The 57,067-nt window shown below is 65.0% G+C and carries 49 protein-coding genes; 23 read left to right on the forward strand and 26 right to left on the reverse strand.

Going from position 1 to position 57,067, the window contains the following annotated elements:
- Positions 1–183 precede the first annotated feature (183 nt).
- Entirely contained in the window at positions 184–1,797 is a 1,614-nt protein-coding gene (locus P0R31_RS17115) for an acyl-CoA synthetase (protein ID WP_275515049.1), read from the forward strand.
- A 35-nt stretch (positions 1,798–1,832) separates the two neighbouring features.
- Here the strand turns inward: P0R31_RS17115 and P0R31_RS17120 are convergent, their stop codons facing one another.
- Complete coding sequence (locus tag P0R31_RS17120) at positions 1,833–2,783, reverse strand: AraC family transcriptional regulator (protein ID WP_275515050.1); 951 nt, start codon at positions 2,781–2,783, stop codon at positions 1,833–1,835.
- Between the two features lie 203 nt (positions 2,784–2,986).
- On the reverse strand, positions 2,987–4,186 hold the full coding sequence (locus P0R31_RS17125) for an MFS transporter (protein ID WP_275515051.1): 1,200 nt from the start codon (positions 4,184–4,186) through the stop codon (positions 2,987–2,989).
- 175 nt (positions 4,187–4,361) lie between these two features.
- Between P0R31_RS17125 and P0R31_RS17130 the strand changes: the two genes are divergently transcribed.
- From P0R31_RS17130 to P0R31_RS17140, 3 genes are all read left to right on the forward strand, one after another.
- Positions 4,362–5,165 carry an MBL fold metallo-hydrolase gene (locus tag P0R31_RS17130; RefSeq protein ID WP_275515052.1) on the forward strand — a complete coding sequence of 268 codons (804 nt, stop codon included), beginning with the start codon at positions 4,362–4,364 and terminating at the stop codon, positions 5,163–5,165.
- Between the two features lie 146 nt (positions 5,166–5,311).
- Positions 5,312–6,328 (forward strand): alpha/beta fold hydrolase, encoded by a 1,017-nt coding sequence (locus P0R31_RS17135; RefSeq protein WP_275515054.1) that lies wholly within the window; start codon positions 5,312–5,314, stop codon positions 6,326–6,328.
- A 15-nt stretch (positions 6,329–6,343) separates the two neighbouring features.
- Positions 6,344–7,291 (forward strand): fatty acid desaturase, encoded by a 948-nt coding sequence (locus P0R31_RS17140; RefSeq protein ID WP_275515056.1) that lies wholly within the window; start codon positions 6,344–6,346, stop codon positions 7,289–7,291.
- A gap of 56 nt (positions 7,292–7,347) precedes the next feature.
- Here the strand turns inward: P0R31_RS17140 and P0R31_RS17145 are convergent, their stop codons facing one another.
- Together P0R31_RS17145 and P0R31_RS17150 are read right to left on the reverse strand one after the other, a co-directional pair.
- A complete protein-coding gene (locus tag P0R31_RS17145; RefSeq protein WP_028138614.1) occupies positions 7,348–7,596 on the reverse strand; it encodes a hypothetical protein in 249 nt (82 codons plus the stop codon).
- Positions 7,597–7,733: 137 nt separating this feature from the next.
- Positions 7,734–8,714: a helix-turn-helix transcriptional regulator gene (locus tag P0R31_RS17150; RefSeq protein WP_275515057.1), complete on the reverse strand. Its 981-nt coding sequence runs from the start codon at positions 8,712–8,714 to the stop codon at positions 7,734–7,736.
- Positions 8,715–8,800: 86 nt separating this feature from the next.
- Here P0R31_RS17150 and P0R31_RS17155 point away from each other — a divergent pair, with 86 nt between their 5' ends.
- Entirely contained in the window at positions 8,801–9,445 is a 645-nt protein-coding gene (locus P0R31_RS17155; RefSeq protein ID WP_275515059.1) for a glutathione S-transferase family protein, read from the forward strand.
- A 7-nt stretch (positions 9,446–9,452) separates the two neighbouring features.
- On the opposite strand, the gene P0R31_RS17160 is transcribed toward P0R31_RS17155, so the two are convergent.
- The 3 genes from P0R31_RS17160 to P0R31_RS17170 form a co-directional block, all read right to left on the reverse strand.
- Positions 9,453–10,238, reverse strand: coding sequence for an enoyl-CoA hydratase/isomerase family protein (locus P0R31_RS17160; protein ID WP_275515060.1), 786 nt, complete (start codon positions 10,236–10,238; stop codon positions 9,453–9,455).
- Positions 10,239–10,363: 125 nt separating this feature from the next.
- Positions 10,364–10,582: a hypothetical protein gene (locus tag P0R31_RS17165; protein WP_225129897.1), complete on the reverse strand. Its 219-nt coding sequence runs from the start codon at positions 10,580–10,582 to the stop codon at positions 10,364–10,366.
- A gap of 292 nt (positions 10,583–10,874) precedes the next feature.
- A complete protein-coding gene (locus tag P0R31_RS17170; protein WP_275515061.1) occupies positions 10,875–12,320 on the reverse strand; it encodes a TAXI family TRAP transporter solute-binding subunit in 1,446 nt (481 codons plus the stop codon).
- 403 nt (positions 12,321–12,723) lie between these two features.
- Here P0R31_RS17170 and P0R31_RS17175 point away from each other — a divergent pair, with 403 nt between their 5' ends.
- Complete coding sequence (locus P0R31_RS17175; protein ID WP_050991738.1) at positions 12,724–13,071, forward strand: DUF3307 domain-containing protein; 348 nt, start codon at positions 12,724–12,726, stop codon at positions 13,069–13,071.
- A gap of 227 nt (positions 13,072–13,298) precedes the next feature.
- Positions 13,299–13,697 carry a hypothetical protein gene (locus P0R31_RS17180; RefSeq protein ID WP_035997226.1) on the forward strand — a complete coding sequence of 133 codons (399 nt, stop codon included), beginning with the start codon at positions 13,299–13,301 and terminating at the stop codon, positions 13,695–13,697.
- Here P0R31_RS17180 and P0R31_RS17185 read toward each other — a convergent pair.
- Together P0R31_RS17185 and P0R31_RS17190 are read right to left on the reverse strand one after the other, a co-directional pair.
- A complete protein-coding gene (locus P0R31_RS17185) occupies positions 13,694–14,008 on the reverse strand; it encodes a YkgJ family cysteine cluster protein (RefSeq protein WP_275515062.1) in 315 nt (104 codons plus the stop codon). The genes P0R31_RS17180 and P0R31_RS17185 overlap by 4 nt on opposite strands.
- A gap of 5 nt (positions 14,009–14,013) precedes the next feature.
- On the reverse strand, positions 14,014–14,712 hold the full coding sequence (locus P0R31_RS17190) for a helix-turn-helix transcriptional regulator (RefSeq protein ID WP_025033709.1): 699 nt from the start codon (positions 14,710–14,712) through the stop codon (positions 14,014–14,016).
- A gap of 113 nt (positions 14,713–14,825) precedes the next feature.
- Between P0R31_RS17190 and P0R31_RS17195 the strand changes: the two genes are divergently transcribed.
- A complete protein-coding gene (locus P0R31_RS17195; RefSeq protein WP_035997233.1) occupies positions 14,826–15,101 on the forward strand; it encodes a hypothetical protein in 276 nt (91 codons plus the stop codon).
- Between the two features lie 38 nt (positions 15,102–15,139).
- Positions 15,140–15,868: a glutathione S-transferase family protein gene (locus P0R31_RS17200; protein WP_275515064.1), complete on the forward strand. Its 729-nt coding sequence runs from the start codon at positions 15,140–15,142 to the stop codon at positions 15,866–15,868.
- Positions 15,869–16,002: 134 nt separating this feature from the next.
- On the opposite strand, the gene P0R31_RS17205 is transcribed toward P0R31_RS17200, so the two are convergent.
- The 6 genes from P0R31_RS17205 to P0R31_RS17230 form a co-directional block, all read right to left on the reverse strand.
- Complete coding sequence (locus P0R31_RS17205; RefSeq protein WP_275515066.1) at positions 16,003–17,154, reverse strand: ABC transporter substrate-binding protein; 1,152 nt, start codon at positions 17,152–17,154, stop codon at positions 16,003–16,005.
- 90 nt (positions 17,155–17,244) lie between these two features.
- Positions 17,245–17,664 carry an acyl-CoA thioesterase gene (locus tag P0R31_RS17210; protein ID WP_275497725.1) on the reverse strand — a complete coding sequence of 140 codons (420 nt, stop codon included), beginning with the start codon at positions 17,662–17,664 and terminating at the stop codon, positions 17,245–17,247.
- A 23-nt stretch (positions 17,665–17,687) separates the two neighbouring features.
- Positions 17,688–18,449 (reverse strand): SDR family NAD(P)-dependent oxidoreductase, encoded by a 762-nt coding sequence (locus tag P0R31_RS17215; RefSeq protein WP_036036313.1) that lies wholly within the window; start codon positions 18,447–18,449, stop codon positions 17,688–17,690.
- A 25-nt stretch (positions 18,450–18,474) separates the two neighbouring features.
- Positions 18,475–20,358, reverse strand: coding sequence for a feruloyl-CoA synthase (locus P0R31_RS17220; protein ID WP_275515068.1), 1,884 nt, complete (start codon positions 20,356–20,358; stop codon positions 18,475–18,477).
- 10 nt (positions 20,359–20,368) lie between these two features.
- On the reverse strand, positions 20,369–21,178 hold the full coding sequence (locus tag P0R31_RS17225) for a crotonase/enoyl-CoA hydratase family protein (RefSeq protein ID WP_275515070.1): 810 nt from the start codon (positions 21,176–21,178) through the stop codon (positions 20,369–20,371).
- A 127-nt stretch (positions 21,179–21,305) separates the two neighbouring features.
- Entirely contained in the window at positions 21,306–22,151 is an 846-nt protein-coding gene (locus P0R31_RS17230; RefSeq protein WP_275515072.1) for an SDR family NAD(P)-dependent oxidoreductase, read from the reverse strand.
- Between the two features lie 181 nt (positions 22,152–22,332).
- Here P0R31_RS17230 and P0R31_RS17235 point away from each other — a divergent pair, with 181 nt between their 5' ends.
- From P0R31_RS17235 to P0R31_RS17250, 4 genes are all read left to right on the forward strand, one after another.
- Positions 22,333–23,829: an aldehyde dehydrogenase family protein gene (locus P0R31_RS17235; RefSeq protein ID WP_275515073.1), complete on the forward strand. Its 1,497-nt coding sequence runs from the start codon at positions 22,333–22,335 to the stop codon at positions 23,827–23,829.
- Positions 23,830–23,941: 112 nt separating this feature from the next.
- Positions 23,942–25,069, forward strand: a complete 1,128-nt coding sequence (locus P0R31_RS17240) for an alkene reductase (RefSeq protein WP_275515074.1) — start codon at positions 23,942–23,944, stop codon at positions 25,067–25,069.
- A 151-nt stretch (positions 25,070–25,220) separates the two neighbouring features.
- Positions 25,221–25,724: a GFA family protein gene (locus P0R31_RS17245; protein WP_275515075.1), complete on the forward strand. Its 504-nt coding sequence runs from the start codon at positions 25,221–25,223 to the stop codon at positions 25,722–25,724.
- 180 nt (positions 25,725–25,904) lie between these two features.
- The gene (locus P0R31_RS17250; RefSeq protein ID WP_275515076.1) at positions 25,905–27,566 is read left to right on the forward strand and encodes a thiamine pyrophosphate-binding protein; all 1,662 of its coding nucleotides are present in this window, start codon (positions 25,905–25,907) and stop codon (positions 27,564–27,566) included.
- Between the two features lie 159 nt (positions 27,567–27,725).
- Here P0R31_RS17250 and P0R31_RS17255 read toward each other — a convergent pair whose 3' ends face one another.
- Positions 27,726–29,105 carry an LLM class flavin-dependent oxidoreductase gene (locus tag P0R31_RS17255; protein ID WP_275515077.1) on the reverse strand — a complete coding sequence of 460 codons (1,380 nt, stop codon included), beginning with the start codon at positions 29,103–29,105 and terminating at the stop codon, positions 27,726–27,728.
- Between the two features lie 294 nt (positions 29,106–29,399).
- Here P0R31_RS17255 and P0R31_RS17260 point away from each other — a divergent pair, with 294 nt between their 5' ends.
- The 6 genes from P0R31_RS17260 (at position 29,400) to P0R31_RS17285 (ending at position 35,130) form a co-directional block, all read left to right on the forward strand.
- Complete coding sequence (locus P0R31_RS17260) at positions 29,400–30,797, forward strand: M20 family metallopeptidase (protein WP_275515078.1); 1,398 nt, start codon at positions 29,400–29,402, stop codon at positions 30,795–30,797.
- 87 nt (positions 30,798–30,884) lie between these two features.
- Positions 30,885–31,796, forward strand: coding sequence for an amino acid ABC transporter substrate-binding protein (locus tag P0R31_RS17265; RefSeq protein WP_275515079.1), 912 nt, complete (start codon positions 30,885–30,887; stop codon positions 31,794–31,796).
- Positions 31,797–31,914: 118 nt separating this feature from the next.
- Complete coding sequence (locus tag P0R31_RS17270) at positions 31,915–32,646, forward strand: amino acid ABC transporter permease (protein ID WP_035997279.1); 732 nt, start codon at positions 31,915–31,917, stop codon at positions 32,644–32,646.
- A 3-nt stretch (positions 32,647–32,649) separates the two neighbouring features.
- On the forward strand, positions 32,650–33,342 hold the full coding sequence (locus P0R31_RS17275; protein WP_025033725.1) for an amino acid ABC transporter permease: 693 nt from the start codon (positions 32,650–32,652) through the stop codon (positions 33,340–33,342).
- Positions 33,343–33,354: 12 nt separating this feature from the next.
- Entirely contained in the window at positions 33,355–34,086 is a 732-nt protein-coding gene (locus tag P0R31_RS17280) for an amino acid ABC transporter ATP-binding protein (protein ID WP_025033726.1), read from the forward strand.
- Positions 34,087–34,269: 183 nt separating this feature from the next.
- The gene (locus P0R31_RS17285; RefSeq protein ID WP_275515080.1) at positions 34,270–35,130 is read left to right on the forward strand and encodes a D-amino-acid transaminase; all 861 of its coding nucleotides are present in this window, start codon (positions 34,270–34,272) and stop codon (positions 35,128–35,130) included.
- Positions 35,131–35,240: 110 nt separating this feature from the next.
- Here the strand turns inward: P0R31_RS17285 and P0R31_RS17290 are convergent, their stop codons facing one another.
- The 3 genes from P0R31_RS17290 to P0R31_RS17300 form a co-directional block, all read right to left on the reverse strand.
- Positions 35,241–35,702: a carboxymuconolactone decarboxylase family protein gene (locus P0R31_RS17290; RefSeq protein ID WP_275515081.1), complete on the reverse strand. Its 462-nt coding sequence runs from the start codon at positions 35,700–35,702 to the stop codon at positions 35,241–35,243.
- 26 nt (positions 35,703–35,728) lie between these two features.
- Positions 35,729–37,342 carry an MDR family MFS transporter gene (locus tag P0R31_RS17295; protein ID WP_275515082.1) on the reverse strand — a complete coding sequence of 538 codons (1,614 nt, stop codon included), beginning with the start codon at positions 37,340–37,342 and terminating at the stop codon, positions 35,729–35,731.
- Positions 37,343–37,460: 118 nt separating this feature from the next.
- Positions 37,461–38,642 (reverse strand): HlyD family secretion protein, encoded by a 1,182-nt coding sequence (locus P0R31_RS17300; RefSeq protein ID WP_275515083.1) that lies wholly within the window; start codon positions 38,640–38,642, stop codon positions 37,461–37,463.
- Between the two features lie 194 nt (positions 38,643–38,836).
- Between P0R31_RS17300 and P0R31_RS17305 the strand changes: the two genes are divergently transcribed.
- Together P0R31_RS17305 and P0R31_RS17310 are read left to right on the forward strand one after the other, a co-directional pair.
- Positions 38,837–39,748, forward strand: coding sequence for a LysR family transcriptional regulator (locus tag P0R31_RS17305; protein ID WP_275515084.1), 912 nt, complete (start codon positions 38,837–38,839; stop codon positions 39,746–39,748).
- Between the two features lie 83 nt (positions 39,749–39,831).
- A complete protein-coding gene (locus P0R31_RS17310; RefSeq protein WP_275515085.1) occupies positions 39,832–41,088 on the forward strand; it encodes a DUF3616 domain-containing protein in 1,257 nt (418 codons plus the stop codon).
- Positions 41,089–41,165: 77 nt separating this feature from the next.
- Here P0R31_RS17310 and iaaH read toward each other — a convergent pair whose 3' ends face one another.
- Together iaaH and P0R31_RS17320 are read right to left on the reverse strand one after the other, a co-directional pair.
- On the reverse strand, positions 41,166–42,587 hold the full coding sequence (gene iaaH, locus P0R31_RS17315; RefSeq protein WP_275515087.1) for an indoleacetamide hydrolase: 1,422 nt from the start codon (positions 42,585–42,587) through the stop codon (positions 41,166–41,168).
- A 75-nt stretch (positions 42,588–42,662) separates the two neighbouring features.
- On the reverse strand, positions 42,663–46,112 hold the full coding sequence (locus P0R31_RS17320; RefSeq protein WP_275515089.1) for an indolepyruvate ferredoxin oxidoreductase family protein: 3,450 nt from the start codon (positions 46,110–46,112) through the stop codon (positions 42,663–42,665).
- A 152-nt stretch (positions 46,113–46,264) separates the two neighbouring features.
- Here P0R31_RS17320 and P0R31_RS17325 point away from each other — a divergent pair, with 152 nt between their 5' ends.
- Both P0R31_RS17325 and P0R31_RS17330 read left to right on the forward strand, forming a co-directional pair.
- Positions 46,265–46,720: an Lrp/AsnC family transcriptional regulator gene (locus P0R31_RS17325; protein WP_275515090.1), complete on the forward strand. Its 456-nt coding sequence runs from the start codon at positions 46,265–46,267 to the stop codon at positions 46,718–46,720.
- 244 nt (positions 46,721–46,964) lie between these two features.
- Positions 46,965–51,080 (forward strand): bifunctional diguanylate cyclase/phosphodiesterase, encoded by a 4,116-nt coding sequence (locus P0R31_RS17330; RefSeq protein WP_275515091.1) that lies wholly within the window; start codon positions 46,965–46,967, stop codon positions 51,078–51,080.
- Here the strand turns inward: P0R31_RS17330 and P0R31_RS17335 are convergent.
- From P0R31_RS17335 to P0R31_RS17355, 5 genes are all read right to left on the reverse strand, one after another.
- Entirely contained in the window at positions 51,054–51,395 is a 342-nt protein-coding gene (locus P0R31_RS17335) for a hypothetical protein (protein WP_275515093.1), read from the reverse strand. The genes P0R31_RS17330 and P0R31_RS17335 overlap by 27 nt on opposite strands.
- A 221-nt stretch (positions 51,396–51,616) precedes the next feature.
- Entirely contained in the window at positions 51,617–52,609 is a 993-nt protein-coding gene (gene galE / locus P0R31_RS17340; RefSeq protein WP_035997363.1) for a UDP-glucose 4-epimerase GalE, read from the reverse strand.
- 19 nt (positions 52,610–52,628) lie between these two features.
- Positions 52,629–53,432, reverse strand: a complete 804-nt coding sequence (locus P0R31_RS17345) for a WecB/TagA/CpsF family glycosyltransferase (RefSeq protein ID WP_275515094.1) — start codon at positions 53,430–53,432, stop codon at positions 52,629–52,631.
- Positions 53,425–55,794: a Wzz/FepE/Etk N-terminal domain-containing protein gene (locus tag P0R31_RS17350; protein WP_275515096.1), complete on the reverse strand. Its 2,370-nt coding sequence runs from the start codon at positions 55,792–55,794 to the stop codon at positions 53,425–53,427. Before P0R31_RS17350 ends, P0R31_RS17345 begins: the two co-directional genes overlap by 8 nt.
- A gap of 279 nt (positions 55,795–56,073) precedes the next feature.
- The gene (locus P0R31_RS17355) at positions 56,074–56,874 is read right to left on the reverse strand and encodes a class I SAM-dependent methyltransferase (RefSeq protein WP_275515098.1); all 801 of its coding nucleotides are present in this window, start codon (positions 56,872–56,874) and stop codon (positions 56,074–56,076) included.
- Positions 56,875–57,067: the final 193 nt, after the last annotated feature.

Genomic DNA, 57,067 nt, shown 5'->3' on the forward strand with positions numbered 1-57,067 from the left:
CCCCCAATCCCGCTCCCCACCTAACCCATTGATCTTGCAACCCCCGTCTACTGTGCATGGGGTTGTTTTCACGGGTTTTGATCTGCCCGCGTGCAATTTGACGCCGCAGACAGCGCCGATTACGTTCCGCGAAACATGAAAGCTCGCGGCCTTTGTGCCAAGCGAAAATTCCACGGGGAAGAAATGACCGGCGACACCGCAGCCACCATCTCGAAAGCGCGCGAGCATTCCATCGGCGATCTGCTGCGCCGCTCCGCAGGCCGCGAGCCGAACAAGCTCGCGGTGAGCTGCGGCGATGTCAGCTGGAGCTTTGCCGAGATGGACGCGATCTGCAACCGGCTCGGCCGCGGCCTGCTCGGGCTCGGCGTCGGCAAGGGCGACCGCCTCGCCGTGCTCTCGCGCAATTCGCACGCCTTTGCTGCGCTACGCTTCGCGGCGGCGCGGATCGGCGCGGTGCTGGTGCCGATCAACTTCATGCTCAATCCCGACGAGATCAATTTCATCCTGAAGAGCTCCGGCGCAAAGCTGCTCGCGACCGGACCCGATTTCGTCGGGCCCGCACGCGCGGCGAGTGCGAAGGATTGCGCGGTCGAGAAGATGATCTGGCTGCCGGGCGAGGATCCGGCCGCGCCGCCTGCCGACCTCACCACGTTCGACGATCTCCTGGATGCCGACGGCTCGTTCATGGACGCCTCGGTCGATAGCCGCGATCTCGCGCAGATCGTCTACACCTCGGGCACGGAATCGCTACCCAAGGGCGCGATGCTGACCCATGAAGCCGTGATGTGGCAGTATGTCAGCTGCATCATCGATGGCGGCATGAGCGTGGAGGACAAGTTCCTGCACGCCCTGCCGCTGTATCATTGCGCCCAGCTGGATGTGTTCCTGGGTCCGCAAATCTATCTCGGCGCCTCCGGCGTCATCACGGGCAAGCCGACCGCCGACAACATCCTGGCGCTGATCCAGGCGCACAGGATCACCTCGTTCTTCGCGCCGCCGACGATCTGGATCGCGATGCTGCGCTCGCCGAACTTCGACAAGACCGATCTGTCGACGTTGCAGAAGGGCTATTACGGCGCCTCGATCATGCCGGTGGAGGTGTTGCTCGAACTCCAGCGCCGCCTGCCCGCCGTCAAGTTCTGGAATTTCTACGGCCAGACCGAGATCGCGCCGCTCGCGACGGTGTTGCGGCCGGAGGATCAGCTCCGCAAGGCCGGCTCCGCCGGCAAGCCCGTGCTCAATGTCGAGACGCGCGTCGTCAACACGGCGATGGAGGACGTCAAGGTCGGCGAAGTCGGCGAGATCGTGCATCGCTCGCCGCATCTGCTCTCCGGCTATTACAACGATCCGGTCAAGACCGCGGCGGCATTTGCCGGCGGCTGGTTTCATTCCGGCGATCTCGCCACGGTCGACGGGGAGGGCCACATCACCGTGGTCGACCGCGTCAAGGACATGATCAAGACCGGCGGCGAGAACGTCGCCAGCCGCGAAGTCGAGGAGATGGTCTATCGCATTCCAGAGGTCTCGGAGGTCGCGGTTGTCGGGTTGCCCGATCCGCGCTGGATCGAGGCGGTGACCGCCATCGTCGTGGTCAAAACCGGAGCAAAGCTCGACGAAGACACCGTCATCAAGCATTGTGCCGGCCAGATGGCCCATTTCAAGGTGCCCAAGCGCGTGATCTTCGTGGACGCCCTACCGAAGAATCCGAGCGGCAAGCTGCTCAAGCGCGAGCTGCGCCAGCGCTTCGTCGGTGGTGAGACGCTCGACAAGGCGGTACAGAAGAGCTTTGGGACGTAGCAGGCGACGTTCCGGCGCCGTCGCGGCGAACCCGGCTATTCGGCGGCGCCAGCCAACTTCCTGACATCGTCGGGCGTCGCTCCGAAACGCCGGCGAAACGCGCGATGGAAGTAGGAGACGTCGTGGAATCCCGCGAGGTGCGCGATCTCGATGATCTTGCGGCTGCGCATGGCAGGATTTCGCAGCAGCCGCTCGGCGCGCAGCAGGCGTTGTTCGAGCACGAAGCCGCTATAGGTGATGCCGGCCTTCTCGAACAATAACTGGATCGTGCGCGCGCTGATGCGGTGCGTGGCTGCAAGGTCGGACAGCGACAGTGCGGCGCTGTCCAGCTGCGCCAGGATGTCGGCCTTGAGGGCTTCGAAGCGCGCCGCCGCGAGGCCGCGCAATTGCGCCTCTTCGGCGGCATCGCCGCGTGCGCCGAGCATCAGGACGGCGAGATCGAACAGGTGCTGCGAGACCGCATCAAGCTCCGCCGGCGCGAGCTTGTCCGCGTGCGCGTGCGCGAGGTCGTAGTACCGCAGGAACATCGATGTGATCGGGTTGGCGCCGGAGATCGACCGCGCGATCAGGTCCTCGGCATTCGGGCAGGCGCGCAGCAGGGCTTTTCGCGGCAGCAGCGCGGTCTGGAAATTACCATACGCCAGTTGCGTGATTTGGGCCCCCTTGATCGAGGGATCGCCGATCGTGATGTCGCCGGCGGCGACCTCCAGCGGGCGTTTCCCCATGGCCCCACGCAATGCCGAATTGGGCGACATCGTGATCACCAACTCGTCGTTCGTTCCCAATGACACGAAGGACATCGGCGTGCCGAACGAGGCCGAGAGTCTGAGGCGGGGAAGAATGGCAGGCGCAATGGTTCGGTGAACGCGCCCTTCACCAACCGGCACGAAATCGACGTTCGCCACCTGACGGCAAAACTGCTCGCGCCATTGCTCATAGGCCGCACCGTTCGGATCGCCATCGAATGAGAGCTGCGGCTGGGTCATCGATCGCCGGAACGCCTATTGCCGATTCATTGCGGTCCGCACTTTCGTCGGCGCGCCGGGGATGCGGCAACTGGAAAAGCGCCGGATTGCGCGAAAAACCACTCGCACCTACGCGCTAAGCCAGCGACCAGGTGCCGCAGCCTGCTATTTGCGCAGATCGAAGGCGGGCACGTTGCGTCGCGACCGCCATGCGCCGGTGAGCCTCAATACTTCTTCACCGCTGCACTGAAGGCCAGCCAGAGCGCGATTGACGCCAGGCCAAAGCCGCCGAGCAGCAGGAAGGTCGGCCCATAGCCGATCCATTGCGCGATCCAGCCGCCAAGGGCCGGGCTGAGGCTCGCGCCGACGCCTTGCACGGTGATCACGGCGCCCTGGCCGAGATTGATGCGGCCGGTGCCGTTGAGCGAGCGTGCCACCATGCCGGGGACGGCGACCGTTTGCAGTCCGGTGCCGATGCCGTCGAGCACCTGCATCGGCACGACGCCCCACCATCCCGTGACGAAGAAGGCGAGCACGCCGCGGATCGGCAAGAACATGAAAGACACCAGGATGATCGGCCAGTAGTTGCGTTTGCTCGCCGCCTTCATCGCGATCAGCGAGGTCACGACCATCACGCCCTGCGCGATCACCACGGTGGTTGCGACGAAGCTCGGGCCGTTGGCCTGTCCCTCGGCGACCGCGGCAAGTCCGTACAGCGGCACGATCGCGGCATTGCCGAGGTGGAACAGCGCGAGAGCGAGAGCCAGCACGAGCAGCGCCTTGTGCTTCAGCAGCATCGTCATCGCATCCGGCGGCGCCTTGGAATCGTCTTCCTTGCTGCCGCGCGCGGCGCGGTCGTCGATCGCCTTGGCGGGAATCATCAGCACGCAGGCGATCGCGATGGCGCCGAACACGGCTGCCAGCGCGAACACGGCAAAGTAGCCGTACTTGTAGCCGAGATAGCCTGAGAGCCCGGCGCCGACCATGTTGCCGGCGTGGTTGAAGGCCTGGTTGCGGCCGTTGAGCGCATTGAAGCCCTTCTGCTTGGCGATGCCGAGCGTGATGCCCGTGACCGCCGGCACGATCGCGGCGCTCGCCAGCGATTGCGCGACTTGCGAGAACGTCACCGCCCAGAAGTCTTGCGAGATCAGGATGATTGCGGACGCCGAGACGACGCAGATGCCGGGAATGACCACCCACAGCCGCTTGTTGCGGCTGGAATCGATGAAGCCGCCGATCGGAGTCGTGACCAGCATGCCCGCGACGTTGCCGATCGTCATTGCCGTGCCGATCAGGCCGGTCGCCCAGCCGCGTTCCTGAAGGAAGACCCCGACGAACGGCCCGATGCCCGACTGCATGTCGGCCATGAAAAAATTGAGCGCGAACAGGGGCCAGATGCGAGACGTTGAAGGGCGCGATGTCATCGAGACGCTGAACTTGATGCTGCCGATCGAATAGGATCTCGCATGAGGCGGGCGCTGCGGTGCCCGGGCGGACCAGAACTTAACCTGCTCTCATGGCGTTGGTTCCGGTTGCTCTTGCGATCCGGCGGCTGCGACGTCATGTCTTGCAAGAATGGACTCACGATGGATCACCGCAATGGCCCTCTGGACCTGCGCAACCTGCGGCGCTCAATTCCCGGATAGCGGAAATCCCCCTGCGGCCTGTCCGATCTGCGAGGACGAGCGCCAGTTCGTCGGCTGGGACGGTCAAGCCTTCCTCACGCGCGAGGAGCTCGCGCGCAAGCACCGACTGGTGGGGCGCGACGATCTCGGCTTGACCGGGATCGGCATGGAGCCGAGCTTTGCCATCGGGCAGCGTGCGCTGCTGGTGCCTGACGGCGACGGCTGCGTGATGTGGGATTGCATTCCGCTCGCGACCGACGAGGCCATCCAGCATGTCGCAGCACTCGGCGGCCTCAAGGCTATCGCGATCTCGCATCCGCATTATTATGGCGCGGCCGCCGACTGGAGCGACAGGTTCGGCGGCGTGCCGGTCTATCTGCACGCCGACGATCGCGCCTTCGTCACGCGGCCTCATCCGGCGATCGTGCACTGGACCGGCGAAAGCCGTCGCCTCTCCGACGACGTGCTGCTGCTGCGCACCGGCGGCCACTTCGCCGGCGCCACCGTGCTGCATTATGCGCGTGGTGCGGACGGCAAGGGCGCGCTGCTCACGGGAGATATCGCGCAGGTGACGATGGACCGGCGCTTCGTCAGCTTCATGTATTCCTATCCTAACTACGTGCCGCTCAACGCCGCCGCGGTGCGTCGGATTGCGTCAACCGTCGAGCCGCTCGCCTTCGACCGGATCTATGGCGCCTGGTGGGGCCGCAACATCGCCAGCGGTGCCAAGGCGGCGTTTGCTGCGTCGGTCGCGCGCTATCTCGCGGCCATCGCCTGACCCGCGTTGCGGATCGGATTTATCTTGCCGGCCCGGAATAACTGTACTAAAAGTACATTATAAAGCAAGCGACGCATCCGGCGAAATCCGGCATGATCGATGCATCGCGGACGCCGGGAAGGCCTCCGTGAGTGGGAGCTGAGTGCATGACGGCGCAGCGCGATGGCGAGATCTTCGAGGCCGGCGACGTGGCGCTCCAATCCGGGTCCGTGTTTCCCGCGCTGAAGCTCGCCTACAAGACCTACGGCACGCTGAGCCCGGACAAAGACAACGTCATCCTCTATCCGACCTCGTTCAGTGCCCAGCACACCGACATTGAATGGCTGATCGGTCCCGACGGCGTACTCGATCCCAACAGTTACTTCATCATCATCCCGAACCTGTTCGGCAACGGCCTGTCGTCTTCGCCCTCGAACACGCCCGCGTCCTTCCCCGAGGTGAGTTATCACGATGCCATCGCGGTCCAGCACCGGCTGCTCACCGAACGCTTCGGCATCTCGAAGCTTGCGCTGGTCTATGGCTGGTCGATGGGCGGCATGCAGGCCTATCACTGGTCGGCGCTGCATCCCGACATGGTCGAGCGCGCCGCGGTCGTCTGCGGCAGCGCCCGCTGCGCACCCTACAACTCCGTCTTCCTCGAAAGCGTGAAGGCCGCGCTCACGGCCGATCCCGCCTTCCGCGATGGCCGTTTCCACGAAAAACCCGTCGCCGGCTACCGCGCCATGGGACGCGTCTATGCCGGCTGGGCGATGTCGCATGGCTTCTATCGCGACGAGCTCTGGCGCGAGGCCGGCGACACTTCACTCGAGGATTACCTCGTCCGCGCCTGGGATGCGACCTTCGCGCGGCGCGATGCCAACGATCTCCTGGCGCAGATCGGCATCTGGCAGCGTGGCGACGTCAGTCGATGTGCGGCATTCGCCGGCGATCTCGATCGCGCCCTGGCGGCGATCAAGGCACACATGCTGCTGATGCCGGGCGCGACCGACCGTTATTTCGACGTGCACGACAACGAGGACGAGCTCGGCAAGCTCGTCAACGCGAGATCGGCGGTGCTGCATCCGATCCCGTCGCTGCATGGCCATCGCGCCGGCAACCCCATCAACAACCCGCGCGACCAGGCCTTCATCAAGGCGGAGGTCGCAGCGCTTCTCCGCAAGTAGGGCAGGCAACCGATCATGAGCGACGCAACCGTTCCAGATACCGGCCATCGCCTGAAGCCGCTGACGCCGGCCATGCTGCGCGAATTGTCGGCTCGCTCCGACCTCAGGGGAGCGGCGCAGAGCCTCGGCCATTACGCCGTGATTGTGCTGATGGGCGCGCTGATCTGGAAGGTTTCGTCGAGCTGGGGCGCGCTCTGGGCGCTGCCGCTGATGGTGGTGCAGGGCTATGTCGTCGCCTTCCTGTTCATGGCGGTGCACGAGACCGCGCACAAGACGGCGTTCAGGAGCCGGGGCCTCAATCTCGGCGTCGGCTATCTCTCGGGGTTCATCATCGGGCTGCCTTACGAATATTACTGTCTGTTTCACTGGGACCATCATCGCTATACGCAGGACCCGGAAAGGGATCCCGAGCTGATCGTTGGCGTGAAGCCGACGTCCGACACCCAGCTTGCGCTCGCCTATAGCGGCCTGCTCCAGGTTGCCGGCCGGCTGCGGCTGATGCTCGGCCACGCGATCACCGGCAAGGTCGTCGTGCCATGGATTCCCGAGAGCAAGCGCGCCACGATCGTAGCCGAGGCGCGCGCCTATGTCGCGCTCTACGCCCTGCTGCTCGCGCTGTCGCTGTGGTTCTCGTCAGCGCTGCTACTCTGGGTCTGGATCGTCCCGCTCGTGATCGGGCAGTTCTTTCTGCGGCCCTATCTCTACGCCGAGCATACCGGTTGCGACCGCACCCGCAGCGCCTTTCAGAACACCCGCACGACTTACACCGGTGCGATCGTAAAATGGTTCGCGTGGAACATGCCCTATCATGTCGAGCACCACGCTTATCCCTCGATCCCCTTTCACGCCCTGCCGAAGCTGAACGCGATCGTCGACGGCGAGATCGTCCATCGCGGCCTCGGCTACATCAGAACGACGCGCGAGACCTGGGCTTGGTTTCGCCGGCAGCGGCCGGCCGGCTAGCTCAACGCAAAGCTCCGGCCGCGATGCGACCGGAGCTTTGTCGTGAAATCGAGAAATCAGTAGATCCCGTAGGCGCAGACGTTCACGACGCGCACGCGCAGGCCGTGACGGGTCCGGACCAGGCGCTCCTGATAGCAATTGCTGACGCCGGTGTTGAGGTAGATACCGCCAAAGCCCCAGCCGGGACCCCAGTGGTGATGACCATGATGGTGATGGAAGCCGCCGGCCGAGGCCGCGGTGGGGGCGAGAGCGGCAACGCCGAGCGAGCCGGCGGCGATCAGACCAAGTGCAAGCTTACGAAACATCTTCATTCTCCATTCGGCGCTAGGGCCATTGTTGCGTCCCTGCATTTCGGTCGAGACGAGACGCGATCGCGTTCATGGCAAGCGGGAAGAATCGTGTTTCAGGAATGTTTCGTCGGCTGCGGCAGAATATGCCGCGATCAGGCTTTCTGCGCCGCGCGATACCGCGCGGTCATCGCCTGCGTCAGCTCGGCCATCTTGTCGCGGAGATCGGCAGGTTCCAGGACTTCGGCTTCCGGGCCGAGCCGCAGCAGTTCGGCCGCGGCGTGCCACGATGTCTTTCCGACCGGCACGCGCGCAATGCGCCAGCCATCTGCATCGGTTGTCTCCTCGAGCTGCGTGCGTGCCTTGACATAGGGCTGGCTGAGCGCGTCGAGCAGCTTCACGCCGAACGGTGACAGCCGGACGATCGCGACATTGGGGTGCATCTCGCCTTCGAGCCGCAGCGTCGCGGCCTGCCAGTAGGCGGCGAGGTCGAAGCCGGCGGGACGATCGAAGCGGTCGCCGAGGGCTGTGCAGTCGAGCACGCGTGCGACGCGATAGGTACGCACGCTGCCGTCGACTTGTCCTGCGAGATACCAGCTGCCGCCCTTCAGCACGAGGCCGAGCGGCGCGACGCGGCGCTGCTTCTCGGCACGCCAGCTCTGGTACCGGATCCTGATCAAGGTCCCGCGCAGCACGGCGCCGGCGATGGTGCGCAGGTGCTTCGGGTCTTCCGCTTCACCGAACCAGCCGGGCACGTCCAGGTGGAAACGCTCCTGCATCCGCCCGGCATCCTGACGCAAATTCGGGGGCAGTGCCGCCATCAGTTTGTTTTGGGCGGCGATCATCGCAGCATCGAGCCCGAGTGCGGCGGCCGGGCCCGGCAATCCCGCCAGGAACAACGCGCCCGCCTCGCTCTGCGACAGCCCGTTCAGCCGCACGCGATAGCCGTCGAGCAGGCGATAGCCGCCTTCCGCGCCACGGTCGGCGTAAACGGGAACGCCGGACGCTGCGAGCGCGTCGATGTCGCGATAGATCGTGCGCACCGACACTTCGCAGGCCTCCGCGAGCTCGGGCGCGGTGACCTGTCCCCTGGCCTGGAGGGTGGTGAGGATCGACAGCATCCGGCTCGCGCGCATGATCCCTTAGACCATACCTGACACAAGATGTCAGGTATGGTCCGCTACAAGCGGCGCCATCGCCAGCCGGCCAGATGGAGACTGCCATGACCGATCCCAACCGCATCACCCTGTTCTATTCGCCGCAGACGCGCGCCACCGGCACGCGCGTGCTGCTGGAGGAGCTGCGGGCACCTTACGATCTCCATGTCCTCAATATGAAGGCCGGCGATCAGCGCAAGCCCGCCTATCTCGCCCTCAACCCGCTCGGCAAGGTGCCGGCGATTCGCCACGGCGAGGCGCTGGTGACCGAGCAGGTCGCAATCACCATCTATCTCGCCGACCTGTTCCCGCAAGCGGGGCTGACCCCCGCCCTGAACGATCCACTGCGCGGGCCTTATCTGCGCTGGATCGCCTATTATGGGTCGTCGTTCGAGCCGGCCTTGATCGACAAGTTCATGCAGCGAGAGCCGGCGCCGATCACGCAATCGCCCTATGCCGATTACGATACGATGCTGGGTGCGCTCGAGGCCCAGCTGGCGAACGGGCCCTATCTGCTCGGCGAGCGCATGACGGCGGCCGACGTATTGTGGGGCGTCGCCTTCAGCTGGACCATGATGTTCGGCATCGTGCCGAAGAAGGATGTCTTCGTCCGCTACGCAGAGCGCCTGACGGCGCGGCCGGCGTTCCAGCGCATCAATGCCGCAGATGCGGAGATGGCGGCGCAGCATGCCGCCGCGGCGGGTGGATGAGAGGGCGTCAAAATCGCGGTGCCCGCTTGTCGGCGAACGCCTTGATGCCTTCCTTGATCTCGTCGCCGCGCATGCTGTCGCGGTGGCGCCGGTCGGCGGCGCCTTCGTCGAGCTCGCCGCGGGCGAACTCGTTGATCGCGCGCTTCATGCCGCGCATCGCCTCCGGCGCGTTGCCGGCGAGGACGCCGGCAAGCTTGTCGACCTCCTCGTCCAGGAATTCCACCGGCACCATCGCGGTGAGATAGCCGATGCGCAGCATCTCCGGGGCTTCGATCTTCTGCGCGGTGAGGAACAGCTTTTTCGCATTGTCCATGCCGAGGCGGGTCACGTAGCGTTTGATGCCGCTCGGGTAGTAATGCAGCCCCAGCCGCGCCGCCGGCATGAACATTTCCGCGGTATCGACGCCGATCCGGAAATCGCAGGCGAGCGCGAGGTCGGTCGAGCCGCCATAGACGCCGCCATTGAGCCGGCAGATGGTGGGAACGCCGAGATCCTCGAGCCGGTTGACGACGGCCTCGAAGGCCGAACCCGCGCTCTGCTGCTCGCTCGTGCTGACCGCGCGTTCCGCCACCGAATTGAGATCGTAGCCGGCCGAGAAGGCGCGTCCGGTGCCGGTCAGCACCAGCACGCGAATATCGGGATCGGCCTCGACCCGGTCGAACAGGCTCGTCAGCTCGCCGAGATCCTCGGCCTGGAGCCGGTTGAGATGCTTGGGCCGGTTGAGGCGGATGGTGGCGCGGGCGCCGGTGATTTCGAGCACGGGGCTGGATGCTGCCTCGGCTGTGTCCGACATTCTGGTCTCCATTGTCCGCGCTAAAGTGCCTGCCCGAGCGGAGGCCGTCAACGACGGGCGCGCAGGTAGCGTCATTGGTGCCGTTGCATCATTTCCGTCCGTCGGTACCGCCGTTACTCGAGGGCCTACCTGAAATGTGGCGGCTCGTCGTAGCCGCGGCGGCTGCTGAAGAACAGCAGCACCATCAGCCCGACACCGACGATGACGGAAAACCCCGCGCCCAGCGCCAGTGCCACATAGCCTTCCGTCGGGATCGGCTCACCTTCGACCGCCATTGCGGAATAGGCGAAGTATCCGGCCGCCGCCAGCATTGCCAGAAGGAGGATGACGAGGAGTGCACGCATGCCGCGTTCTCCGGTTGCAACCGGAAACCAACGGTTGCGGATGGGCAGGGTTCCAGACGGCCGGGAGCGATCGGTCGGGCGCATAGCCTCACTCTCGTGCCCCGGACGCAGCGCAGCACGGAGTGATGCGCTGCAGAGCCGGGGCCTATCGACCACCGGAAACTGCGGCTCCTCGGTCCAGGCTCAGCGCCGCAACGCCCAAAGCGCGTTCACGCGCGTCTTCAACGCGCTATGGGCATTGCGGCTTGTCCGGGACACGAGCGTGGTGGGTGGGTTGTCCAATCCTGCGGGGTCAGGCGCTCTGGGCGGTCTTCACCACCACGACATTGCTGTCGTCCGACGGAGCCGGGCCGGCATCGCGTACCGTCTTGTCGGCTTCGCCGGCATGACGTTTGAGATAGTCGCGGCGCATGCCGATCTCGTCACGGACGAATTCGTAGCCGAGCTTGAAGGTGTCGAGCCCGTCGGTACTGATCGTGCCGTCCCTGAGGCCGATGACGGCGCCGCGCAAGATGGTCTCGAGCTCATCCTGGAGACATTCGAGCTGATCCAGCGAGTGGGCGTGCTCGATCCGCTCGCCGACGTCGAGGATGGCGGTGGAGAGTTCGCTGGCTTTCTCCGGCGCGATCCGCGTGATCTTGGCGTAGATCGCGGCGAAGATCGAGCCGATGATGCTGAGCGCGGCGACGCCCAGATACATCAAGTCGCTGTACTTATCAATGAACGACTTGGTGTCGTCGTTGATGTAGTCGGCGGCGCCCCGATGCGCGATCACGAAGGCGTCCTTCTCCACCGAGGCCGGCTCGATCCTGGTGGCAAAACCGTTGTCGAGCCCGAGCGCCGACTTGTTCTCGTAGATGGTGCGGGCGAGCTCGCCTGCCGTGCTTGGGGACATCCGGGATTGCGCGACCAGAAGCCATTCGAGACCGATCGTGTCGAGATCGTCGTCGGGAATCTGCGGGGATGTCGACACCGAGCCGGCTGTCACGGTCTCGTCGGAAATGCCGGGAAATTTGCGCGCCAGCGTCTTGGCTTCTTCGATGGTGTTCAGCGTGAAGCCGCCGCGCTTGGCGGCTTGCTCATAGGATTTGTCCCGGACCGCCTTCGAGGCGTGGACGATCGCGATCACCGCGCTGAAGCCGTTTGCCGGGGCGAACAGCTTGTCGAGCGTCACGCCCTGCGGCGCCATCTGGATCTTCGCAGCCTCAGGGCCATCGGGGACGTCGAGGATGCTGCGGACGAAGGCGAGCGAGGATTCGTTCTCGGCGATGACCGCCACCTTCTTCTTCTTCAATTCGGCCAGCGACTTGATCTTCTTGTTGCCGGGACCGAGCAGGAGCACGACATCGTGCTCGAGGATCGCGAGCGTGCGCGCCCGCAGCGGCACCTTGGCGTCGGTGCGCAGCACGGCGAGGTCGGCCTGCCTGCGGTCGAACTGTGCGAGCGCCTTGGCATTGTCGGCGTTGTTGACGATGTTGATCCGCAAGCGCGATGCGTTGTTCTTCAGGAGGGCGGCGAGCTTGGCCGCAAACAGCGCCTCGTCGCTGTTCGCGGCGCCGACGGCAAAGGTCAGCGTCTCCGAATTGTGCACCAGGGTGCGGCCGGCCCAGACGGTGGCGAACGACAGCAGCAGGGTCAGCACGACGTAGAGGAGAACCTGCTGCTGGTTGGTTTTGATCACCTTGGGGCGCCGGGGCGGCGGCATGGTCGGCGATGCGATGGGGCCTTCGGTACTCATGGCAGCACTCTGGCCTTATCGTTTGGCTGGCGGCGGCGCGTGGCTTGGAAGCGCGGCGGGCCCGGCAATTCGTAAACGCCTGAAAAAAGAACGATATTCCCGATCGCCGATGATAGCGCGAAGGCAGCGGAATGCAAATTTCGAGCCGGAGGTAACCTTACTCGATATGTCCGCGGCGATTGGCCATCCTATCACCGGTTAGCCACACTTGGCGATTTTCCGGTTCCACCCGGCTGCATTCCGCCGCGGGAGATGTCATAAATTGTGCGTCCCGGCGATTTGACCGGTCCAAGAAGAAGTTGCGCTGAACGCTCCAATTCTTCTCGTCACGTCAATGAGGGCGTCAGCTTTGTCGTTTCCACCCATGTCATCGGCGATTCCGGTTGAAGCGCTCATTGGCTGGATGTTGCTGCTCACCTTCAAGCACGTCATCGCCGATTTCGTTCTTCAAACCGCCTGGATGGCGCACGGCAAGGACCAGAAGCATGGCTGGGCCCTGCCGCTCCTGGTGCACTGCCTGGTCCACCTTGCCGTCGCGCTGCCGCTGATCGTGATCGTGGCGCCGCGATTCTGGTTCGTGGCCTTCATCGACTTCCTGATCCACATCACGATCGACCGCGCCAAGGGATATGTCTCCGCCAATTTCGGCGTCGACCTCGCCCATCCCTGGTTCTGGACGCTGATCGGCGTCGACCAGGCGCTGCACCACCTGACCGGCTTCGGCCTCGCGATCTTCATGGCGGCGAACTGAAGGTCGCCTTTGGGCCTCCGGGGAGAGGCAATCGCCATCAGCACCGGCTACGGCCGCGCAGGCGGGACAAGCCCGGCCATGGCGCCGCGGAAGCCCTCGAAAACCCCACCAAGGCGTCCCACCGATTCGCGGCCGACGCGCAACCACCCCGGGTGACTACCGGGCAGCGTGGTTAACCTTTCGTTAGAGAATTGCGCTGCATCTTCCTCACACGAGGGAGAACTGCAATGTTTTCAAGCCGTGACGCCTTTGAAAGCGATTTCTGCCCGGTCCGCGATGAGCTCCTTGGCGAGATGTATCGCGCCAGCGAGAGTGGCCTGCCGAGGTTGGTTGAGAGTGTTTCCCCTGACGTGCGCGCCAGGCTGGCGCTGTTCTGCTACCGCCGTAGCCATTTGCACTCGCTGGCGGTCGCGATCGCAGCGAGCTGCAGCGAGCGCGACCTGATCGAGAATGGCGGCCGCGTCGGCTCGACGCTCTTCGCGCTGTCGCGTGAAGGCACCGCGAAAGCTTCGACGTCGCTGACGGGTGGGCGCAAGCCGATCACGCTGTCGACCAAGCCGCTCTCGGTGCTCGCACCGCTCGATGACGAGCTCGACGACGAGATCGGCGAAGCCGTCCCCGCCTAAGTGGCCTCGATAACGGGCAGGCCGAACTTCCGCCGCGCCATCGCGCATTCGGCGTCACCAGGCATGCAGGTGCGGCACACCTCCGGCCGCACGTCGTAAATGCCGCAGGCCGTCATCTTTCCGATCTCGCCTTGCAACGCCGCGCAGCGATCGCCCTCGCAGCGCATGCCCGATTGCCGGTCGTTGACGAGCGCCTCCGGGATCAGCGCAAGCTCCTCGTCGCTCTCGATCGAGAAGCGCGGCCAGTTCTGCGAATAGCCGCAGCAGGCGCCGCAGCCCTGGCAACAGCTCGACAGCTCGGTCTCGTCCATCGTCCTCACGTGTCCTTCGGCGGACCCCAGACCAGGCTCTGCCGCCATCTCGCGCGCAGCACGTCGCGCCGCTCCGGATATTTCTCGTCGAGATAGGTCGCCTCGACCACGCGATCGGTGCGGAAGCTGCGGAAGTCGCCGCGCAGCTCGCACCAGGCCGCCAGCAGCCGCACCGCTTCGAGATAGCCGACCGAGATCGGCCAAATCATGCGCTCGCTGGGGCGGCCCTGTTCGTCGCGATAGCGCAGCATGATCTTCTTGCCTTCATGGATCTGGGTTCGGGTGCGCGCCATGTCCAGGCGGTCCGGTTCCCGGTTCCAGCTCGGACGCGCCCGGCTCGCCGGCTCCAGCACGAACGGGCGCAGGCGCTCCGGCACGGTGTCGGCGATCTTGGCCATCAAGTCTTCGGCCGCGCGCGCCAGCGCGGAATCGGCGTGGCCTGCGACCCATTGCGCGCCCAGCACGGCCGCCTCGATCTCGTCCGGCGTCAGCATCAGGGGCGGCAGGTCGAAACCCTTTTCCAGGATGTAACCCATGCCGGCTTCGCCGCGGATCGGCACGCGCTGGCCGATCAGGGTTGCGATGTCGCGATAGATGGTGCGCTTCGAAGTCTCGAGCTCGGCCGCGATCGCGTCTGCCGTCAGCGGCTTACGCGTGCGCCTCAGCACCTGGATGATTTGAAACAGCCGGTCGGCGCGTCTCATGACAATTCTCTTCTCGAACGACGGATCAGAAATCGGCGCGCGGCTGCTGACAGGATGTTGGCAGCAGGGGGGTTCTATACCGGGACAACACATCGACTGAAGAGGATTTGTCCATGATCATTCCAACCCATTTCGGCCAGGCCGGTCCACTGTGGCGAGCGCAGCTGTGGCACGGCCAAATGTTGCGGGCTTGGGCGTTTGGCCGCCTCGTTCCGCTCGATCTCATGGCCGTTGATCTCCGATTTGCGCTCGCAAGCGTGGTGACACGCTCGTTGAACCATGCCGCGGATGCGCTGGTCCGCCATCTGATGGGCCGCGCCTGGCGCGGGGCCCGCTTCGCAGAAGATATCACGGCTGCTGCCACCATGGTGGCAGCAGCCGGCCGCTAGGTTCCTTCCACTCGTTCGACAGGTTCAGGAGAGCTTGCATGATCACGCTTTACGGCTTTGGCGCCGGCTTCGGCCTGCCGGAAATCAGCCCCTTCGTCACCAAGACCGAGGTGCAGCTCAAGATGGCGGGACTGCCTTATCGGAAAGAGCGGGCGATGCCGCCGGCCTCGCCCAAGGGGCAGCTGCCCTTCATCGACGACGGCGGCGAGGCGGTGGCCGATTCCACCTTCATCCGGGCCCATATCGAGCGCCGCTACGGCTTCGATTTCGATGCCGGCCTCACCTTGGGCGAGCGTGCGCAGGCCTGGGCGTTCGAGCGCATGATCGAGCACCACGTCTATTGGGCGCTGGTGGGCGCGCGCTGGGTCGATCCGGTCAATTTCGCCAAGGGGCCCGCGCATTTCTTCGACGGCGCCCCGGAGCACAATCGCGAGAAGCTGCGCGAGGATGCACAGTTCCGCGTCGCCGAGAACTATCTGCTCTCCGGCCTCGGCCGCCATGCGCCGGATGACGACGTCGATCTTGCCGTGCGTTCGCTGTTCGCGCTGTCGGTGCAGCTCGGCGACAAAGCCTACCTGATGGGCAACAGGCCCTGCGGCGTCGATGCCACTGCGTTCGGCATGCTCGCCGGCGTTCTCTCGCCGTTCTTCGAATCCGCCTTGCGCGAGCGGGCCGAGGGATTTCCGAACCTCACCGCTTATGTCGACCGCATGATGGACGACTATTATCCCGAGTTCGCCTGGACGCCGCTACGGCAGGCGGCGTGAGGCTTGCAAGTCGGGGCTATCGGCGAAGCGCCGAACTCTCCGGGCATGACGACCTCGGAAGCAATTTGATCCCAACAAAAACAAAAGAGCCGGCCCATCGGGCCGGCTCTCGTCGTTTCGAATCTTGGCGACGCCTACTTCACCAGCGTGTACTTGCCGTCCTTCACCGTGAGCAGGATGCGCGAGCGCTCGTCGAGGCCGTAGCGGTCCTTTTCGGTGAAGTTGTAGACGCCCTGGCTCGCCGCCAGCTCCTTCTCCGTCAGCAGCGCCTGGCGGATGGCTTCGCGGAATTCCGGCGTGCCGGGCTTGGCCGTCTTCAACGCCGCCGGAATGACGCGCTTGAGAATCTCGAACGCATCAAAGGAATGGCCGGCGAACTGGCTGCGGCTGTTGGGGCCGTACTTTGCCTCGTAGGCGGAGTTCAGCGCGAGGCCCGGCTTCTTGGTCAGCGCGCTGTCCGGCTGTTCCTCGGGGGCCATGACGGGACCCGAGGCCATCAGCACGCCTTCCGCTGCTTTGCCGGCAATGCGGATGAAGTCCATGCTGGCCGCGCCGTGGGTCTGGTAGATCAGGCCCTTGTAGCCGCGTTCGCGCAGCTCGGTCTGCGGCAGCGCGGCCGCGGTGCCGGAGGCGCCGACCAGGATGGCGTCCGGATTGGCGGCGACGAGCTTCAGCACCTGGCCGGTCACCGAAGTGTCGGGACGAGCGAACCGCTCCTCGTCGACGATCGTCATCCCCATCGGCACGGCCTGCGCCTTCAAATCGTTGAACCAGAGGTCGCCGTAGGAATCGGAATAGCCGATGTAGCCGAGCGTCTTCACGCCCTTGGCCTTCATGTGGTCGTACAGCACCTTGCCGACGATCGGAATCGGCTGCGGCATCGCCACCGACCACTTCATGCGCTCCGGCGTGATCGGGAAGGGTGCCAGACCGAAGTGCGGGATACCGGCTTCGTTGGCGACATTGGAGACCGCGATGGTCGGCGGCGTCAGCGCCGAGCCCATGATGATGTCGGCCTTGGATTCGGTGACGAAGCGGCGGGCGTTGGTGGTGGCGGTGGTGGGATCGCCGCCGTCGTCGAGCACGATCACCTTCAGCGGCACGCCTCCGATCTCCTTCGGCACGAATTCCAGCGCGTTGCGCTCGGGAATGCCGAGGGCCGCACCCGGGCCGGTCGTGGTGGTGGTGATGCCGATGGTGACTTCGCTGGTCTGGGCCAGCGCGGGCAGCGACGGCAGGGCCAGCGCAGCCGCAGTGATGGCAGCGGTCAAATAAAAGCGTTTCATCTATTCCTCCCTTGACGTGTTCATTTGAAAGCAGAAATCGCGGGGTAATTCAGCCCCGTCTTTTGGTGATGCGGCGATTTAGCTCCGGACTTAACTCCCCGTGAATTTGGCTACCATTTCCGCCGGGAATGGTGCGGATTTCAGCTTGTCAGGGTTACCGGGATCGCGGCCGACCAGGACGCGGGTCTCGAAACCCTCGATCGCGAGCGCCTCACCCTTGTAGACGTTGTGCTTCACCTCGAAGCTCGAGCGCTTGATGCTCTCGATTCTGGTCTCGATGGTGATCCAGTCGCCATAGGTCGAGGGGATGTAGAACTTGGCCCGCGTGTCGACCATGGGGATGCCCACCAGGCCGTATTTGCGGACCAGGTCCTGCTTGGAGAAGCCGGCGGCTTCGAACAGGGTCGAGGTCGAATCGTCGAACATCGCGAAATAGCGCGGGTAGTAGACGATGTTCGCGGGGTCGCAATCGCCCCACTGGATCTGGACCTCGCGCCGGTTCACGAACATCTGACTGGCCTTGATCCGCGAATTTACTTGGGTGCCATTCGCAGCGAGCCGTCGAGGCGCACCACCTCGCCGTTCAGGTAGGCATTCTCGACCATGTGCAGCGCGAGCGCGGCGAACTCGTCGGCCTGGCCGAGCCGGCGCGGGAAGGGGATGGCGGCGGCGAGCGAGTCCTGGGCCTCCTGCGGCAGGTTCGCGAGCAGCGGCGTCAGGAACAGGCCGGGGGCGATCGTCAGCACGCGGACGCCGAACTGGGCGAGTTCGCGCGCGATCGGCAACGTCATGCCGACGATGCCGCCCTTGGAGGCCGAATAGGCGGATTGGCCGATCTGGCCGTCATAGGCGGCGACGGACGCCGTGTTGATGATGACGCCGCGCTCGCCGGTCGCCTGCGGCTCCAGCTTGGACATTTCGGTGGCGGCGAGGCGCAGCATGTTGAAGGTGCCGATCAGGTTGACCTTGATCACCTTGTCGAAATCCGACAGCGCCATCGGGCCGTCGCGGCCGACCACGCGCTTGGCAACGCCGATGCCGGCGCAATTGACCAGCACGCGCGCCGGGCCATGAGCCTTGGTCGCCTGCGCGATCGCGGCTTCGGCGGAGGCGGCATCGGAAACGTCGCAGGTGACGGCCACGCCCTTAATCTCCGCCGCGACCGTTTCGGCCAGCTTGGTGTTGAGGTCGCACACCGCGACCTTGGCGCCCTGCGCCGCCAGCTTTCTTGCGGTGGCCGCGCCAAGTCCCGATGCACCGCCGGTGACGATGGCTGCCTGATCCTTCAACAACATGGCGTTCTCCTTTGGCGATATTTTTCTAGGCGACCGATATCACACGGTTCGACGGATTGGCAGCGTAGAGCTCCTCGATCAGCTCGCCGCGATGCTCCAGCACCGCGCGCTGGTTGATCGAGCCCTTGTCGGTGACTTCGCCCTTGTCGATCGATAGCGGCGTGTCCATCAGGATCGCGCGCGTGATCCGTGTCGAGGATCCCGTGGCCTCGCCGAGGAAACGGGTCAGGCGCTCTCTGAAAGCCTCGCGAACCAGGCGGTCGCGCGTCGCGACGACGAGATCGTCGGGCGGCAGCGTCGGGTTGATCAGCCGGCAGCCGTCGAGATCGAGCACGACCAGCGCGGAGATCTCGTCGCGGTTGATGCCGGCGATGATGACGTCGCGCACCAGGGGCGCGCAGGCCGCGGTGAGGCGCGCGCGCAAGGGGCCGACGCTGACCCAGGTGCCGCTCGCGAGCTTGAAGTCCTCGCTGACGCGGCCGTCGAAATCGAAGCCGGCGTTGAAATCATCGGGATCGGCGGGCTTGAGCGCATCACCCATCTTGTAAAATCCTTCCTCGTCGAAGGATTTTGCCGTGATGTCGGGTTGGCGCCAGTAGCCGGGCATCACGTTCGGCCCCTTGGCGCGCACTTCCAGCTTGCCGTTGTTCGGCACCAGCTTGGCGTCGTTGCCGGAGACGGGCAGGCCGACATGGCCGGAGCGGCTGGTGCGCGGATTGACCGACATGAAGAACGGCGCGGTCTCGGTCGCGCCGAGACCGGTCAGCATCGGCACGCGATAGCCCTTCTCCCTCGCTGCGAGCTCGTCGAGGCTGTCCCAGACGAACGGCGACAGCGCCGCGCCTGAGAAGAACATCGCATGCAGCCGGTCGAAGAATTTTGCGCGCAAGCCCTGGTCGTCGCGCAGATAGGGCAGCAGTGATTCATAGCCCTTGGGCACGTTGAAATAGACCGTTGGCGAAATTTCCCGGAGATTGCGCACGGTCTCCTCGATGCCGCCGGGCACCGGCTTGCCGGCGTCCAGATACATCGAGCCGCCGTTGTAGAGCGTCAGGCCGATATTGTGATTGCCGCCGAAGGTGTGATTCCACGGCAGCCAATCGATGATGACCGGCGGCTCGTCCTTCAGGAAGGCGAGCGTCTCGCGCAGCATCACCTGGTTGGCGCAGATCATGCGCTGGGTGTTGATGACGGCCTTGGGATTGCCGGTCGAGCCCGATGTCAGCAGGAATTTTGCGATCGTGTCGGGGCCGATCCTGCCATGTACCGCGTCGAGATCGCCGCGGATCGGCGTCGCCATCAGGTCGGCCAGCAGGGTGACGTCGCGGCCCGGCACATGGCCATAGGACGCGGCGATCTCGGTGCCGAGCGAGACGTTGGCGGCGAGCGCATCGGCGAACTTGTCGGCATCGTCGGCGAAGACGAGGCCGGGCGTCAGCAGCTTCATCAGATAGGACAGCTTGCCGTAGTCCTTCGATACCAGCGAATAGGCCGGCGACACCGGGCAGAACGGAACGCCGGCGTAGAACGCGCCGAAGGCGAGGAGCGCGTGGTCGATCGAATTGCCGGAGAGGATGACGACCGGCCGCTCCGCCGACAGGCCGCGCTGGATCAACGCGCAGGCGATGTGACGGCTCGCGGTGAGCAGCTCGGCATAGGTGATCTTGCGCCAGCCGCGACCGCCTTCGCGCTCGGCCATGAAGACGCGGTCTGGCGTCGTCGTGGCCCAATGATGCAGGCGGTCGGTGATGCGGACCGGATAGTCGCCGAGCGGCTGCTTTGGCCGCAGGTAAATCGTGCCGTCGTCGCGCCGCTCGATGTTGACGACGGGATTGCCGAACGAGATGGGCCGCAGCGGGAAATTGCTCGCGCCGCGCTCCATGCCGGAAGAGGACGGCTGGGCGCTCATGACTTTACGCTCATGATTTGGGCTTCACCTTCGCGGTCTTGTGCTCGAGGAATTCGCGGATCCGCCGCTTGGCCTCCTTGTCGCTCTGCGCGACGGTGGCCATCAGCGACTCCATCAACAGACCGGTCTGCGGATTGGCCTCTGCGATCATCGGCAGCGCCTGGAGCACAGCGAAATTCGTCAGCGGGGCGTTGGACGCCACCTTGGTCGCAAGCTCCAGCGCTTTGCCGAGCCCGTTGCCGGCCTCCGTCAGATATTGCGCAAAGCCGTAGGACGCGCCCTCGGTCGCGCTGTAGACGCGTCCCGTCAGCATCATGTCCATCATCCGGGCAACGCCGATCAGCCGCGGCAGCCGCACCGAGCCGCCGCCGCCGACGAAAATGCCGCGCTGCCCCTCCGGCAGCGCGAAATAGGTCGAGGGCTCGGCGACGCGGATATGGGCCGCACAGGCCAGCTCGAGCCCGCCGCCGATCACGGCGCCCCGGAGCGCCGCGATGACGGGCACGCGGCTGTACTGGATGCGGTCGAACACGCGGTGCCACATCTGGGAGTGCAGCAGCCCGCCGGTGGCGTCATGCTCGGTCAGCTCGGAGAGGTCGAGGCCACTGGAGAAATGGTCGCCGATGCCGTGGATGACGACCGCGCCGACATCCTCGGGCAGGTTCGCAAAACACTCGCCGATTTCCAGGATGATGCCGTCATTGAGCGCATTGCGCTTGGCCGGCCGGTTCAGACCCACGGTCAGAACCCGGTCCGCCCGCTCGAACCGGAGTAGCTCGGAGGCGCCCGCGTTCGCGGTATCGGCGTTTCCTTGTGTCATTTGCGTCCTTGTCAGAATAGTTATGTTGTATAACGAATTTTGGGGGAGTCAAGGTGGGGCGCAGCCCCGTGGGCGTGGCCCCATTCCTCTCCGCCAGGACCGGGGCGAGCGAGAGAGCGGTGCAGGCCTAGTCTCGCGCCACAAACTTCGCGAACGCATCGGCGTAATCCGGATGCCAGCGCGACAATGGCGGGCGGTTCTCGACGATGTCGCCAGCCGCCCAGAGCATGCGCTTTTCGTCGAGCGCCCGCGGCACGTCATTGTCCGGGCAGAGAATGTAGAAATCGCCGGCCTCCAGCCGCGCCAGCATGAAATCGACCGTCTGCTCCGGCGTCCAGGCGCCGGCCGGCTTCTCGGTGCGTCCCTTTGCGGTCAGGCCGGTGAAGACGAAGCCGGGGATCAAGAGGTGTGCCGTGACGCGACAATCCTTCGTGTTGCGCAACTCGTGCTGGAGCGCCTCGGTGAACGCCTTCACGCCGGCCTTGGAGACGTTGTAGGCGGGATCGCCGGGCGGCGTGGTGATGCCCTGCTTGGAACCGGTGTTGATGATGAGGCCGCGCCTGCCACGGGCGATCATGTTGGGTGCGAAGATGCGCGAGCCGTTGATGATGCCCCACATGTTGACGGCGATAATGCGCTGCCAATTGTCCGGCGCGTCGAAGAAGGTGCTGCCGGGCTGAATGCCGGCATTGTTCATGAGGACATCGGTGCCGCCGAACCGCTCGTGGACGGCGCGCTCGAGTTCCGTCACGCTCTCGATCTTGCTGACATCGACGGCCGAGGTCATGACGTTTGCGGCAGATGTGACCGATGACAGTTTTGTTGCAGCTTCTGCCAGGCGTGTCTCGTCGACGTCAGCGATACACACCTTCATTCCAGCGCGCGCAAATGCCGCGGCGGCGGCAAATCCGATGCCGGCTGCGCCACCCGTGATCACCGCAACATTGTCCTTGACGATGGCTGGATGTGACATCGAGCGTCTCCGTGGAAAGCCTTCAGCCGAGCTATAGCATGGCAGCCGTGCGACCCTGCACAAGTCGGCATGGGTGGTCTTCGTTCCGCGCTGCCTTTACGCCTATCAGGCGCGGCTGTATCCTCGGCCGAACGATCCCGCCCAGATCGAACCAATCAATCACCTGACAGGGAGTGCAGCCATGGCTGTGTCGCAGGCTATTCCGATCACGCGCCATCCGTTCGCCAACGGGTCCTACAAGCAGATGCTGATCGACGGCAAGTGGGTCGATGCAGCCTCGGGCAAGCGCTTCGAGACCCGCAATCCCGCCACCGGCGAGCTGCTCGCAACCGTCGCCGAAGGCGACAAGGAAGACATCGATCGTGCGGTCGCCGCCGCGCGCCGCGCCTTCGAAGGTCCGTGGAGCAAGGTCAAGCCGTTCGAGCGGCAGAACCTGCTCCTGAGGCTCGCCGATCTCGTCGAGAAGAATTTCGACGAATTGTCGCAGCTCGACACGCTCGACATGGGCGCGCCGCTGAGCCGCACCCGTGCCTACCGCCTGCGCGCCGTCGGCATGCTGCGCTATTACGCCGGCCAGACCACCGCGATTCACGGTGAGACCATCGAGAACTCGCTGCCTGGCGAGATCTTCTCCTACACGCTGAAGGAGCCGGTCGGTGTCGTCGGCGCCATCATTCCCTGGAACGGGCCGCTGACCGCGACGATCTGGAAGATCGGCCCGGCGATCGCGACCGGCTGCACCGTGGTGCTCAAGCCTGCCGAAGAAGCGCCGCTGACCTCGCTGCGCATCGCTGAGCTCGCGCTGGAAGCGGGCGTGCCGCCCGGTGTCATCAACGTCGTTCCCGGCTATGGCGAGACCGCGGGCGCGGCGCTCGCCTCGCACCACGACGTCGACAAGGTCGCATTCACCGGCTCGCATGTCACGGGCCAGTCGATCATCCGTGCCTCCGCCGGCAACCTCAAGCGCGTCTCGCTCGAGCTCGGCGGCAAGTCGCCGGACATCGTGTTCGCCGATGCCGATCTCGACGCCGCCGTGCCGGGCGCGGCGATGGCGGTGTTCGCCAATTCGGGGCAGATCTGCAGCGCCGGCACGCGCCTGTTCGTCGAGCAGTCGATCTACGACGAGTTCGTCGGCCGCGTCGCCGAGTTCGGCAAGAAGCTGCAGGTCGGCAACGGCCTCGATCCGAACGTGCAGATCGGCCCGCTGGTCTCCGAGCAGCAGCTCGAGCGCGTCACCGGCTATCTCGACATCGGCCAGAAGGAAGGTGCGAAGGCGCTCGCCGGCGGCGGACGCGTCACCGAAGGCGCATTGTCGAAGGGCTTCTTCGTCTCACCGACGGTGTTCGCGGGCGTCGAGGACAACATGCGCATCGCGCAGGAGGAAATTTTCGGTCCCGTCATCTCCGCGATCGCGTTCAAGGACATGGACGAGCTGGTCAAGCGCGCCAACAACACCACGTTCGGTCTCGGCTCCGGCCTGTGGACGCGCGACGTCAGCAAGGCCCATGCGGTGGCGAAACGCCTGCGTGCCGGCTCGGTGTGGGTCAATTGCTACCAGGCGATGGACCCGGCCGTGCCGTTCGGCGGCTACAAGATGAGCGGCTACGGCCGTGAATCCGGCAAGCAGCACGTCGAGGAATATCTCAATGTGAAAGCCGTCTGGATCAAGACGGCCTAGAGTCCCTCCTGCGTTTCGCGGCGAGGAATTTCCTTCGTGGGGGCGGCGCCTTTTCCGGGTGTCGCCCCCCGCTATAAGATCGTCGTCTTACCAAGCTCCAGTTGAGGCCAGCATGAAATTCGAAGCGTTATTCCAGCCGTTGCAGGTCGGTCCCTACAAGCTCGCGCATCGCGTTGCGATGGCGCCGCTAACGCGCATGCGGGCCGAGCGCGACACTTTTGCACCGCGGCCGCTCAATGCCGAATATTACGGCCAGCGCGCGACGAAGGGCGGCCTGATCATCGCCGAAGCCTCGCCGGTGCTCTCGCACGGCCGCGGCAATCCGGCGACACCCGGCATCTATTCGGAGGCGCAAGTAGCGGGCTGGCGCAAGGTGACGGATGCCGTGCACGCCAAGGGCGGCATCATCTTCCTCCAGCTCTGGCATGTCGGTCGCGTCTCTCATTCCTCCTTCCATGGCGGTGAGCTGCCGGTTTCGGCCTCGGCAATTCCGATCAAGGCCGAAGGCATGAAGGCGATGACGGCCGACGGCAAGATCGCCGACTACGAGACGCCGCGCGCGCTGGAGACTGATGAGGTGAAGGGCATCGTGGAAGCGTTCCGGCAGGGTGCCAAGAATGCGCTCGCCGCCGGCTTCGACGGCGTCGAGATCCACGGCGCCAACGGCTATTTGCTCGAGCAATTCCTGCAATCGCGCAGCAACCAGCGCACCGATCAATATGGCGGCGGAATCGAGAACCGTGCCCGCCTTCTGCTCGAGGTCACGCAGGCCGCGATCGACGTCTGGGGCGCAAACCGCGTCGCGGTGCGGCTGTCGCCCCACGGCATCGCCAATGATTCCGGCGAGCCCGATCCGATGCCGCTCTACACGCACGTGGTGAAGACGCTCGACAAGCTGGGTCTCGCCTATCTGCATCTCATCGAGCCGCGCTCGAGCGGCGCGGGCCGCGCCGAGGTCAACTGGCAGAACGTGCCCTCCGCCATGGTGCTGTTCCGCCCGCTCTACAGCGGCGTCTTGATGACGGCCGGCGGCTTCACCGGCGAGACTGCGAATGCGGCGATCGCGGAAGGCCACGCCGACATCATCGCCTTCGGCCGCATCTTCATCTCCAATCCGGATCTACCGCGGCGTCTTGAGCACGGCTACCCGATCACGCCTTACAACCGCGCGACCTTCTACGGCGGCGAGGAGAAGGGGTACACGGATTATCCGGCGTATGACGAGTTGACGCCGGCTTGATCTGTCATTCCGGGGCGCGACGAAGTCGCGAACCCGGAATCCATCGGGCCGCATACCTGGACGTGGGATGGATTCCGGGCTCGATGCTTCGCATCGCCCCGGAATGACGAGCTTGATTCGCTGCGCTCGCAATGACGACGGAGAGACGTCCATGGCCAAAGCCGCAGCCGCCGCAGGGATCGCCACGGGCCAATGCCTCTGCGGCAAGGTCACCTTCCAGATCGACGTGCCTGCGCGCTGGGCCTGGCACGATCATTCCGCCGGCAGCCGCCGCGCTCATGGCGCGGCCTACGCCACCTATGTCGGAAGCTGGAAGAAGCGCTTCCGCATCACCTCCGGCAAGACCGCGCTGACCCGCTACGAGGACAAGGCGACGAAGACCGTGCGCAGCTTCTGCTCGCATTGCGGCACGCCGATCATGTACGAGCGCCCGCGTGGGCCGCACATGGTCAACATCCCCCGCGCCCTGTTCAACGAGCGCACCGGCCGCCAGCCGCTCTATCACATCGCCATCGAGGAGCTGCAGGAATGGGCCTATGCCGGTGAGCCCTTGGTGCCGCTGAAGGGCTTTCCCGGCGTCGTCTGGCAGCGCTCGAAAAAGAAGAAGCGCGCTGGCGGCGAGGATCCGTTCGAGCTGGGGCGGGAGGAGTTGTAGCGCGCCATAGCCCCGCCCTCGTGCCCCGGCTCTGCGCCGCAACGTTGCACGTTGCGACGCGTCCGGGACACGAAACCGCCGGGCGCAACGCAGCCATGACCGCGCTTCCTTGCGCGTCTGGCAGCATCTCGGCCATCATGCTTTCGGTCCTTGCGGCAACGGTCCGCTCCTGGAGGAAACATGAAGAACAAGATCACCGGCCGCTCCGCCTTTCTCGCGCTGCTCAAGGACGAGGGCATCACGCATCTGTTCGGCAATCCCGGCACCACCGAGCTGCCGATCATGCATGCGCTGAAGGACCATCCCGATCTCACCTATGTGATGGCGATGCAGGAGAGTCTGGTGGTCGCGATTGCCGACGGCTACAGCCGCGCTTCGGGCAAGCTCGTCGCCTGCAACGTCCACGTCGCGCCCGGCCTCGGCAATGCCATGGGCTCGCTCTACAATGCCCAGTTCACGGGCACGCCGATGATCCTGACCGCAGGCCAGCAGGAGCAGGGCCACGGTCTGATGGAGCCGGTGCTCTATGGTCCGCTGGTGCGCATGGCCGAGCCGCTGGTGAAATGGGCGGTCGAGGTGACACGGCTGGAGGACCTGCCGCGCATCGTGCGCCGCGCCGCCAAGGTGGCGACGACGCCGCCGACCGGGCCGGTGTTCATCTCGCTGCCGGGCGACATCCTCAACAGCGAAGCCGGCATCGATCTCGGCCGCTCCACCCGCATCGATGCGCGCACGAAACCATCGGACGAGGCACTGAAGGCCTTCGCCGCACGCCTGCTCAAGGCCGAGCGTCCCGTGATCGTGACCATGGACGAGGTGGTCAAGAGCGATGCGCTGAATGAGGCCGCTGAACTCGCCGAGCTGCTTGGCGCTGCGGCCTATCAGTCCTCGACGCCGTACGGCTCGCACTTTCTTTCCGAGAGTCCGAGCTTCGTCGGCACGCTCGCGCGCGTGCAGAAGGTCGCCCGCGATACGCTCACGCCATACGATCTCTTGATCGCGCTCGGCGGCGATCCCCTGCGGATGTCGGTCTATAGCGAGGTCGATGCGCTGCCGGACGGGCTCGGCACCGTGCAGATCGGTCTCGTCGATTGGGAGATTGCCAAGAACTACGGGGCCGAGATCGCGCTGAAGGCGGATCTGAAGGAAACGCTGCGCACGCTGATCCCGGTGCTCAAGGAGATGGGCGGGGCGGCCCTCGCGAGCCGCGCCAAGCAGCGTCTCGCCGAGCTCGCGCCGAAGAACTGGACCGCGCGCCGCGCCGCTTTGGTCGAGCAGATCGGCAAAAGCGCGGGCCGCACACCGATCGATCCGGACTTCCTCGTGCTGCAGATGGTCGAGGCGATGCCTGACAACGCCATTCTCGTCGACGAAGGTCTCACCGCCAGCCGCCAGGTCACGGCCCTGCATCCGCATCGCGACCGCTACGGCTATCACGGGCTCGCCTCCGGCGGCATCGGCTGGGGCCTGCCGGCCTCGGTCGGCGCCAGCATTGCCAATCCCGATCGCCCCGTGGTGTGCTTCTCCGGCGATGGCAGCGCGATGTACTCGATCCAGTCGCTGTGGACCGCGGCGCATCACAAGCTGCCGCTCAACGTCGTCATCGTCAACAACGGCGGCTATCGCATCATCAAGCAGCGCCTGCTCGCCTTCCACGGCGACGACAATTACGTCGGCATGGATTTCGTCGATCCGCCCGTCGATTTCGCCGGCGTCGCGAAGGCACTGGGTTGCGAAGCGATCAAGGTCAGCGATCCCCGCGAACTGAAGGCGACGCTGGCCTCGGCGTTTGGCCGGCCGGGCACCAAGCTGATCGAGGTGATGGTGGACGGGAAGGTGTAGGGCGCAGTCGTCCCCGCGAAGGCGGGGACCCATACCGCGTGATCTATCGACAGCGGCCGGTAGGCGTACCGAACTCCCGAGTCTTCGCCAAACCACTCCCTGTGGTTATGGGTCCCCGCCTTCGCGGGGAGGACAGCCTGCCTGTGGCGCGATTTCCGCCTATCCCTTCCTCCCCACGCGGTACCCCGCCGCCGGATGCGGCGCGTCGAGCCTGGCACGCCCCCCACCGAACAGCTTCTCCCGCAACGTGCCCTTGGCGTACTCGCTCTTGTACCGCCCCCGTCGCGTCAGCTCCGGCACCAGCATGTCGGCGATGTCCTCGAAATCGCCGGGCGAGATCGCGAACGCGACGTTGAGGCCGTCGACATCCGTCGCCTCGAACCATCCTTCGATCTTGTCTGCGACCATCTCGGGCGTGCCGACCACGACCGGGCCGGCGCCGCCGATGCCGACATGCTCGATGACGTCGCGCACGGTCCAGACGCGGTCGGGGTCGGCGCGGGTGACGTTGTCCATCGCGCTGCGGCCGGCATCGTTCTGGACGTGGCGCACCTGCTGGTCGAGGTCGTAGCCGGAGAAGTCGACGCCGGTCCATCCCGACATCAGTGCCAGCGCCCCTTCGGGGCTGATGTGACGGCGATAGTCGGCGTATTTCTCCTTCGCCTCGGCTTCAGTCCGTCCAAGGATGATCGTCATCATCGAGAACATCAGGATTTCGGCCGGGTTGCGGCCGAGTGCGGCGGCCTCCTGCCGGATCGCGGCGACGCGCGGCGCAATCACCTTGGCCGAGGGCCCCGACATGAACACGCACTCGGCATGCTTGGCCGCGAATTGCCGGCCGCGCGGCGAGGTGCCGGCCTGGTACAGCACCGGCGTCCGCTGCGGCGATGGCTCGCTGAGGTGAATGGTGTTGTTGATGCGAAAGTTCGCGCCCTCATGATTGACGCGATGAACCTTTGCCGGGTCGGTGAAGATGCCGCGCTTGCGGTCGCGCAGCACGGCATCGTCCTCCCAGCTGCCTTCCCAGAGCTTGTAGACGACCTCCATATATTCGTCGGCGATGTCGTAGCGGTCGTCATGCCCGGTCTGCTTTTCCCTGCCGGCGCCGCGCGCTGCGCTGTCGAGATAGCCGGTGACGACGTTCCAGCCGACCCGCCCTTCGGTGAGATGATCGAGCGTCGACATTCGCCGTGCGAACGGGTAGGGCGGCTCGAACGACAGATTGCTGGTGACGCCGAAGCCAAGATTTTGCGTCACCGCGGCCATCGCCGACAGCAGCAGCAGAGGCTCGTTCGACGGCGTCTGCGCTGCATTGCGCAAGGCTGCGTCAGGGCTGTTGCCATAGACGTCGTAGACCCCGAGCACGTCCGCCAGGAACAGCCCGTCGAAACGGCCGCGCTCCAGCGTCCTGGCGAGATCGATCCAGTAGGGTAGGCGGTTATATTCGGCCGTGCGGTCGCGCGGATGGGTCCACAGGCCCGGTGACTGGTGTGCGACGCAATTCATCGCAAAGGCGTTGAGCCTGATCTCTTTGGCCATGCTGGTCCCTCGGCGCCCTGTACTGAGCGCTCTTCGAATGATAGATGTGCGCCCCAACTTGGCGAACTTCTTGCATATAATTGGCCCTTGGCAAGGGCCAAGAATAGAAGGCTTGCGCTTGGCAAGGCCAAGCTCAGCATCGCAGCTGCGTTGGCAGGCCAGTCTCAAGGAAGCAAGAACGAAATCCCAAGAGAGCTACAAGAGAACTACAAGAAACCATCCAAGTCCCCGCCACTTTCGAGGGCCAATCCATATCGGGTAAGGTCCTTCGTCTCACAGTCTCGAAAAGCAAGCATGACCAGAGCCGACGCCATCGCCCGCGCCCGTGAGGATTTCAACTCCGGCGCGTTCCTCGCTGAACTCGACCGCCGCGTCGCCTACAAGACCGAGAGTCAGAATCCGCAGCGCGGCCCCGAGCTGCGTGCCTATCTCGAGCAGGAGATGCAGCCGGCTTTCGCCGCGCTCGATTTTTCCAGCCACATCGTGGAATCCCCGAGCGGCAAGGCGCCGTTCCTGTTCGCCGAGCATCACGAGAGCGCCTCGCTGCCGACCGTGCTGGTCTACGGCCATGGCGACGTCGTCGATGGCATGGAAGGCGAATGGCGTGAGGGCCGCGATCCCTGGCGCACGAATGTTGCGGGGGCGCGGCTCTACGGCCGCGGCACTGCCGACAACAAGGGGCAGCACAGCATCAATATGGCCGCGCTGCGTGCGGTGCGCGAGGCGCGCGGAGGTAAGCTCGGCTTCAACGCCAAGTTCATCATCGAGATGGGCGAGGAGATCGGCTCGCCCGATCTTGGCAAGATTTGCGACCTCCATCGCGACGCGCTCAAGGCCGATTTGTTCATGGCCTCCGACGGGCCGCGCCTCTCGGCCGATCGGCCGACGCTGTTTCTCGGCTGCCGGGGCGGCATCCGCATCCATCTCGACGTGAACTTGCGCGACGGCGGCCACCATTCCGGCAATTGGGGCGGCGTGCTCGCCAACCCCGCGACCATCCTGGTCAACGCGATCTCCGCCCTGGTCGACGGCCATGGCCGTCTCCAGCTCGACGCCTTGAAACCGCCGCGGCTGACCAACCAGATCCGCTCCTATCTCGCCGACGTCGAGGTGGTGCCGACTGCGGACGAGCCGGCGCTGGCCGAAAACTGGGGCGAGGAGGGTCTTTCGGCCGCTGAAAGGCTCTACGCTTGGAATACGCTGGAAGTGCTGGCGATGTCCTCGGGCAATATCGAGAAGCCGGCCAACGCGATTCCGGGCCACGCCAATGCCGTGCTGCAACTGCGTTTCGTGGTCGGGACAAAGGTTGAGGGGCTGATCGACGCTGTCCGCGCGCATCTGGTCGGACGCGGCTTTCCGATGGTCGAGGTGCGCGCGGCGCAGAGTTTTGCTGCATCGCGCACCGATTTCGACAGCCCGTGGATCAAATGGGCGGCGGATTCGGTGCGAGCGACCACCGGAAAGGCGCCGGCCGTGCTGCCGAATTTCGGCGGTTCGCTGCCCAATGACGTGTTTTCCGAGATCCTGGGACTGCCGACGATCTGGGTGCCGCATTCCTATCCCGGCTGCTCCCAGCATGCGCCCAATGAGCACATCCTGCTGCCATTGACCGAAGAGGCCTTGACGGTGATGGCCGGGCTGTTCTGGGATCTCGGCGAGTTGCCAAAGCCACTGACAGGCCCGTTAACCTGAGCCGACAATCCAGCCGAAAGTCACATTCTAATCCGGCCCGATTTGTGCTTGCATCCGGGCCGCATCATCCGAAAGGGGAAGAAAAACGTGAAACATTTCCGTCACATCGGGCTCGCGCTCGCCGCGACCTTCGTCGTCAGCCAAGCCGGGGCCCAGGAGCTGACCGGCACGCTGAAGAACATCAAGGACACCGGCGCGATCACGCTCGGCTTCCGCGATTCCTCGATCCCGTTCTCCTACCTCGACGACAACCAGAAGCCCGTCGGGTTCGCGATGGACATCTGCTACAAGATCGTCGAGGCCGTGAAGAAGGAGCTCAAGCTCGACAAGCTCGAGGTCAAGCTCAATCCGGTGACGTCAGCGACCCGTATCCCGCTGATGGCCAACGGCACCATCGACCTCGAATGCGGCTCGACCACCAACAATGCCGAGCGCCAGAAGCAGGTCGCCTTCACCAACACCCACTTCCTGACCGCGAGCCGCTACGTCTTCAAGAAATCGAGCGGCCTGAAGTCGATCGACGACCTCAAGGGCAAGACCGTGGTCTCGACCGCCGGCACCACCAACATCAAGCAGCTCACCGAGGCCAACGTCGCCAAGGGCCTCGGCGCCAACATCATCCCGGCCAAGGACCACGCCGAGGCCTTCCTGATGGTCGAGACCGACCGCGCGGTCGCCTTCGTGATGGACGACATCCTGCTCGCGAGCCTCGTCGCCGGCTCGAAGAACCCGGACGACTACGCCGTCTCCAAGGACGCGTTCTCCAAGCCCGAGCCCTATGGCATCATGCTGCGCAAGGACGATCCCGCCTTCAAGAAGGTGGTGGATGCGGCGACCGCCGCGCTCTACACCTCGGGCGAGGCCGAGAAGATCTACAGCAAGTGGTTCACCCAGAAGATCCCGCCGAAGGGCCTGAACCTCAACACGCCGATCTCGGCCGAGCTGAAGAACGAGTTCGCCAAGCCGACGGACTCGCCGAACCCGGACGACTACAAGTAAGCTAAAACCTCGATCTTTCGATCGGGATCATGTCCGGCCACTCTTGACACTGGAGTGGCCGGACATTTGCATAGGCGCTCAAGACGCCCAATGACGGGCGCGTTCGCGCGGGGGACACGTGAACTACAACTGGAACTGGGGAATCTTCTTCCAGCCGAACCCGATGGGGACCGGCACCTATCTCGACATGCTGCTGTCGGGGCTGGCGCTGACCCTCAAGACCGCGGCGCTGGCCTGGGTGATCGCGCTCATCACGGGCTCGATCGTCGGCGTCATGCGCACGTTGCCGTCGAAGGGCGCCAATTGGTTCGGCTTCGCCTACGTCGAATTCTTCCGCAACATGCCGCTTCTGGTGCAGCTCTTCCTGTGGTTCTTCGTGCTGCCGGAGATCCTGCCGAGAGCCGCGGGCCTGTGGCTGAAGCAATTGCCGAACGCGCCGTTCTGGACGGCCGCGATCGGCGTCGGCTTCTTCATGTCGGCGCGCGTGGCCGTGCAGCTGCAGGCCGGCATCTCCTCGCTGCCGCGCGGGCAGAAGATGGCGGCGACTGCGCTCGGCCTCACCACCGTGCAGGGCTATCGCTACGTGCTGCTGCCGATGGCCTTCCGTATCATCCTGCCGCCGCTGACGTCTGAATTCCTCAACACCATCAAGAACACCGCCGTCGCCATCACCATCGGCCTGCTCGAGCTGACCGGACAGGCGCGCTCGATGCAGGAATTCTCGTTCCAGGTGTTCGAGGCCTTCACAGCCGCGACCATCCTCTATCTCCTCGTCAACGCCGTCGTCGTGACCGCGATGCGCTTCCTCGAGCGCTGGGTCGCGATCCCCGGCTACATCACGGGGAAATAAGCGATGTTCGGCAATCTCGATTTCGACGTCATCCGCCGCGCGCTGCCCTATCTGTTCTACGAGGGCATGACGTTTACGCTGACGCTGACCTTCCTCGCAGCTCTCGGCGGTCTCATCTTCGGCACGGCGCTCGCACTGATGCGGCTGTCCGGCCTCAAGATTCTCGGTCGCATCGCCGGCATCTATGTCGACTTCATGCGCTCGCTGCCGCTGGTGCTGGTGATCTTCTGGTTCTACTTCCTGGTGCCCTATATCGGGCAGTGGGTGACCGGCGCCTCGCGTCCGATCAGCGTCGGCGCCTTCGCATCCTCGCTGATCACGTTCATCATGTTCGAGGCCGCGTATTTCTCCGAGATCATGCGCGCCGGCATCCAGTCGATCTCGCGCGGCCAGCCGGCCGCGGCCAGCGCGCTGGGGCTGACCTACGCGCAGACCATGCGCTACGTCGTGCTGCCGCAGGCCTTCCGCAACATGCTGCCGGTGCTGATCACGCAGACCATCGTGCTGTTCCAGGACACCTCGCTGGTCTACGTCCTGTCGATCACCGACTTCCTGGGCGCGGCGAGCAAGGTGGCGCAGCGCGACGGCCGCCTGGTCGAGATGTATCTGTTCGCTGCGGTCGTCTACTTCACCATTTCCTGTATCGCGTCCTACGGTGTCCGCCGCCTGCAGGCGCGCATCGCCATCATTCGATAGAGTGTGTCGATCATGATCGAAATCAGCCATGTCAACAAATGGTACAGCCCCACCTTCCAGGTGCTGACCGACTGCACCACCAATGTCACCAAGGGCGAGGTGGTCGTGGTCTGCGGCCCCTCGGGCTCGGGCAAGTCGACGCTGATCAAATGCGTCAATGCGCTGGAGCCGTTCCAGAGCGGCGACATCCTGGTCGACGGCACCAAGGTCAACGATCCCAAGACCAATCTGCCGAAGCTGCGCTCGCGCGTCGGCATGGTGTTCCAGCATTTCGAGCTGTTTCCGCACCTCAAGATCATCGACAATCTCTGCCTGGCGCAGGAGAAGGTGCTGGGCAGGGGGCATGACAAGGCGCAGGCCAAGGGCATGCAGCTGCTCGAGCGCGTCGGCTTGAAGGAGCAGGCGCAGAAATTCCCGGCGCAGCTGTCCGGCGGCCAGCAGCAGCGCGTCGCCATCGCGCGCGCGCTCGCGATGGATCCGATCGTGATGCTGTTCGACGAGCCGACCTCAGCGCTCGATCCGGAAATGGTCAGCGAGGTGCTCGACGTCATGGTCGATCTCGCCCGCGAGGGCATGACCATGATGGTCGTGACCCACGAGATGGGTTTTGCCCGTAAGGTCGCCAACCGCGTCATCTTCATGGACCGCGGCGAGATCGTCGAGGACGCGGCGAAGGACGATTTCTTCGGCAAGCCCCGCAGCGACCGCGCGCAGAAGTTCTTGTCGAAGATTCTGTCGCATTAGCTCCTCTGTCATTCCGGGACGCGCCTTGGCGCGGGCCGGGAATCCATAATCACCAGCCGGGGTTATGGATTCCGGGCTCGTCGCTTCGCGCCGCCCCCGGAATGACAAATAGAGGGATGATCCGTCCCTCTATCTGGCGTATAAGCGCGCCAAATTTCCCCTTCCCCTCCCAGGAGACCTGCCTTGGACTCGATCGCCTACGTCAACGGCTCATTCGTCCCGCTCTCGGAAGCCAAGATCTCGGTGCTCGATCGCGGCTTCCTGTTCGCCGACGGCATCTACGAGGTCTCGGCCGTGCTCGACGGCAAGCTGGTCGACAATGCTTCGCATCTGGCGCGGCTGGAGCGGTCCGTCGGCGAGATCAAGTTGAAGCTGCCGGAGACCATCGAGCGCATCACCGAGCTGCAGAAGGAGCTGATCGCGCGCAACAGGCTCGTGAACGGCCTCGTCTATCTCCAGGTGACGCGCGGCGCCGACAAGGGGCGCGACTTCCCGTTTCCCAAGGCCGACGTCAAGTCGAGCCTGGTGATGTTCACGTCCGAGAAGGACATCATCAACGCCGCGGTGGCCAAGACCGGCATCAATGTCATCACGGTGCCCGACATCCGCTGGGAGCGCCGCGACATCAAGAGCGTGGCGCTGCTGGCGCAGGTGCTGGCGAAGCAGGCCGCGGCCGAAGCCGGCGCGGGCGAAGCCTGGATGCTGCAGGATGGCTACGTCACCGAGGGCGGCTCGTCCACGGCGTTCATCCTGACAAAGGACGACGTCATCGTCACCCGCCAGAACTCCAACGCGATCCTGCCCGGCTGCACCCGCAAGGCCGTGATTGCGCTTGCCGAGGAGCGCCAGCTGCGCGTCGAGGAACGCTCCTTCACGGTCGCCGAAGCGCTCGCCGCCAAGGAAGCCTTCATCACCAGCGCATCCTCCTTCGTGCAGCCGGTGGTCGCCATCGACGGCAAGACGATCGGCGACGGCAAGCCCGGCCCGATGGCGACGCGCCTGCGCGAGATCTACGTGGACTTCGCCAAGGCGACGGCGGTTTGATTGTCATTGCCGGGCTTGACCCGGCAATCCATCACAAGTCAGAATCCGATTGGATGGATGCGCGGGTCAAGCCCGCGCATGACGATCTTGTAATCGGGCGGCGTCGTTGCCTACGCTACCGACGCCTTCGCCTTCACCGGATGCACGGCCCGGAACGCGATCGCGATCCTGTTCCAGGCGTTGATCGCGCCGATCAGCACGGTCAGGTTCACCGTCTCCTCCTCGGAGAACTGCGCGCGAACCTGTTCGTAAGTCTCGTCGGGCGCGTGCGTCTCGGCGATCAGCGTCACCGCTTCGGTCCAGGCCAGCGCGGCGCGCTCGCGGTCGGAATAGAGCGGGGATTCGCGCCAGGCGTTGAGCAGGTAGATGCGCTGCTCGGTCTCGCCGCGCTTGCGGGCGTCCTCGGTGTGCATGTTGATGCAGAAGGCGCAGCCGTTGATCTGCGAGGCCCGGATCTTGACCAGCTCGATCAGCGATTTCTCCAGGCCCGTCGACTGGATCTGCTGCTCAAGCGCCATCAGCGCTTTGATCGTATCGGGCGCGGCCTGGTAGTAGTTCATGCGGGGCTTCATGGTCGTTCTCCTTTTCTTTGGTTGGGTCAGTGGGCTCCGCCGGCCGAGACTTGGCCGGGCTTCTTCAGAAAGAATACGGCGATGAGAGCGACGATCAGTGCCATTCCGAGCAGGTAGAACGTGTCGCTGAAGGCGAAGATGAAAGCCTGCTTCTGTACGGTATGGCCGATCGCGACATAGGCGCGATGCGCGGCGTCCGCACGGTCGAGAACGCCGTGATTGACGAAATATTGCGTGAGCTGCTCGAGCCGCGTGCGTGTGGCCTCCTCGAACACAGAAACCGACTGCATCAGCACGTTGGAGTGATATTGCTCGCGCTTGGACAGCACGGTTTGCAGCAGCGCGATGCCGACGGCGCCGCCGAGATTGCGCATCATGTTGAACAGGCCGGAGGCCGAGCCCGCATTCTCCGCTTCGATGCCAGCCGTCGCCACCGCCGACAACGGCGCCATCACCAGCGCCTGGCCGATGGCGCGCACGACATTGGGCCACAGCAGCTGGTCGGCGGCATAGTCGTTGGTCATGTAAATGTTCATGAAGTTGGATGCTGCGAACAGAACGAAGCCGACGCCGATGATGATCCGCGCATCGAACTTCTGCATCAGGCGCGGCACCAGCGGGATCAGCACGAGTTGCGGCAGCCCGGTCCAGGCCAGCACCATGCCGATCTGCTCGGCATTGTAGCCCTGGATACGCGCCAGATATTGCGGCAGGACGAACACGGAGCCGTAGAGTGCAATGCCGAGCAGGAAGTTCGCGAGCATCCCGAAGCCGAAATTGCGACGCACGAGCAGACGCAGATTGAGCAGCGGCTTCTTCACCGTGAGCTCGATGATCAGGAATGCCGTCAGCGCAACAGTGGCGATGATCGAGAGCTTGACGATGAGCGGCGAGCCGAACCAGTCGTCCTTGTTGCCTTCCTCCAGCACGGTCTGGAGCGCGGACAGGCCGATCGCCATGGTGATGATGCCGGCCCAGTCGCCCTCGCGAAGCAGCGCCAGCTTCATCGGCTTGGGCTCGAGCGCGTACCAGAGCATGCCGACCATGATCGCGCCGGGAACCAGGTTGACGTAGAAGATGTATTGCCAGCCGAAATTCTCGGTGAGATAGCCGCCGATGGTCGGGCCGATCGCCGGCGCGAAGGTCGCCGACAGCGCGAACAGCGCAAGGCCGACCGGCTGCTTGGCGCGCGGCAGCAGCATGATGATCAGCGTGAAGGCCATCGGGATCAGCACGCCGCCGGTGAAGCCCTGGATGGCGCGCAGCACGATCATCTGCGACAGATCCTGCGCCAGCGCGCAGGCCGCGGACAGAACCAGGAACAGGATCGCGTTGGTGAGCAGGTAGATGCGGATCGAGAACACCTGCGCCAGCCAGCCGGACAGCGGGATCACCACGATCTCGGCGATCAGGTAGGAGGTCGAGATCCAGCCGCCGTCGTCGATGCCGGCGCCGATCGCGCCCTGGATGTCCGTGAGCGAGGCGTTGACGATCTGGATGTTCAGAACCGCCATGAAGGCGCCGAGCGTGGCGCCGATCACCGCAATCCAGGTCTTTGTGGACACCGTCGGCGCGGCGGATACAGCGGGGGCAGGAAGATTGGCGGAGGTGGCGTTGAGGGCCGGTTGGAGCGTGCTCATGGAAGCCTCGTCTCGGGTACGGAGACAGGATGCGTCAGGCGGGTGGTTTCGATCATCGCGGAAGTTCTGGAAGGATCATCCGGACGGATTTGACAGTCCGGCCGGAGCCCTTCCGGCTTCAGCCTCCGTTTGGGTGGGGTACGTTGTCAGCCAGCCGCTTTGCGCTGTCGCGCTCGGCCAGCACCGCCTGTTTGGTGTCGACGGTCGGCACCGCGGACATGCCGGGCCGCAGCAAGCCGGTGAGGCTGTGGTCGTCGAGGACGATCTTCACCGGAACGCGCTGCACGATCTTGGTGAAGTTGCCGGTGGCGTTGTCGGGCGGCAGCAGCGCGAATTCGAGCCCGCTCGCCGGCGACAGGCTGTCGACATGGCCGCGCAGGCTGATGTTGCGGAAGCTGTCGACGTGCAGCTCGACCGGCTGGCCCGGCCGCACATGCGTGAGCTGGGTCTCCTTGAAATTGGCGACGACGTAGACGGCGTCGAGCGGCACCACCGCCATCAATTGCGTGCCGGCCTGCACGTATTGGCCGACACGCAAGCTGCGGGCGCCGACCGTGCCGTCCACCGGCGCGGTGATCTCGGTATAGGACAGGTTCAGCGCCGCCTGCTGCGCGACCGCGCGGGCGCGTTCGAGCTGGGCGGTGGCCTGAGCGCGCTGGGTGGTGAGCACGTCGACCTTGCGCTGCGCGGCGACGAGGCCGGACTTGGCATGCTGCAATTGCGCACTGCTGGCGCGCAGCGCCGCGTCGGTCTGCTGCGCGCGCTGGATCGTGCCGGAGCCCGACTTCATGAGGTCGTCGTAGCGGGCGCGCTCCTCCTGCGCGAATTTCAGATTGGCTTCTGCAGCGGCGACGTCGGCGGTGCTCTGTTCGATGATCGGCTGCTGCAGTTCGAGCTGGGCGTCGATGTTGCGGACCGAGGCTTCGCCGGCAGCGACGTCGGCTTTCGCCTGGTCGAGCGCCGCCTTGAAATCGCGGTCGTCGATCTTGGCCAGCAGCTGGCCCGCCCGAACCTTCTCATTGTCGCCGACCAGCACCTTGGCGATGTAGCCGGAGACCTTCGGCGCGACGATCGTGGAGTCCGCTTTCACATAGGCGTCGTCGGTCGATTCGAGGTAGCGGCCGTTGGTCCAGTAATCGTGTCCGTAGTAGGCCATGGTCGCAGTGCCTGCGAGGAGCGCGAGCACCAAGGCCGCGCGCCGAACCCTGTTCCGTGGCGGGACAGCGGGCGGCGCCTTGGCGCAATCGCGCGTGATTTCAGTGGCTTGCTGGAAGGTCTCGGTGCGGGGCATTTCGGACATCGCAGTCTCCTGTCGGCTCGCTGAGACTATCGGTCTTGCTGGCCCGGATGATAATCGGCTAGATTCTGGAAGGATTATCCATTCGGGGTGGATAATCTGAGACGTCGGCCTGGTTCGTGATGTCTCCCGGGTCAGGCGCGCGGCAACGCCAGCGCGATTGCTGCTGAGGCGCACATCCCAGTGCAAGGAAAGCCATGGATCGACTGACCAGCCTCGAAGTGTTCAGCCGGGTGGTCGAGACCGGCGGCTTCTCCGCAGCAGCCCGCAAGCTCAACATGTCGACCACCATGGTGAGCAATCACGTGCAGGCATTGGAAGACCGGCTCGGGGTGCGGCTGCTTCACCGCACCACGCGCAAGGTCAATCTGACCGAGATCGGCAAGGCCTATTACGACCGCTGCGTCCAGATTCTCGCCGACATCGAACAGGCCGACGACATCGCGAGCGAATTGCAGTCGGTGCCGCGCGGCACGCTGCGCATTCACGTCGCCACGCACATGGTGCCGTTCGTCGCGCCGATTGCGGCCAAACTGCTGTCGACCTATCCGGAGCTCAAGATCGATCTGCGCATGGGCGAGGCCGAGGTCGACCTCATCGAGGAAGGCTATGACGTTGCCCTGCGCATGACACAGCCACCGGATTCAAGCCTGATCGTGCGGAGCCTTGCCACCTGGCGCCACGTGCTGTGCTGCTCCCACGATTACATCGAGAAGCACGCCCGGGTGCAGAAGCTCGACGAGCTCACCGGGCACAATTGTGGTCGGCACTTGAACTATCCGTTCGGCGACGAATGGCGCTTCCTCGATCGCAAGGGCACGCCGGCCTCGGTGCGCGTCTCCGGCAGCTTCGTCACCAATAGCGGAGAAGCGTTGCGCAAGGTCGCGCTGGAGGGCGCCGCAATCTGCCTGATGGCGGGGTTCCTCATTCAGGATGATCTCGAAGCCGGCCGCCTCGTGCGCCTGTTGCCGGAATATCGGACGGTCGAGCTCTCCATGAACGCGGTCTATCCGCACCGTCATCATCTGTCGGCGAAGGTGAGAACCTTCATCGACCTGCTCGTGCACCACAGCGCCGAGCAGCAGAAGCTGATCAACCCGTATTCATGAGACCTTTCACCGGCGGCTCCCCGTGCGGCAGAAAGCGTGTTGACATCGCCGAGTTGTCTGCAACAATACAACCTGAGATATGAATGATGTATTTGGGACCGAGGCAATCGGTTCGATCCTTTTTTGATACGACGTTTCGTCCAGGCCAGCTTTCTAGCTTCTCCTCTTCCATCTGTTGCTCTTCCATGTTTGACGGATCGACCGGCGGCAAGCCGGTCAACGTTCGCTTGCGTAAGAGCTTCGCAAGGGATTGGCGGCATCATCCAGCGATGAAGCTGAATGGCTTGGTCTTGACCGACTGCCGCTCTAGGGAGGCTTCGATGACCATTGCCAGAACAGGATGGATTGCGACTTTGCTGCTCGGCCTCGTGCTGGAGGGCGGCGTGCAGTCTTCCCCTGCTGCGGCCGACGATGCGTGGCCGGTCAAGAACAATTTGATCGGCAAGGACGGAGGCAAGTCGAAGGATGTCAGCGGCATCGCCTGCACGACCGCTGATGGGTTTCCCCGTTCGTGCCTCGTTATCGACGACAATCTCCAGGGCGCTCAATTCATCGAGTTGACCGACGGCAAGCTCGTCGCCGGCAGCCCCGTGAAGTTGATCGACAACACGTTCAATGGCAAGGCGCTCGAACTTGATGGCGAGGGCGTCGCCTTCTCCAAACGGCAGTATTACGTCATCGGCTCGCATGGCCATCCGCGGGACAAGGACCACAAGCTCGACCCCAAGAAAGATGCCGACAAGATTCGGGCGAGGATTGCCGCAAGCAGCCAGATCGTTCGGTTCCGCACGACGGGGGCAGATGGCAATGCGTCGGGCCTCGAGCGTACGGGGCAATTGCGAGAGGTCATCGCGGCCGAACCTGCGCTTGTCGAGTTCATGGATATCAGGCTGGAGAAGAACGGCTTGACCATCGAGGGCGTGGCGATCAAGGACGATCGGACGTTGCTCGCGGGATTCCGGGGACCCGTCTTGAACGACAATCGCGCCGTCGTCCTGTCGGTAGAGATAGACGCGCTGTTCGGTGACCGAAAAAGCACGACTCACCGGCTGTTCCGACTTCCGCTCGGTGACAACAGGGGTGTACGCGATCTCGCCGCGTTCGGCGATCGCACCCTCATCCTGGCCGGTCCTGTTGCGGACGGGCCGGGAGCCTACGCAATATATTCTTGGGACGGAGCGTCCGAGACCGTGCGGCTATTGAAGGAACTCCCGTTCGATCCAAAGCGAAAGCCGGAGGGACTACTGCCGTTGGGCGCGACTTCCGCCGGACTGCGCGTCCTGATCGTATTCGACAGCGATAAGGAAGGTGCGCCCACCCCCATCGAAATACCACGATGAACGGGATCGGACCTCTCCTCGCCTTGTCCAGCCGGCCGAACGAAGCGCCACCTTCCAGCATTTCCGGCGGGAGTCCGTCAGCGGGCCGGTGGCGGCAAGCGCCCGAACGCAGCCTCGAGCGCCATGCCGATCGCGAGCAGGCGGGGATCGCTACCAGCGGGGCCATCGAGCTCAAGCCCGATCGGCAATCTGCTGCTGGCACCGAGCGCGATCGGGATCTGGATTCCGGGAATCCCGGCATTGCTGCCGGGGTCCGTGTTCTGAATGAACAGGCCGAAATTCTCGAGGCTGCTGGACTCCGGATTGGAGGGAATGGCGACGCGCGGCGTGGTCGGGAAGGCGATCGCATCGAGCCGGTTGTCGGCAAAGCTCCTGGCGTACAGCGCCTGCAGCGCGGGGCGCGCAATCTCGATCGCGGCGTCGTAGATCGGCTTGGCGTCGACCAGGGTGCCGTCGGGACCAGGCAGCTTGCGCGGGATCACCAAGCCGTCATAGGTGCCCTTCACATCGGCGCTGGCGATCTGCTCCGCCAATGCCGCGATGGAGAGGCCGGTGCCGGTGTGCTTGAGATAGGCGACCAGATCGTCATAGGCCTCGTACAGCGCGACGGGAAAGCTGACCTGGGCGTCGAGTTCTGCCAGTTGCGGCATCTCGATCTCGACGACCGTGACGCCTAGCACCTTCATTTTCGCGACGGCTTCCTGGAACGCGGCCTCGGTGTCGGCATCGAGATTGGCCAGCATCGATCTCGCGAGGCCGACGCGGACCTGCGTCAGATCCGCCGGCGCAAGCGCATCGCCACCGGCGATGACGCGGTCGAGCAGCGCGACATCCGCCATGGTCGCAGCCATCGGGCCTGCGGTATCGCGGGTGTGCGAGATCGGCGCGATGCCGTCTTGCGGGTAGCGGCCGACCGTCGGGCGCAGCGAGGCGCATCCGTTCAGGGCAGCAGGCACTCGCACCGATCCGCCGGTATCGGTGCCGAGCCCGCCGGCGACGATCCGCGCACCGATCGCCGCGCCCGTGCCTGACGAGGAGCCGCCGGCGATCAAAGTGCGATTATAGGCGTTGCGCACGCCGTACTCGGCGCCGGACTTGAATGCGGTGTTGTAGCCGGAGATGCCGAAGGCGAGCTCGTGCATGCTGGTCTTGCCGATGATGACCGCTCCGGCATCGCGCAGCTTTGTCACGACAGGCGCGTCGGCCTTCGGAATGTAATCCCTCAGCGCCGGGGTGCCGGCGCTACAGGGCAGTCCCGCGACCTCGATATTGTCCTTGATCACGATGGGTACGCCGCCGAGCGGCCTTGTCTTGTCGCCTGCCGCGTCGAACGCGGCCGCGGCCTTCAAGGCGCCGGCTTCGTCCAGGGTGACAAAGGCATTGAGTTCGGCGTTGGCCTTGGCGCGGGCCAGGGCTTCCCGGGTGAGTGCGGTGCTCGTGAACGTCCCGGCGGTGAGCCCGGCCGCGGCCTCGGTCAGTGTCAACTGGTCGAAATCCATGATGCATCACCCGATTGCAGGAGGCCATCAGAGCGCCCCTTAGGGAGCAGAGGCTGAAGCGTCCGCGGCGCCGCGTCAACCGTAGGCGTGCATCCTTGCCGGCGTTGGCGTGTCCAGTTCGGCGAGCAGCCGCTCGACGTCGGCCTTCACCTTCACAACCGCGATGTCCTTCACCGGGCCATAGCCGCGGATATCCATCGAGGCTTTGGCGATCGCCACGAGATTTGGCAGATGCGCCGCATCGAGCTCGCCCAGCATCCGCTCGATCAGGCTTTCATACCAGGCGATCAGTTCACGCTCGGCACGCCGTTCCGCGGTGTAACCGAACGGATCGAACGGCGTTCCGCGCAGTGCTTTCAAGCGCGCGAGCATGGCCAGAGGCACCTGAATCCACTGGCCGAAGGCGCGTTTGCGCGGACGCCCCCGTGCATCGCGCCGCGACTTCAGGAACGGCGGGGCGAGGTGGTACTGGACGCTGAAGCCGTCCTCGAACTCGCGCTTCAATTCGTCGAGGAAGCCGCTTCGCATGTGCAGCCGCGCCACCTCGTACTCGTCCTTGTAGGCCATCAGCTTGAACAGGCCGCGAGCGACCGCCTCGGTCAGCACCTCACTGTTCAGCTTGGCCTCGGCACGGCGGACCTTTGCGAGGATCGCCCGGTAGCGCTCCGCGTAGGCGTCGTTCTGATAGGCCGTGAGGAACTCGGCGCGCCGGGCAATGATCTCATCGAGCGTCTCGGCCTTCGGCGCATCCTCCGCCTTCGGCAGAAAATCCGGATCGGCAGCGGCGATCCGGCCCCAGGCAAAGGCCTGCTTGTTGCGCTCGACCGCGACGCCGTTGAGCTCGATCGCGCGGAGCAGCGCCTGTAACGAAACAGGGACGAGACCGCGCTGCCAGGCAAAGCCCAGCATGATGATGTTGGCGTAGACGGCATCGCCGAGCAGGCGCTCGGCCAGCGCATTGGCATTGAACGTGTCGAGATTGTGCTCGCCGATGACCTGACCGATTGCGCGCAGGCGGCTTGATGCAGCCAAATCGGCGTCGCGGAAGCGGACCACGTCGCCGGTCGGCATTTCCGCGGTATTGACGGCGGCACGGGTGCCGCGGCGATATGTGCCGGAGGCTTTGGGCGAGGAGCTGACGACGAGGTCGCAGCCGATCAGCGCATCGGCCGCGCCCTGGTCGATGCGAACCTGGTGCAGCGCGTCGGGGCTCGCGGCCAGGCGAATGTAGCTCAGCACAGGCCCGAATTTCTGCGCAAAGCCGGTGAAGTCGAGCACCGAAACGCCGCGGCGTTCCAGATGCGCGGCCATGCCGATCAGCGCGCCGACGGTGATCACGCCGGTGCCGCCGACGCCGGTCACCATGAGGTCGTAGGGCCGCTCGAGCGTTGCGGGCGCGGGCAGGGGTAGCGTCGTGGCGCGGCCGGCCGCATCGATCCGGCTCGCGCTCTTCTTCCGCCGCGTCGCGCCTTCGACCGTGACAAAGCTCGGACAGAAGCCGTTGAGGCAGGAAAAATCCTTGTTGCAGGCCGACAGATTGATCTGCCGCTTGCGGCCGAACGGCGTCTCCTTCGGCTCGACGCTGAGGCAGTTGGATTCGACCGAGCAGTCGCCGCAGCCTTCGCAGACGAGGTCGTTGATGTAGGCGAAGCGCTTGGGATCGGCCATCTGCCCGCGCTTGCGCCGGCGCCGCTTCTCGGTGGCGCAGGTCTGCTGGTAGATCAGCACCGAGACGCCGGGAACCTCGCGCAGCTCGCGCTGCACGGCATCCATCTCCTCACGCGGATGGATGGTCACGCCGGATGGCAGGTCGGCCGGCCTGAATTGCGCGGGATCGTCCGACACCAGGGCGATGCGCTCGACACCCTCGGCGCGGACGCTGTGGGCGATGGCATGGACGCTGACGGGCCCATCGACCGGCTGGCCGCCGGTCATGGCGACCGCGTCGTTGAACAGGACCTTATAGGTGATGTTGGCCTTGGCCGCGATCGCCTGCCGGATCGCCATCGAGCCGGAGTGATAATAGGTGCCTTCGCCGAGATTTTGGAACACGTGCTTGCGGCCGGTGAATCGCGATGAAGCAGCCCAGTTCACGCCCTCGCCGCCCATTTGGATCAGTGAGGAAGTCTCGCGGTCCATCCAGCTCGCCATGAAGTGACAGCCGATGCCGGCGAGCGCCTTCGATCCTTCCGGCACTTTGGTCGAGGTGTTGTGCGGACAACCCGAGCAGAAATAGGGCGTGCGCGTCGCGCCGCTGACATTGATCGTGCGCGCGGCCTCCGGCATCAGGGCGGCCGCGCGTGCGGCGAGATTGAGACCCGGAAACATCGGATCGAGCCGGCGCGCGAGTACGTTCGCGAGCGCGCGAGGCGACAATTCGCCGATCCAGGAGATCAGCCGTGCGCCGGTTTCGTCGTGCTTGCCGACCATGCGCTCGGGCTTGCTGCCGGGATAATCGTAAAAATACTCCTTGAACTGGCTCTCGATGATGCCGCGCTTTTCCTCGACCACCAGGATCTCGCGCTTGCCCTTCACGAACTCCATCGCGTCGTGCAGCGCCAGCGGCCAGACCATGCCGACCTTGTAGACGTCGATGCCGATGCGGCGACAGGCCGCTTCATCGAGGCCCATCAGCCGCAGCGCTTCCATCAGGTCGAGATGCGCCTTGCCGGTGGTGACGATGCCGTAGGTGGCGCTGCGGATATCGTAGATGTGACGGTCGATCGGATTGGCCTTGGCGAAGGCGTAGACCGCGTGCTTCTTCGCTTCCAGCCGTTCCTCGATCTGCGGGCCCGGCAAATCGGGCCAGCGATAGTGCAGGCCGCCGGGCGGCGGCGTGAAGTCGGGCGTGCGGAACATGCGCGGCGGGCGCAGCGCGACGGATGCGCCTGATTCCACGATCTCGGAGATCGCCTTGAAGCCGACCCACATGCCGGAGAAGCGGCTCAGCGCGTAGCCATATTCGCCGAATGCCAGATATTCGCCGACGTCCGAGGGGTGCAGCGTCGGCATGAACCAGCTCATGAAGGCGACGTCGGACTGGTGCGGCATCGAGGAGGAGACGCAGCCATGGTCGTCGCCGGCGACCACCAGCACGCCGCCATGTGGCGAGGAGCCATAGGCATTGCCGTGCTTGAGCGCATCGCCGGACCGATCGACGCCCGGGCCCTTGCCATACCAGAGCCCGAACACGCCATCGACCTCGCGGTCGCCTTGCGTCTCGACCTGCTGCGATCCCAGCACCGCGGTCGCCGCGAGGTCCTCGTTCACGGCGGGAAGGAATTCGATGCGGTCCCGTTTGAGCCGCTGCTGGATGCGCCAGAGCTCGAGATCGATGCCACCGAGCGGCGAGCCGCGATAGCCGGAGATGAAGCCGGCGGTGTTGAGCCCGGCCGCACGGTCTCGTCGCGCCTGGTCGAGCGCGATGCGGACGATGGCCTGCGTGCCCGTGAGGAAGACGCGGCCCTCCCCGCGCTCATAGCGATCGGAGAGCTCGTATGTGTCGAGTGACGGAATGGCGTCCATGGCGGACCTCGCGCGGCATCCTGCCCAGTGATGGAAGGTTATGCCCGGACGGCTGGTAGGTCTTACCTATTTATCCCTTCTGTTGTGTAAATTCGGTAGGATTTTGCATGCGATCGCCCCATCTGGTAGATCTGCTCGAACTGGAGCCTCCCATGATCGAAGAGCAGGACACCCGCATTCTCGCCCATCTCCAGCGAGATGGCCGCGCCACCAACCAGCAACTCGCCGAGGGGGTCGGCATGTCCACCTCGGCCTGCTGGCGGCGGGTGCGGGCGCTGGAGGAGAGCGGCGTCATCCAGGGCTATGCGGCGCTGGTCGCGCGCGAACGGGCAGGCTTTGCGATGTCCGCCATCCTCCACGTCTCGCTGGAGCGGCACGATGCGAAGTTCGTCGACGAATTCGTGGCGAGGGTCACGAAGCGCCGCGAGGTGCTGGAGTGTTTTGCGACCACCGGGGACGCCGATTATCATTTGCGCGTCGTCGTTCAGGACATGGCGGCCTACAACCGCTTCCTCGACGAGTTCATGTTCCGCATCCCCGGCATCCGTTACGTCCGCAGCAACGTGGTGCTGAAGGAGATCAAGACCAGCGTGGCGCTGCCGTTTTGAAGAAGGTGTTACGGCACCGCGATATCAACCTCCCGTAAACCAACACAGGGCTGCAATTGGTAACGGAACATGCCATTCGTCGGCGGTTCGGCCTTGCAGCGGTATTCCGGTCAGTTTTGTCGCGCTCGTTCGCAGCTCGTTCACTTTGATCGACGGTTTGCGCCGCGCAATAACGACCACTTAGGCGGTCGCCACGCATAAAGGCCCCGGGAGAAATAGGCAGAAATGCCCGGGAGCTGAGATCGTGCCGACGACACTCGCGCGCACCTTTGCGGCGCTGAGCGCCATCAATGAAGCGATCCTCTACGCGAGATCGCCGGAGGAGCTGTACCAGAAGGTCTGCGACGCCGGGTTTTCAAGCGGGGACTTTCTGGCCGTTGCCGTGTTCCTGGTCGAGCCGGACGGCCAAAGGCTGCGCTTCGCGGCCGGCTGTGGCGACGACATTGCGCGGCTGCGCTCGATCGTGATCACGACGGAAGCCGGCACGCCCGAGGGATCCGGCGTCGGCGGCGAGGCGTTTCGCGATCAGAAGCTGTGCGTCAGCAACGATTATCTGAACGATCCGCGCTCGCTGGCCTGGCGCGAGGGCGCCGCCCAGGCCCACATCGGTGCGGCCGCGGCGCTGCCGCTGCTCTGCAACGGCAAGAGCGTCGGCGTCTTGTATGTGACGCGGAGCGAGGCCAACTCGCTGAGCGAGCAGATGGTGTCGCTGTTCGAGCGCATGTCGGCGAACATTTCCTACGCGCTGGACAATTTCGCGCGCGAGACCGCGCGCCAGACCAGCGAGCGCGCGACCCGGCGGCTCAACCGCATGTTCGGCGCCATCAGCGCCACCAACGAGGCCATCCTGCGCGCCAAGACCGAGCAGGAGCTATACCAATTGGTGTGCGACGCCTCGGTCCACGGCGGCAAATCGCTGGCGACCATCGTGCTGCTTCGCGAGCCGGATTCGCACTGGATGAAGCCTGTCGCCGCCACCGGGCAGAACCTCGATCTGGTCACCCAGGCACGCTATTCGGTCGATCCGGAGAACCCCTACGGCAAGGGCATCTCGGGCGAGGTGTTTCGGACGCAGAAAGCCATCGTCGAAGACGATCTCCCCAGCCGCACCAGGGACACGCCGTGGGAGCAGGCCAATGTCAACACCGGCGTGGCCGCCTGCGTGGTCGCGCCGTTGGTCAGGTACGGCGAGAGCGTCGGCGTGCTGCTGTTCTTCATCAGCCGGTCCTGGGCCAAGGACGAGGAGATCGTCGCGCTGCTGCTGCGCATGGCCGAGAACGTCTCGTTCGCGATCGAGAATTTCGGCCGCGAGGCCGAGAAAGCCCGTATCGCCGCGGAAGAAGAGTGCCTGGCGCGCATGTATGCGGCGCTCAGCGCCACCAACGAGGCGATCCTGCGGGCACGGTCGCGGGCCGAGCTGTTCGACCTCGTCTGCGAGGCGACCGCAACGGGAGCAAAGTTCACCTCGGCCACCGTCGCGCTGGTCGACGATCGGACCGGGCTGCTGCGCGTCGTCGCCTGCTACGGGCCGAATGCGGATCAGGTTCGCAACTTCACATTCTCCACCTCCGACCAAGTGCCCGAAGGGCGCGGCTTGACCGGCACCGCGTTTCGCACGCGCCAGCCTGCCGTCAGCAACGACGTGCTCGCCGACGACCGCATTGCGCCCTGGCAGGCCAGCGCCCGCCGCAGCGGCATCGCATCCTCCGCGGCCTTGCCGCTGTTCAACGGCGACCGGGTCGAGGGCGTCTTTCTGTTCAACTCCCCGGAGCGCGGCACCTTCACGCCGGAGCTCGTCGAGCTGCTGCGCAAGCTTCAGGCCAACGTCGCCTTCGCGCTCGAAAGTTTCGACCGCGCCGATGAGAAGGCGCGGGCGGACAAGCAGCGCAATCGTCTGAGCGGAATGTTCGAGGCACTGAGCGCGACCAACGAAGCCATCATGCGCGCCAAGACGCGCGAGGAATTGTTCGAGGCGGCCTGCCAGGCGGCCGTGCTCGGCGACCTGTTCGCCTCGGCGACGATCGGCATCGTCGACGAAGCACGCGAGCTCGTCCGCGTCGTTGCCGTCAAGGGACGCTTGCAGGAGCGCATGAGCGGGCGTACCTGCATCATTTCCGCCGACCATCCCGAGGGCCAGAGCATCATCGGCACCTCGCTGCGGACGTGCCGGCCCAGCGTGATGAACGATTATCTGAACGAGCCGCGCTCCGCATATTGGCGCGCGAAGGCCATCGAGGATGAAACGCGGGCTGCGGCGAGCTTCCCGCTTCTGAGAGCGGGACGGGAACCGGTCGGCATTCTGCTCTTCCTCGCACCGGAAGAGAATACGTTCACGCCCGATCTGGTCGAGCTGCTCGGGCGCCTCGCGGAGAACGTCTCCTTCGCGCTCGACAATTTCGAGCGCGCCGAGGAGAAGGAACGCACCGAAGCGCAGAAGGAACGCCTGACGCGCATGTTCGCGGCCCTGAGCGCGACCAACGAGGCGATCATGCGCGCGAAGTCGCGTGCCGAGCTGTTCGACCTCGTCTGCCTTGCGGCATCGAACGGCGCCAAGTTCACTTCGACCACGATTGCCCTCGCCAGACCCGGCACGGACCAGCTCGAGATCGTCGCCGCCGCCGGTCCCTCCGCCGGCACCACGCGCAATGTCCGTCTCTCCATCGATCCCGAACGACCGGAAGGGCGCGGCATGAGCGGCACAGCGTTCCGCACGCGCCGGCCCTGCATCAGCAACGATTATCTCAACGACGACCGCGTCCGTGTCTTCCACCCCATCGTGCGCGGGGACGGCGCGCGGTCGGGCGCCGCGTTTCCGCTGATCGCGCACGACCAGGCGGTCGGCGTCATGATCTACATGTCGACCGAGCCGGCGACCTTCACGCCCGAGTTCGTCGAGCTGTTGCAGCGCCTCGCCGACAACGTCTCCTTCGCGATGGAAAATTTCGATCGCGCCGACGAGAAGAACAAGGCCGACGAGCGCATCGAATACCTCGCCTCGCACGACAGCCTGACCGACCTGCCGAACCGCGAGACCTTCAACGGGCTCTTGCGCGAGGCGATCGACGCGGCGCAACGCCACGATCACCGCTTTGCTGTGCTGTTCATCGACCTCGACCGCTTCAAGGTCATCAACGATTCGCTGGGTCACGAGGCCGGCGACCTGCTCCTGCTCGAGGTGGCGAACCGCCTGCGCGGCGCCCTGCGGGCGAGCGACGTGGTCGCGCGGCTCGGCGGCGACGAGTTCGTGGTGATCCTCGACCAGTGCGGCGAGATCGAGGACGTCCAGCGCATCGCCACCGGGTTGCTCGCCGCGCTCGCCGAGCCCATGCAGCTGGCCGGCCACGAGTGCCATTCCACGGCGTCGATCGGCATCGCGATGTATCCGGCCAACGGCTCCGACGCGCAGACGCTGACCAAGAACGCCGACATGGCGATGTACCTCGCCAAGGAGGACGGCAAGAACGGCTATCGCTTCTTCTCCAACGAGGTGACGACGCAGTCGATCGAGCGGCTGTCGCTGGAGAGCGCGCTGCGCCGCGCGCTGGAGCGCGAGCAGTTCTCGCTCAACTACCAGCCCAAGGTGGACATGGCGACGGGTCAGATCACGGGCGTCGAGGCGCTGCTGCGCTGGACGCATCCCGATCTCGGCAACGTCTCGCCCGCACAATTCATTCCGCTCGCGGAGGAAACCGGGCTGATCGTGCCGATCGGCCGCTGGGTGCTGAAAGAGGCCTGCGCGCAGGCCATGGCCTGGCAGCGCCGCGGCCTGCTGCCGGTGTCGATGGCGGTCAACCTGTCGCCGCGGCAGTTTGCCGACGAGCATCTGTTGCAGGACGTCGACGAGGCGCTGGCGGCCTCCGGCATGTCGCCCGTGCTGCTCCAGCTCGAGGTCACCGAGAGCATGATGATGCGCAATGTCGGCCGCGCGCTCAAGGTGCTCGACTCCATCCAGAGCCGCGGCATCCGTCTCGCCATCGACGATTTCGGCACCGGCTATTCTTCGATGTCGCTGATGAAGCATTTCCCAATCGACACCATCAAGATCGACCGCTCCTTCGTGCGCGACCTGCCGCAGGATTCGGAGGATCAGGCCATCGCGCAGGCGATCATCAGCATGGGCAAGGCGCTCGGCATGACCGTCGTCGCCGAAGGCGTCGAGAATGCCGAACAGGAGGCGTTCCTGCGCGCCCATGGCTGCGACGAGATGCAGGGCTTCCTGATCTCCAAGCCGCTGCCGGCGCGGCAGATGGGCGAGCTGCTGCGGCCCATGGTGGCGCCCGTCGCGCCGCCGCTCCAGCCGGAGCAGGACGCTGCAGTCACGGAAACTGCGGCGTCACGGCTGAAACGCACTGTCGTCTGACGGCTGCGGCTGCAGGTCGCGAATCTCGTCATCCTTGGTGTTTGCCTTGCGCGGAAAATCCTCCGGCCAAGACACCGAGGTCTGATCCTCGAACAGAGCGAGGAGCAGACACGCGCCCTCTGCAAAGGTCGATCCGTCTTCGAGGCCGAGCGCATGCGACCACGCACCGGGCATCGGCTGGCGCACGTCGAGCACCGCGATCGCGGGTCCCCACCACCAGGCCGGCGCCGGCGAGCGCTCGTCCTCGGGCACGGCGAGCCAGCGGGCGAACTCGTTCACCACGCGCTCGAATTGCAGGCTTGCGGCCTGATGCATTCGCTCGGTGCTCCTTGTCGCGCCTGAAACCAGGCCGATGCGCGCACTCGGTCGTGGTCGTGAAGTTTTGAAGAACGGCGTCTCTCGGAGGCCGTATGCCGGCCCATCGGGGCCATACCACAAGCAAGCGACGGCCGGAGAAGCGGCCGGCGCGGCTGTCATAGTCTCTTCATTCTCTTTAGCGGTTGAAGGTGCCCACCGGCAAGGAGCAATATGGCTGCCTAACGGGGCCTGAACGGATGCGCCTTCTGGTGCCAGGCCCAGGCCGTGCGGACGATTGTCGGCAGGTCGGAGTGACGCGGCACGAAGTTCAGCACCTTTCTGGCAGCAGAGGGATCGGCGACCAGAAAGGTGGGATCGCCGGCGCGGCGCGGCTTGATCGTGTGCGGCACCTCGCGCCCGGTCTCCTGCCTGATGGCGTCGAGGATCTCGCGCACGGAAAAGCCGGAGCCGGTGCCGAGATTGAAGCTGCCGCCGGCATGGCCTTGCTCCAGAAGCCTCAAGGCTGCCACATGCGCCGCCGCAAGGTCCGTGACGTGGATGTAGTCGCGGATCGCGGTGCCGTCGGGCGTGTCGTAATCGTCGCCGAACACCGCGAACTCGACATGACCCTGAAGCGCCATCATCGCGCGGGGAATGAGGTGGGTTTCGTTGTCGCGCAGCTCGCCGATGCCGCCGGCCGGATCGGCGCCGCTGGCGTTGAAATAGCGCAGGCAGAACGCGCCGAAGCCATAGGCCGTGCGGTAGTCGGCGAGCATGCGCTCGATCATCAATTTGGACGCGCCGTAAGGATTGATCGGCGCGCAAGGAAAGTCTTCCGGCAGTGCCTTGGAATCGGCGTTGCCGTAGACGGCGCCGGTCGAGGAGAACACGATGCGATGGCAGCCCGCGTTGCGCATCGCCTGCAGCAGCGACAGCGTGCCCTGGACGTTGTTGATGTAATATTTCTGCGGGTCGGTCATGGATTCCCCGACGAGGCTCGCCGCCGCGAAATGCATCACCGCCGCGATTTTGTGGTCGGCGAAGGCGCGCGCCAGGGCCGCGCCGTCGAGCAGGTCGCCCGTCACCAGCGGGCCGGATACGAAGCTGCGATGACCTGTCGAGAGATTGTCATAGACGACGGGCTGATAGCCGGCGGCGGACAATGCGCGGCAGGCATGCGAGCCAATATAGCCAGCGCCCCCGGTGACGAGGACGGTCGGTCGGTCGGTCATATCGTATTCTGCTCTTCTCTTAGCGGAGGGGGCGGTTGCGGCTGAAGAGAAGATAGAGCGCGCGGGGGTTGGTGGTCAAATAACGCCAGAGCAGACGGCGCGGCTCGAGCAGGGTGCGCCAGGCCCATTCGAGCCCGATCTTCTGCATCCATTGCGGCGCGCGGGAACGACTGCCTGACAAGAAGTTGAACAATCCGCCGGATGTCTTGATGACGCCAACATTGGTCAGATGCGGCGTGAATTCCTTCACGAATGCCTGTTCGTTGGGCACGCCGAGCGCGACCCACAGATAGTCCGGCGCCAGGGCGTTGATCTCCTCGACCTTGGCACGCAGCGCCTCGCCGCGCAGATAGCCGTGGCTGTGCCCGACGATCTTGAGACGCGGATACATTTTCTGGACGTTCGCGACCGCAGCGGCGTTCTCGGGCTCGCTTGCGCCGAACATGTAGAAGGTGCGGCCGGCGGCTTCGGCCTTGCGCGCGACGACGTGGAACAGGTCCGTGGTGGCAACACGCTCCGGCAGCGGGAACCAGGATTGCAGCCTCGAAGCGGCGACTAGCGGCTGACCGTCGGCATTGATCAGATCGGCGGCACGGAACAAGTGCTCGGTCTGCGGCTCGGTCGAGCAGCGCGCCAGCACCTCGCCATTGGCCGAGGTCAGGAACAGCGGACGGCCGATGCGATGGTCGGGATTCGTCGCCTCGATCATGAAATCGGCGGTCTCTTCTACGTCGATCGCGGCCATGCGAAGTCCGCCGACGGTGATTCTCGGTACCTCGGCAGTTGCTGCCCGTCCGTCGAGGTTGACGCGGCGCTCAAGCATATTGTCTGCCTCGTTGGCGCGTTTGCATTGCAGGGGTGAGCTCGTCGAGCACGACGCCGACGAGCTTGCGCTCGGCGGGGCCGAGCGCGGTCAGGATCTCTTCCAGGCTGTCGTTGACGTCGAGGCTGGTCGGCAGCACGGCCACTAGCGAGCCGATGTCCTCGAGTAGCTTGCGGCCGCCGGTCGCGAGCGGCACGGCCGGGCCGTCGAGGATCACGAGATCATAGCCGCCGGCGGAACGGGCCTGCGCAATCGCCTTGCGAATGGCATCGGCGGCCTTGCCGGCGTCGCCTTCGGCGGCCGGCAGCACCGAGATGCCGTTGACCGTCTTGATCTCGCGCGCGTCCTTGCTGCCGATCGAGAGCCAGCCGAGCCTGCTCGGCTCGCTCTTGCCGGGACGGATGACCCTGTTCGTGAGCGAGCGCGCCTGATGGTCGGCATCGATCATCAGCACGCGGGCGCCGTCGCGTGCGGCCGCCAGCGCGAAGTTCAGCGCAGCCACGCTGCGGCCGCTGGTCTTGCCGGTGCCGACGAGCGCGACGACCGGCATCGCCTTGCCGCCCGCGCGCCGCGTCAGCGCTGCGCGCATGTCGCGCCAGGCGTTGAGCAAGCTCGTCATGGGAAAGCCGGGGCGCAGCGTCGGCCAACCCAGCCGCGTGAGATCGACGCCGCCGCCGGTGGGAAGTATGGCGCCGAGCGTATGGATGACGTCGGCCTCCTGGAAGCGTGCGATCAGCGGCTTCTCGATCATTGGCTGCTCGACCATTGAAGGCTGCAGCGGGGGCGCGGCAAGTTCCGGCATCGACGGCGCAGCTTCAGGAGCGCGCGGGGCCTGCGGCGGTTGAGCAATCTCAGCAGCCGGCGCGAGTCCCGGTGCTCGGGACGCCTGTGGCGCCGGCGAGCGCTCACGCCGGGCGGGTGCCGGCGTCGCAGGTGCGCCGGCGAACAGCAGGTCCGCCACAACGAACCAGCTCGATGCCGCGATCGCCCCGAAGATGAAGCCGATCATGGCGAACAGGCTCATGGCGGGCGGGAACGAGCGCCGCTGCGGCACCGTCGCCTCGCCGATGACGCGGGCGGCCGAGGTATTCAGGCTCTCCTGCTCCTCAGTTTCGCGGGAGCGCTTGAGAAAGGACTGATAGACGTCGCGGCTGGCATCGGCTTCGCGCTCGAGTTCGCGCAGGCGCACGGCGGCCTGGCTGAGCTGGACGCTCTGCCGCTTCTGCGCTTCCAGCGCGCGGTTGAGCGAGGCTTCGAAATCGCGGGCGCGCGTCAGATCGTTCTTGGCGGACTGGGCGAAGCGGTCGATCTCCTCGTTGATGGTGCGCTTGAGGTCCTCGACCTGCTTCTCGGTCTGGCGCAGCGCCGGATGGCGCGGGCCGAGCTCACCGGCCTGCTCCGCATATTTCTTCCGGGCGTCGGCATATTGCGCGCGCAAATTCGCAATGGTCGGCGATTGCAGCGCCTCCGGAATCGCGCCGGCATCGGCAGCGGTGCGGCGGCTCGCCTCGATCTGGTCGAGCCGCGCCTGCGCGTCCATCGTCGCCGCGCGGGCCGCGGAGAGCCGCTGGTTGCTGGCGGAGAGCTGCTGATCGCTGATCAGCGCATCCTGGGTGCCGACGAAATTGTTCTGGGCCTTGTAGGTCGCGAGCGCGGTCTCGGCGTTACGCAGCCGGTCGCGCAGCTCCTTCAGACGGCTGGAGAGATCGTTGGTGGCGCGCCGTGCCGCCGAAGCCTGCGACTTGCGGGACTCGGCGAGATAGGCATTGGTCAGCGTGTTGGCGAGCATCGCCGCCTTGGCGGGATCCGTCGACCAGACCTCGATGTCGACGATGAAGCTCTTCTCGGTTTTGCGGATCGCGATGTGCTTGTTCAACGCATCGAGCGCCGCGAGCTCCACTTCCCTCTTCTCCGCAGCGGAGGGCGCGCGCGGTTGCAGGCCGATCAGGCCGAGCAACGACGACATCAGGCTCCCAGCCTCACCGCCTCCGAATTCCGGATCCTTGTCGAGGCCGGCCTGCTGGATCACCTGGAGCAGCACGCTGTTGGAGGTGATCAGGCGCGCCTGGCTCTCCACCACCATGGCCATGCCGGTGACGTCCTGGGCCCGGGGCGTGAGCTCGCGGTCGACGAGCTGAAGCTCGCGCGGGTCGACATAGAGCTGAGCGGTGGCGGTGTAGCGGGGCGTCACGCTCTTGCCGATGGTGACGGCAAGCGCCGCACCGAGCAGGGCGGCCGCGGCGATCGCGACCTTCCGCCGCCAGAGCAGATTGGCGAGTTCCAGCACGTTCAAACCGGCCTGAGGCTTCCGTTGCGCGGCCTCCGGTCCGGCTCGATCGATCGGCTGGTTATAATCAAGCATGATCCCCAGCTTTCATTCCAAGTGCCGCGGGCTGAGGGGTTACTCTCCGCTTTACGCCACGCACCCGGGATATAGGTGCCCAATCAACGCAACAGGGAAAATTAACCATACTCATTGAGGGACTATTCACCGAAATGGCAAACAAAGCGTTTAAGCGCATGCCATCCCTCGGCGCGTCCCAGCGAGCGCTCCTTCCAGGAATTAACGGTTCGTTACCGCGCGCAGCATGGCCGCGAGCCGCCGCTCGTCCGGTGATGGGCCGCGCACGTGCCATCGCCGTCACTTCCTCCGCAGAATGACGTGATAGTCGCCGCGGCGGACGTCGGTCCCGCGCGGAAGCACGGCGTTGAGCACGGCGGCACCGGCGTCGACCAGGGCCGCAAACAGCGGCTTGCGCCGGCGCATCTCGGGATAGCGCGGACTTTCGACTTCACGACGATAGATCATCTCAAGGCCGTTGGCGGCCCCGAATGCTTCCAGCCGGGGCAGCGTCACCAGCGGATGAAAGAACGTCGGGAACGGCGGCTCGCCGGGCAGGCCGGCGTCCTTGATGCCGCGGATATGCCGGTAGAACCAGACGTGAAACCAGTGCGGCGAATATTTGGTGACGAACCCGGAGAGCGAGCGCGGATTGGGTGCGCCGATCAGGATCATCCCACCGCGCTTGAGCGCGTCCCGGAAATTCAGCAGCGCGGCGTCGACATGGGGCAGATGCTCGATCACGTTGTAGCAGATCACGAGATCGAAGGTCTCGCGGGCGAAGCTGTAGGTCTGGACGTCGCCGAGGATCGCCTCGTCGGCGTAGGTGTTGTTGCGGACCTGGTCCTCGTCGATGTCGACGACGGTGACCTTGCTGCGGCTCAGCAACTCCGGTGGCAGAACGCTGCACGAGCCGCCGCCCGCCTCATAGATCGCGAGCCGGCCCTGCGGCAGCTCGCGGCCCAGCACGTCGTGGACGGCGAGCAGGCTGTCGCGGGCTTCGCCGGGAACGAGATCATGGAGCGCCTCGGCATATGGTGCAGCCGCGGGGAATTGGATCGCCGTGGCTGTCGCGAAATCGATCGGGGCTGGCTTGTTCATGGATTCTAACCGCGCTTGTTCTATTCAAATTTACAGGAAAAAATGCGCTTGCCCGAAGAGCAAATCCGATGCCGCACCGTCTCACCGGTCGCAGTGCTTACGGCCCGGTTAATGCGCATGCGCATTAACTACGGTATTGTTCATGTTGGAGCGTTGTCGGCGCATGGACCGCCAATTGCAGCATGACGAGCAG

This window comes from Bradyrhizobium yuanmingense (assembly GCF_029167105.1).
Lineage (GTDB): Bacteria > Pseudomonadota > Alphaproteobacteria > Rhizobiales > Xanthobacteraceae > Bradyrhizobium > Bradyrhizobium yuanmingense_A.

Bases quoted from the DNA above. Each gene is read 5' to 3' on its own strand.
- P0R31_RS17115 (WP_275515049.1), top strand. From the start codon at position 184: ATGACCGGCGACACCGCAGCCACCATCTCGAAAGCGCGCGAGCATTCC.
- P0R31_RS17120 (WP_275515050.1), bottom strand. From the start codon at position 2,783: ATGACCCAGCCGCAGCTCTCATTCGATGGCGATCCGAACGGTGCGGCC.
- P0R31_RS17125 (WP_275515051.1), bottom strand. From the start codon at position 4,186: ATGACATCGCGCCCTTCAACGTCTCGCATCTGGCCCCTGTTCGCGCTC.
- P0R31_RS17130 (WP_275515052.1), top strand. From the start codon at position 4,362: ATGGCCCTCTGGACCTGCGCAACCTGCGGCGCTCAATTCCCGGATAGC.
- P0R31_RS17135 (WP_275515054.1), top strand. From the start codon at position 5,312: ATGACGGCGCAGCGCGATGGCGAGATCTTCGAGGCCGGCGACGTGGCG.
- P0R31_RS17140 (WP_275515056.1), top strand. From the start codon at position 6,344: ATGAGCGACGCAACCGTTCCAGATACCGGCCATCGCCTGAAGCCGCTG.
- P0R31_RS17145 (WP_028138614.1), bottom strand. From the start codon at position 7,596: ATGTTTCGTAAGCTTGCACTTGGTCTGATCGCCGCCGGCTCGCTCGGC.
- P0R31_RS17150 (WP_275515057.1), bottom strand. From the start codon at position 8,714: ATGCGCGCGAGCCGGATGCTGTCGATCCTCACCACCCTCCAGGCCAGG.
- P0R31_RS17155 (WP_275515059.1), top strand. From the start codon at position 8,801: ATGACCGATCCCAACCGCATCACCCTGTTCTATTCGCCGCAGACGCGC.
- P0R31_RS17160 (WP_275515060.1), bottom strand. From the start codon at position 10,238: ATGTCGGACACAGCCGAGGCAGCATCCAGCCCCGTGCTCGAAATCACC.
- P0R31_RS17165 (WP_225129897.1), bottom strand. From the start codon at position 10,582: ATGCGTGCACTCCTCGTCATCCTCCTTCTGGCAATGCTGGCGGCGGCC.
- P0R31_RS17170 (WP_275515061.1), bottom strand. From the start codon at position 12,320: ATGAGTACCGAAGGCCCCATCGCATCGCCGACCATGCCGCCGCCCCGG.
- P0R31_RS17175 (WP_050991738.1), top strand. From the start codon at position 12,724: ATGTTGCTGCTCACCTTCAAGCACGTCATCGCCGATTTCGTTCTTCAA.
- P0R31_RS17180 (WP_035997226.1), top strand. From the start codon at position 13,299: ATGTTTTCAAGCCGTGACGCCTTTGAAAGCGATTTCTGCCCGGTCCGC.
- P0R31_RS17185 (WP_275515062.1), bottom strand. From the start codon at position 14,008: ATGGACGAGACCGAGCTGTCGAGCTGTTGCCAGGGCTGCGGCGCCTGC.
- P0R31_RS17190 (WP_025033709.1), bottom strand. From the start codon at position 14,712: ATGAGACGCGCCGACCGGCTGTTTCAAATCATCCAGGTGCTGAGGCGC.
- P0R31_RS17195 (WP_035997233.1), top strand. From the start codon at position 14,826: ATGATCATTCCAACCCATTTCGGCCAGGCCGGTCCACTGTGGCGAGCG.
- P0R31_RS17200 (WP_275515064.1), top strand. From the start codon at position 15,140: ATGATCACGCTTTACGGCTTTGGCGCCGGCTTCGGCCTGCCGGAAATC.
- P0R31_RS17205 (WP_275515066.1), bottom strand. From the start codon at position 17,154: ATGAAACGCTTTTATTTGACCGCTGCCATCACTGCGGCTGCGCTGGCC.
- P0R31_RS17210 (WP_275497725.1), bottom strand. From the start codon at position 17,664: ATGTTCGTGAACCGGCGCGAGGTCCAGATCCAGTGGGGCGATTGCGAC.
- P0R31_RS17215 (WP_036036313.1), bottom strand. From the start codon at position 18,449: ATGTTGTTGAAGGATCAGGCAGCCATCGTCACCGGCGGTGCATCGGGA.
- P0R31_RS17220 (WP_275515068.1), bottom strand. From the start codon at position 20,358: ATGAGCGCCCAGCCGTCCTCTTCCGGCATGGAGCGCGGCGCGAGCAAT.
- P0R31_RS17225 (WP_275515070.1), bottom strand. From the start codon at position 21,178: ATGACACAAGGAAACGCCGATACCGCGAACGCGGGCGCCTCCGAGCTA.
- P0R31_RS17230 (WP_275515072.1), bottom strand. From the start codon at position 22,151: ATGTCACATCCAGCCATCGTCAAGGACAATGTTGCGGTGATCACGGGT.
- P0R31_RS17235 (WP_275515073.1), top strand. From the start codon at position 22,333: ATGGCTGTGTCGCAGGCTATTCCGATCACGCGCCATCCGTTCGCCAAC.
- P0R31_RS17240 (WP_275515074.1), top strand. From the start codon at position 23,942: ATGAAATTCGAAGCGTTATTCCAGCCGTTGCAGGTCGGTCCCTACAAG.
- P0R31_RS17245 (WP_275515075.1), top strand. From the start codon at position 25,221: ATGGCCAAAGCCGCAGCCGCCGCAGGGATCGCCACGGGCCAATGCCTC.
- P0R31_RS17250 (WP_275515076.1), top strand. From the start codon at position 25,905: ATGAAGAACAAGATCACCGGCCGCTCCGCCTTTCTCGCGCTGCTCAAG.
- P0R31_RS17255 (WP_275515077.1), bottom strand. From the start codon at position 29,105: ATGGCCAAAGAGATCAGGCTCAACGCCTTTGCGATGAATTGCGTCGCA.
- P0R31_RS17260 (WP_275515078.1), top strand. From the start codon at position 29,400: ATGACCAGAGCCGACGCCATCGCCCGCGCCCGTGAGGATTTCAACTCC.
- P0R31_RS17275 (WP_025033725.1), top strand. From the start codon at position 32,650: ATGTTCGGCAATCTCGATTTCGACGTCATCCGCCGCGCGCTGCCCTAT.
- P0R31_RS17280 (WP_025033726.1), top strand. From the start codon at position 33,355: ATGATCGAAATCAGCCATGTCAACAAATGGTACAGCCCCACCTTCCAG.
- P0R31_RS17290 (WP_275515081.1), bottom strand. From the start codon at position 35,702: ATGAAGCCCCGCATGAACTACTACCAGGCCGCGCCCGATACGATCAAA.
- P0R31_RS17295 (WP_275515082.1), bottom strand. From the start codon at position 37,342: ATGAGCACGCTCCAACCGGCCCTCAACGCCACCTCCGCCAATCTTCCT.
- P0R31_RS17300 (WP_275515083.1), bottom strand. From the start codon at position 38,642: ATGTCCGAAATGCCCCGCACCGAGACCTTCCAGCAAGCCACTGAAATC.
- P0R31_RS17305 (WP_275515084.1), top strand. From the start codon at position 38,837: ATGGATCGACTGACCAGCCTCGAAGTGTTCAGCCGGGTGGTCGAGACC.
- P0R31_RS17310 (WP_275515085.1), top strand. From the start codon at position 39,832: ATGATGTATTTGGGACCGAGGCAATCGGTTCGATCCTTTTTTGATACG.
- iaaH (WP_275515087.1), bottom strand. From the start codon at position 42,587: ATGGATTTCGACCAGTTGACACTGACCGAGGCCGCGGCCGGGCTCACC.
- P0R31_RS17320 (WP_275515089.1), bottom strand. From the start codon at position 46,112: ATGGACGCCATTCCGTCACTCGACACATACGAGCTCTCCGATCGCTAT.
- P0R31_RS17325 (WP_275515090.1), top strand. From the start codon at position 46,265: ATGATCGAAGAGCAGGACACCCGCATTCTCGCCCATCTCCAGCGAGAT.
- P0R31_RS17335 (WP_275515093.1), bottom strand. From the start codon at position 51,395: ATGCATCAGGCCGCAAGCCTGCAATTCGAGCGCGTGGTGAACGAGTTC.
- galE (WP_035997363.1), bottom strand. From the start codon at position 52,609: ATGACCGACCGACCGACCGTCCTCGTCACCGGGGGCGCTGGCTATATT.
- P0R31_RS17345 (WP_275515094.1), bottom strand. From the start codon at position 53,432: ATGCTTGAGCGCCGCGTCAACCTCGACGGACGGGCAGCAACTGCCGAG.
- P0R31_RS17350 (WP_275515096.1), bottom strand. From the start codon at position 55,794: ATGCTTGATTATAACCAGCCGATCGATCGAGCCGGACCGGAGGCCGCG.
- P0R31_RS17355 (WP_275515098.1), bottom strand. From the start codon at position 56,874: ATGAACAAGCCAGCCCCGATCGATTTCGCGACAGCCACGGCGATCCAA.